The following is a 57,671-nucleotide window of genomic DNA, read 5'->3' as shown; positions in this document are numbered from 1 at the left end:
CTCACCAAAGGATTTGATCAGAATAATTAGTGCCAAAAGCAGATTGACCAAGCTGTTCTTTTCAATGTAGATCGAAATAATGAGAATGACAAAGATGACACTGGCTAATTGAATATTTAATAGTTGAGTGGGCTTTAGTTCTAATTTTTTAAGAATGAACAAAACCAGGTCTATGTAGATATTTAATGCTAGAATCCCCATGCCGACAATGCCAAGGTCTACCCAGCTCAGGAAATGTAGGTCAACAAGTTTGGTGAAGTCAAAATAGATATTATTTGAATGGGTAATTAATGTCCCGGCGATATCATATAAAAATGCAAAGGATAAATAAATACTCAATACAAACGCAATCGCGATAGGCAGTTTGAAGAACCGAATGCTTTTTATTTTATCGAAATTGAGTTCTTTTCGGATAGAATAGATAAATAGTATGAGCCAGAGAATCAATATTGTGGTTGATAAAACGGACCAGATATTGGGGAAGAAGCTGTTGTAGGCATAGTTGCGTGAATCAAATATGGCGAATGTAGCATTTTCGGAGAGTAGATTCCATTTTAGATCCGCAAATTTAACAAGGATAAATACACCCGCGAGTAGCGCTATTGCCCACCAGGCTCTTTTGGTCTTGGCCATGTGTAGACAGAGACTATTGAAGAATATCAACAGTGCAATCCAAGCTAGCAACCAGCAAAAGAACTGCAGGATGGTATAGATATTTTCATGGTCACCATCTTTGAGCTTAACCGAAAAGAGGTAGGATCCCTCGTTGCTATAGATGTTTTTGATTGCTACCGTATCTGTATAGGACGCGATGTCAATGTTTCGCGTATCGAAGAAATTTCGTCGTAAAGAGGAGTTTAAATATGGATTGTTGTTATTGGTATAAGGCTTAACAAGGATATACGCAAGTATGCTTATATTTCCGATTGTTTTTTTGCGAACGACATAGGAACGATTATCGTCCTGTACAAAATTTGACTTTTCCAAAAAGCCCTGATCAGTGATGGGAACAAATAAATGTGTACTCCACATTTTTGGTTCATGATCCTTAAATAAGAATAAATAGACCTTTTCATCATTTTTATACCTTTCAAAAGCTTGATAGACAGCAATAGGATATTGATCATAATTCTTAAATGTTTTGAGAAGCAAGGAATCCTTAAAAAGACGATCTACTTTTTTCTCCTGTTTGGCAACATAATCATTGAGGGATTTGGTATCAATGTCGAGTATTTCCTTATTTGTAACAGATTCTTTGATGGTGATAGCTGTTCCTATAAAGCATAGTGTTAAGATCAGTAGAAGTAAACGAATTTTTATACCAGAATTCACGTGCGTCAATTTACATTATTGTAAATATAAAAAAAAGTCCTTGCTTTCTCAGGACAAGGACTTTTATATTATTTTATTCTAAAATGCTTAAGCGTGCGGTTCTTCTTGTTTGAAAATTTTCGCAGTCAAGTACTCGCGGTTTAAACGCGCGATATTAGTTAATTTAATACCTACTGGACATTCAGCTTCACAAGCACCAGTATTGGTACAGTTACCGAATCCTTCAGCATCCATTTGATCTACCATTGCTTGTGCACGTTCGTAACGCTCAGTTTGACCTTGCGGTAATAATGCAAATTGAGATACTTTAGCGGATACGAATAACATTGCAGAAGCATTTTTACAAGCTGCAACACAAGCACCACAACCGATACAAGTAGCAGATTCGAAAGCTTCGTCAGCGATACGTTTTGGAATAGGAATGACATTGGCATCAGGGACACCACCTGTATTGATATTCACATATCCACCAGCTTGTTGAATACGGTCAAAAGCAGTACGATCAACAGCAAGGTCTTTCAATACTGGAAATGCAGCAGCTCTCCAAGGTTCGATTACGATCGTTTGTCCATCGTGGAAGCTACGCATGTGCAATTGACATGTTGTTGTACCTTCTTTAGGACCATGAGGGCGACCGTTGATTACTAATGAACACATCCCGCAGATACCTTCACGACAGTCGTGATCGAAATATACAGGGTCTTCACCTTTACGTGTCAATTCCTCATTCACAATATCAAGCATCTCTAGGAAAGACATATCATCAGCGATGTCGTTTGCCTGATAAGTTACAAATTGACCTTTATCTTTATCATTTTTTTGACGCCAAACTTTCAGCGTTAAATTCATATGTTGTGCCATGATAATTTTCCTTCTTATTTATAACTTCTTTGTGTTAACTGAACGTTTTCGAATACCAAGTCTTCCTTGTGTAATTCCTCAGGTACATTGTCTCCTTTGTATTCCCAAGCAGATACATACGCGAATTCCTCGTCATTACGTTTTGCTTCACCTTCTTCAGTTTGGCTTTCCAGACGGAAGTGACCACCACAAGACTCAGCGCGTTGCAATGCGTCAACAACCATTAATTCACCCAATTCCAAGAAGTCAGCTACACGGCCAGCTTTCTCTAAAGAAAGATTTAATTCTTCATTATCTCCAAGAACTCTAACGTTAGTCCAGAATTCTTTTTTCAACTCTTGGATCAAACCTTGTGCTTTTTGTAATCCTTCAGCAGTACGTGCCATTCCACAGTATTCCCACATGATGAGACCTAATTTTTTGTGGATATCATCGACGGTTTGCGTACCGTTTAGGGATAACAATTTGTTGATTTTCTCTTCAACCTCTTTACGTGTAGATTCGAAAGCAGGATGACTATGATCTACTGGTGCGAAAGAACCTAGTTTAGCTAAGTAATCACCTACAGTGTAAGGGATCACGAAATAACCATCAGCAAGACCTTGCATCAATGCCGAAGCACCTAAGCGGTTTGCACCGTGGTCAGAGAAGTTACACTCACCTAAAGCATACAAACCTGGGATTGTAGTCATCAAGTTGTAGTCAACCCATACACCACCCATTGTATAGTGAACAGCAGGGTAGATACGCATTGGTTGTTTGTAAGGGTTTTCGTCAGTGATTTGGTAGTACATGTCAAATAAGTTACCATATTTAGCACGTACAGCATCTTCGCCTAGACGACCGATAGCTTCTTTGAAATCCAAGAATACGGCGAAACCAGTTTTACCAACACCGCGACCATCATCAACAGCTTCTTTTGCATTACGTGATGCTACGTCACGAGGCACTAAGTTACCGAATGAAGGGTATTTACGTTCCAAGAAATAATCTCTGTCATCTTCTTTGATGTCGTTGGCTTTGATTTCACCTTTACGTAATCTTTCAGCCATTTCTTGAGTCTTAGGAACCCATACACGACCATCGTTACGTAATGACTCTGACATCAACGTCAATTTAGACTGGTGATCTCCAGTTACAGGAATACAAGTTGGGTGGATTTGCGTGTAACAAGGATTAGCGAAGTAAGCACCACGTTTGTGCGCTCTCCAAGCTGCTGTAACGTTACATCCCATTGCATTTGTAGACAAGAAGAATACGTTACCATAACCACCAGTACACATCAATACAGCATGTGCTGCATGTGTTTCAACTTTACCTGATACGAGGTCACGAGTTACGATACCTTTGGCATGACCATCGATCATGACCAAATCCAACATCTCATGACGAGTATATGATTTTACTTTTCCTTTTTTGATTTGACGGTTCAATGCTGAATACGCACCTAACAACAATTGTTGTCCAGTTTGACCACGCGCATAGAACGTACGGCTTACCTGAGCACCACCGAAAGAACGGTTGTCCAATAAACCACCATATTCACGTGCAAAAGGAACACCTTGCGCAACACATTGGTCGATGATGTTTACAGATACTTCAGCTAAACGGTAAACGTTTGCTTCACGTGAACGGTAGTCACCACCTTTGATTGTATCGTAGAATAAACGGAACACAGAGTCACCATCATTTTGGTAGCTCTTTGCCGCATTAATACCACCTTGCGCCGCAATTGAGTGCGCACGACGAGGTGAATCTTGGTAACAGAAGGTAATTACATTATATCCTAACTCAGCTAAAGATGCTGCTGCAGATGCACCAGCAAGTCCTGTACCAACAACGATAACGGTAAATTTACGTTTGTTAGCAGGGTTAACCAACTTAAGATTAAATTTATGATTTGACCACTTTTGGGCTAATGGGCCCGCTGGTACTTTTGAATCTAACATATCTCTTAATTTTATATTGATCGATAAGGCCTAAGCCCCATCTTAAAAGATTCTGAATTATTTAAAGAAGAAAAACAATGGCATCATTGCAAAGCCAATTGGAATTAATACCCCAAATACCCAAACTCCGATTGCTCTGATAATTCCAATATATCTTCTGTGGTTGAAACCTAAAGTTTGGAATGCAGATTGGAAACCATGAATTAAGTGGAATGCCAAAGCTGCCATCGCAACAAGATATAAAGCGACTAAAGCTACATTTTTGAAGGCAAAGTCAACTTGCTTGTACAAATCTCTTGCTTTTAAGATTTGAACGTTGTTTTCTACCGTTTCTTGGTAGTCGTGGAATTCAGAAGCTTGAAGTTCTCTAGCTGTTGTTTGTCCAGTTGCCAAATCAGTACGGTATTCGATGTACGGTACTTCATCATTGTGAAACTTCCACCAAAAATTAGACATGTGCGTAGCTAGGAATACTAAAATGACAGTACCTAAGATACCCATGTTACGTGAATTCCATTTACTGTTTGCTTGACCATCATATTTGGCATAACCAATAGGACGGGCGGCTTTGTTTTTCATCGACAATGTAATGGCGTAGATGACGTGAACGATTACCGAAGCGTACAATAAGTAAGAAACAACTTTGATTGGTGTAAAGTGAGTCATGAAATAAGCGTATTTGTTGAACGCTAGACCCGCATCATCTTTAAATAATTGCAAGTTACCAACCAAGTGAACAACTAGGAATAAACATAGGAAGATTCCTGTTAAGCTCATGATTAGCTTCTTCCCAATCGAAGAACTGAAAACTGGCTTTGATTTACTCATTATCCTTGTAATTTAATTTTAATTAGGCAAATCTACTATTTGCTATTAAATATGATACCATTTTGACAAGAAAAAGGAATAATTTAGAACGGTTCTAAAGTTTCTTAAAATAAAAAGTCCGTTTTGGATAAAAACGGACTTTTTAATAGTATATATACTCGAGTTAACTACTATAGAATACTGAATAATCTATAGCCTAAACCAATACTCCACATGTTGATTTTTGGATTTGCCTGACTTTCGTTGTTAACCTTGTTCAAGCCCATTTCGTAACGTAGATCTACACGTAAGCTTGAAATATCAGCACCGACACCAAAAGCCCAAGAGGTACCACTTTTTTTGTAGCTGTTTGGATTCAGCTGCTCAATGATTTTGTCCTGGTTATCATCCACTTTAAACGAAAAAATTGGACCAGTCTGGATTCTCGCTCCAATTGGGCCTAAGCCAAAACGCTTGCCTAATAATACAGGAATATCAACTGTTGTAAACTTAACATCAGTAGTTTCTCCATTTTCTGCTTTTACAGTCGTGTTTTTGCCTGTTAAATAGACCTCAGGTTGAACATGGAATCCCAATACACCAACACGTCCATAAAGACCTGCTTGGTAACCTGCTTTATTGTCTGAACTGAAATACTTGCCATCGCTTTTAAATTTAGAAAAATTCAAGGCGCCTTTTAAACCGACCTCAAATCCAGGCAATAGCTGCGCTTGTGCTGTTGCTACGCTACCACAAATCAAGAGTAATGCTGGTAAAATCTTTTTCATAATTTTTTATTTATGTATATATTGTATCTTTAAACAAACTTTCACAAGTTTGGTAAAGATATACAAATTTTATACCTAAATCATAGTTATGCTGAAAATTAACGAAGAACAATGGCAGGTTGCGAAAGAAAAACTCCGTCGCAAGTATAACCATCTAAGCGATGAGGATCTTGCTTTTCAAGCAGGCGAGGAAGACAAATTGATCCATAAACTTTCTTCGCGTTTAAAACGCAAACCCTCTTATATTATATTTACAATTGGTAAAGAAATTCAGGACATCGATAGCAATAGATTATGAGTGACACCATTAGTTGGGCGGATTTCGAAAAATTAGATTTACGTGTGGGAACTATTTTGGACGCACAGGATTTTCCGAAAGCTAAAAAGCCAGCTTACCAATTGAAACTTGATTTTGGAAGTGAAATTGGAATATTGCAAAGTAGTGCCCAGATTACAGTACATTATAGTAAGGAAGAACTGATCGGGAAACAGGTTGTTGCAGTCGTGAATTTTCCAAAGAAGCAGATCGCTAATTTTTTTTCTGAGTGTCTGGTGACTGGATTCGCTGATGCGAATGGTGATATTATTTTGACTTCTGTTGACAGAAAATTACCAAATGGATCGAAACTTAGTTAAGTTTGTGGTATGACATTTATAGATTTTGAAGGAACACAATTAATCGATAGTGATGAATCATTTATGCGCATGGCATTAAATGAAGCAAAGAAAGCTTTCGAAGAAGGAGAGGTTCCAATTGGTGCTGTTATCGTGCATAAAGGACGTATTATCGGTAAAGGGCATAATCTCACACAACGCTTGAATGATGTAACAGCCCATGCAGAAATGCAGGCCTTTACAGCAGCAGCAAATTATCTTGGCGGGAAATATCTGGACGATTGCACATTATATGTGACTATTGAACCTTGCATCATGTGTGCTGGGGCAGCATATTGGACACATATCAGTAAAATTGTCTACGGTGCGAAGGATGAAAAGCGCGGTTATTCCCATTTTCATGATAAGATTTTACATCCGAAGACCGTCGTTACGCAAGGTGTTTTGGAGGAAGAATGTGCCGATTTGGTAAAATCATTTTTTCGTCAAAAACGCTAACGAAATATTGAATTTATTGTAACACATAAAAACATAACAGGCTATATTGTGTTATATTTGTATATAAAAACGAAGTAATAAACATTTAAATTAAAATAGATATGGCATTTGAATTAGAAGCGTTACCATACGCAGCCGACGCATTAGAACCACATATTGACAAGACTACAATGGAAATCCACCATGACAGACACCATCAGGCATACGTGGACAACTTAAATAAAGCAATCGCAGGAACAGATGCAGAGAACTTATCTTTATTAGATATCATCAAGAATGTGAGCAAATATTCAGCAGCTGTTCGCAACAATGGTGGTGGTCATTTCAACCACTCTTTGTTTTGGAAAGTTTTAGGTCCAAATGCTGGTGGAGCTCCAACAGGTGAATTGGCAGAAGCAATCAATGCAACTTTCGGTTCTTTTGATGAGTTAAAAAAACAACTTCAAGCTGCTGGTGCTACGCGTTTTGGATCTGGCTGGGCATGGTTGATCGTAGGAGCTGATGGTAAATTAGCGGTAACTTCTACGCCTAATCAAGACAATCCATTGATGGATGTTGCGGAAGTAAAAGGAACACCAGTTTTGGGTATTGACGTTTGGGAACATGCGTACTACTTGAAATTCCAAAATAAACGTCCAGCTTATTTGGAGGAAATCTTTAATGTTATCAATTGGGATGCAGTAGCACAAAATTACGCTGCCGCAAAATAATTGACCATTTTGATAGGTACAAAAGGAAGCGACAATATGAGTTTATTGTCGCTTCTTTGTTTTATGGGATACAGGGTCAAAACAGTAGGTGTTTTTGCAATTTGTTGCCGAATATATTAATCCGGATATATGAAGTATAGACTCTTAGACGAATCACTGACGATCAGGATCCCCTATCAATCCACAAAGTAATGATATGCCCATGAAAGATATTATTATAATTTTTGCAGTTATTTTTTTGTTGAGTTCTTGTCGAGCTCAAGAGCCGAAGGCCGCGAAATCGGACTTTTCTAAACTACCAGCAAAAAGTGTAGGGAGCTTGGATACTGCAACATTTGCTGCAGGTTGTTTTTGGTGTACTGAAGCACAGTTTAAGGAGTTGAAAGGGGTACAGAAAGTTGTTTCTGGCTATACAGGCGGATGGGTAGCCAATCCCAGCTATGCTCAGGTCTGTACAGGTAATACGGGGCATGCTGAGGCAACCAATATTATTTATGATCCGAAAGTGATCAGTTACGATAAATTATTGGAAGCCTTTTTTGTCGCGCACGACCCTACACAACTCAACCGTCAGGGGGATGATGTAGGAACACAATACCGCTCAGCCATATTTGTCCATAGTAAGGAGCAGTTGGATAAAGTGCAGTTTTATATCGAGGCTCTAAATAAGGAGAAAGTATACAACGAACCAATCGTAACGGAGATCGTACCAGCAGCTGTCTTTTATCCCGCAGAGGACTATCATCAAGACTATTATAGGTTAAATGGGAAGGAACCATATTGTCAATTGGTTATTAAACCGAAATTGGAAAAATTTAAACGTATCTTTTCCAAGGTGCTCAAAGAGGGAGAGTAACTTTGGGTATTCATAAAATTTAAGGTAATTTTACTCATGTTGGCACCATTTAGTGTGGTGCTAATAAGTTGAAAAATAAATAATTGTAATATGTCTAAAGGATTTTTTACAGTTCCTGTTCCTGCAAATGAACCGGTGTATACTTACGCTGTCGGAACGAAAGAACGTAAGTTGTTGAAAGCAGCAATTGATGAAGCACGTTCGAAACAAATCGATATCCCAATGTATATTGGTGGTAAAGAAATAACTACTTCTAAAAAAGTAAACCTAGCTCCTCCACATGACCACCAACATATTTTAGGTCAATACAATCAAGGCGAGAAATCTCATGTAACAGATGCAATCAATGCTGCTTTGGCAGCTAAAAAGGATTGGGAAAATCTAGCATGGGAAGATCGTGCGGCGATATTCTTGAAAGCAGCTGAATTGATTTCAGGGAAATACCGTTATGAGTTAAATGCTGCGACAATGTTGGGTCAATCGAAGAACCCATATCAAGCGGAAATTGACTCAGCTTGTGAGATTATAGATTTCTTGCGTTTCAACGTGCAATACATGAGCGAAATCTATAAGCAACAACCTCCTGTATCTGGAAAAGGTGTATGGAACCGTGTAGAACAACGTCCTCTAGAAGGCTTTGTGTTTGCATTGACGCCATTCAATTTTACAGCTATTGCAGGTAACTTACCTTCATGTGTTGCTATGATGGGAAATGTCGTTGTATGGAAACCATCTAATACGCAGATCTACTCAGCAAACGTACTGATGAAAATCTTCCGTGAAGCTGGACTTCCTGATGGTGTTATCAATTTAGTGTATGTTTCGGGACCAGATGCTGGTGATGTGATTTTCCAACACCCTGATTTTGCTGGTATTCACTTTACTGGTTCAACAGGTGTATTCCAAGATATCTGGAAAACTATCGGTGATAATATCCACCGTTATAAAACTTATCCACGTATCGTCGGTGAGACAGGTGGTAAAGATTTTATTGTTGTACACCCTTCAGCTGATCTAAAAGCGGCAAATACAGCTTTGGTTCGTGGAGCATTTGAATATCAAGGTCAAAAATGTTCAGCAGCCTCACGTGCATATATTCCTAAATCATTGTGGCCAGCATTGAAGGAGTCTATGACAACAGATGTGAAGTCATTTACAATTGGTGGAACTGAAGATTTTACAAATTTTTTCAATGCAGTTATCGACGAGAAATCATTTGATAAATTAGCGAAATACATCGACCGTGCGAAAGAATCCAACGAGGCTGACATCGTAGTTGGTGGTACTTATGATAAGTCTAAAGGCTATTTCATTCACCCAACGATCATTGAAGCTTCAAAACCGGATTACGAAACAATGGTTGAAGAATTGTTTGGTCCAGTATTGACCGTATACGTTTATGAAGACGCTAAGTTCGAAGAAACATTAGATATCGTTGATACAACTTCGATCTATGCATTGACTGGTTCAATTATCGCACAAGATCGCTATGCCATTAATTTAGCTACAGATAAATTAAGACATGCTGCGGGTAACTTCTATGTGAATGATAAATGTACTGGTGCAGTAGTGGGTCAACAACCATTTGGTGGTGCGAGAGGTTCAGGTACAAACGACAAAGCTGGATCTATGATCAACTTGTTGCGTTGGGTATCTCCACGTACAATCAAAGAAACGTTCAATCCAGATACGGATTACAGATACCCTTTCTTAGAAAAAGGCGAATAAAATAAATCGAATTATCTCCTGCACGAACGGTAGCCATCGCTTGGTTGCAAGCTCTATCGACGATAACGGATACATTCAACAGAATAAAGGCACTCCGCTATGTGGAGTGCCTTTGTTATTTTTTAAACTGTCCGAGTTCGGTTCCATCGTCTCGGGTCATTCGAATAGCCAGTGATTTGGCAGATCCCGAAATATCGATAATGGTCCTTTTTCCAGCTTTTGGACCACCGCCTATAAATACAGGATAATTGTGGTCTTTATCTGCTGGATAATATCCATATTGATGCGTATGGCCCGAGACCATTGCATCTATTTTATATTTCTGAAACAAAGGGTGGAAGCATTCGCGGTTATGCAATGTGCCATGCCATTCATCTGAATGGAATATTGGGATATGGCTGATAACCACCGTATGTTGGGCCGACTTTCTTTCTTTAGATTGTAATACAGTTTCCAACCACTTCGCCTGTTCTTTTCTGTAATTGTCGTAATCTACGGTACCAGCATACACTTCATGGCTGTCTGGTTTATCCTCACCACTGTCCAGCATAATCCAAAAAATAGGTCCCCTTTTGAAAGCTTGATAGTATTTATTGTTGGGATAACCGAAATACCGTTTGAAATTGCGTGCAAAGGAACCTCTCGTTTCATGGTTCCCACGGTTCATAATGAATGGTTTGCTTGTCGCAATGAATTCGATAGGCTTCAGTAGTTTTTCTGTAATGTCCTCCTGATTGCTCACATAATGAAAAGAGTCTCCATTTAAGACAAAGAAATCATAGATTGAGGTGTCTTGATTGGGTACAAGATCACGATAACTACTTTTTTCTTCATGGACATCATTATAGACCAGGCAACGGATTTGTTCTTGATTATTTTTTGCCAGTTTTGCCTCAAAGATTGGCGTTTCGATTTCTTGCGCATAGACAATCTTATAGGGATCGAATTTTTGAATTTCTTTTGCTTTGATGCGATAGCGGAATGATCGAGGAGCCTCTTCGACAGTAAAATGAAAGAAATCTGTATTTGCATTAATCATACCATCTTCGGATTGATGGATGGTTTGCTGTACATTACCTGCATTGTCAAGGATTTCCAACCAAGCTAGAGCAGGTTTGCTCAAGATCGTAAAGATGCTGATGCCTTTCTCTGTCTGATTCTGTAAATATGCAGGTACTATAAAACTAAAATCTCCTTCTAGATTTTCTGTTTCTTTTTCTTTAGCGACGCTGATATTGGGCAATGTAATTCCGGCCAGTGCTAGCGCTTCTAAAAATCTTCTTCTATTAAAATTCATAATGGGTTATTTAATTTCGATTTCAACATATAGTGGTCGATGGTCGCTCGCATATTTCTCTTCAAGAACACGATGGTTGAAGAATTTTGGATGTGATGACGTATTGACCATAATATAGTCTATTTCGGTATTAGGCTTATCTTGGGGAAAGGTTAAGCCATTTTGGCTAGTCGTCTTTGTGAATAACATGTCAAGCTCTTTAATCGCAGGGTCAGTGGGTTCGGAGTTTAAATCGCCGACCAGAATCGTTGGTAGCTTTTCATTTTTGAAACGGGATGTAATGAACTTTGCCTGTGCGATTTTGTTTTTGTCTTTTAGGTCCAGGTGGGTGTTCGCAAATAAGATCTTCTTATTGTTGATACGCACTTCAATAATGGATAAGCTTCGACGTTCACTTTCGACGGGAGAAGGTAGGAAATGTTTTTCTACACGTTCTATCGGATGTTTCGATAATATTGCTGTGCCATATTCACCTTTTTCAAGGTCTATTCCTTTTGAAAAAATGTAGTGCATTCCTGTTAGCTCAGCTAATCTTTTGGCTTGATCCTCGTTGTAGGAGCGCCCTAGGTTGACATCAATTTCTTGCAATCCGACTAGGTCTGCATTACTGTTTTTAATAATTTGGGCGATGGTATCGAGATTGACAACAGATTCCTTTTCTGAGGGTGGATTCCCATGATGAATATTGAAGGAAAGTACGCGGATTTTTTGTGCACTGAGATGGAATACTGATCCAAAAAGGATCAAAAGAAATGCAATTAGCTTACGGTTCATTTTTCAAAGTTAAGTTTAGAATGAAGTCAGCGATTTATGTTCGCTCCGCTAAAAATACTAAAATCTTAGGGTACAAACTCAAAACTTTGGACATGTAACAAAATAATCATTTAAACAAAACAAAAATAGCCATCCCAAAAAGGATGGCTACCTGCATTATACTAATTTTTACAGCAACTAGTCTTCATTTTCCTCTACATGAAGCATCGGATCTTCTCCTGTTACTTCAGTACGGATTTTTGCCTCAAGTTCGTCCATTAGATCTGGATTGTCAAACAATAGGGCTTTTACAGCATCTCTACCTTGTCCTAATTTGGTTTCACCATAGCTAAACCAAGAACCCGCTTTTTTGATGATGCCATATTCAACACCTAAGTCAATGATTTCACCGACTTTTGAGATACCTTCACCAAAGATGATATCAAACTCCGCGATACGGAATGGAGGTGCTACTTTATTTTTTACAATTTTAACTTTTACACGGTTACCAGATACCTCGTCAGAATCTTTAATCTGTGATGTACGACGGATATCCAAACGTACAGAAGCATAGAACTTCAATGCGTTACCACCAGTTGTTGTTTCTGGGTTACCGAACATCACACCAATTTTTTCACGTAATTGGTTGATGAAAATACAACAACAGTTTGTTTTGGAAATTGTTCCGGTCAATTTACGTAATGCTTGAGACATTAAACGGGCTTGAAGACCCATTTTTGAATCACCCATTTCACCTTCAATCTCACCTTTAGGTACTAATGCAGCTACAGAGTCAATTACAATAACATCAATGGCACCTGAGCGAATTAAATTGTCTGCAATTTCTAAACCTTGTTCACCATTATCTGGCTGAGAAATTAACAAGTTCTCAACATCAACACCAAGCTTTTGTGCGTAATATTTGTCAAAAGCGTGTTCCGCATCAATAATTGCTGCAATACCACCTTTTTTCTGTGCTTCAGCGACAATGTGTGTTGCTAATGTCGTTTTACCCGAAGATTCAGGTCCATATATTTCAATGATACGTCCTTTTGGAACACCGCCAATTCCCAAAGCAATATCCAATCCTAAGGATCCTGTAGAAATCGCCTCGATAGGCTCAACAGCTGTATCTCCTAATTTCATAATCGAACCTTTTCCAAAGCTCTTTTCCAATTTATCTAACGTCAGCTGTAACGCTTTTAATTTATCTGGGTTGCTCATATTTTTAGTATATATTTATCAAAATTAAAAATAAAAAATAATAAACCAAATATTTTCACTAAAAAAATTAGTTTTTTATTTCTATCGCGCTTGGAGCACTCTTTATGTGATGGGTTTTCTCAAAGTATTTACACATGTAGGTAATCGGACATTTTTCGCAGAGTGGTTTTCGGGCTAGACAAATATATCGTCCATGTAAGATCAACCAATGGTGCGCAACAGCAATAGTTTCTTTCGGGAGATTTTTGACTAATTGTTTCTCTACAGCCAATGGCGTTGTTGCACGGTAGGTTAAGCCAAGTCGGTTAGCCACACGGAATACATGGGTATCGACGGCCATCGCAGGGTTATGATATACCACAGACGAAATGACATTGGCCGTTTTTCTCCCTACGCCAGGGAGCTTGACCAAATCTTCAATCTGCTCAGGTACGATATTGTTAAATTTTTCAATAAGCATTTGTGCCATTCCTACCAGATGCTTGGCTTTGTTATTTGGATAGCTTACCGAGCGGATATAACTAAATACTTCATCAACGCTAGAAGCTGCTAAAGTATGTGCATCTGGGTAACGTTCAAATAGTTTTGGCGTAACCTGATTAATTCTCTTGTCTGTGCATTGGGCAGACAGGATAACAGCCACGAGTAATTCATAAGGATTACTATAGTCGAGCTCTGTCTGCGCATCGGGATTATTTTTGGAGAAATATTCCACAAAAGCCTTGTATCGTTCTTGTTTTAACATCATTCCAAAACTAGCCAAAATTTCCATTAAAAAAGAAAACTTGCAGCTTACTCAGTACTTTTCAAATTGATTTTTTTACAGTATAAATAGATCGTGATAGTCGTTTGCATAACAAGAGATCCATAGCTTATTTTAGGAGTGCTAAGATGCTATTTGTCGACTTAGCGCTAGGGCGTTTGTATTCCAATAAATAAGGCCTAATCTCAAGATTAGGCCTTTCTTTTTTCCATTTGTTTGGAATATGCCATGATATTCGCAATACATTTCTTGCTTGGATTAAGCAACATTTTGGGTAATTGAAGCTTCAATTCATTTTCTATATCCTCATCAGTCATTACCTTCTCGTTTTGGGTTAGTAAATTTTGAACTTCGTTTTCTGATTGGGTAAAGTTTTCTACCATAAGCATCTTAAGTTTTGTCCCTGTAAGTTAATTAATTAAACGGACAAAAGATGATTTTGGTATACAAAAAATGAGAATATTATTTATTTTTTCTTTTTACTACTAAATTCTTCGGCCTTTATGATGGCGTTATATGCATTGACAATCCCTCCAGTTACAGAAATATCCGCAAATCTGACCGTTTTTGTAGCCTCTTCACTAATTTTTACCTGGACCGTTTGTTCCGGTTTTACAACAGATTCTAGAATGATCTGCTTGGTTTCTGCTGCAGAGAGGTTGGGGTAATAAGAACGTATCATAGCTGCTAGTCCCGCAACGACAGGGGCAGCCATACTTGTACCTTGTTCTTCTTTATATTTTGAATCTGGAATAGTGGAATTAATTCGAACCCCGGGAGCAAAAACATCAACTGTTTTTTTGCCATAATTGGAAAAATCTGCCAGAAGTTCATTATCCGGATGTAAACCACTTGCGCCAACAGTGATCCAGTTATTTGCTATTCCTGTGGTGTCCCCCTTCGCATTCGTATAGTATTTCATTGGAAAATTGGGTTCCACATCATTATCCTCACTATCATTTCCGGCAGCATGTACCAGTAGAACATCTTTGGACTCAGCGTACTTAACAGCATCATCCACAGTTTGCTTGTTGTGTGAATAGCTTTTTCCGAAGCTCATGTTGAGCACTTTCGCTCCATTATCTACTGCATAACGGATCGCATTTGCGACATCTTTGTCCCGTTCATCGCCATCCGGAACTAAACGTACTGTTAATATCCTGACATTGTCTGCGACACCGTTTATACCAATATTATTGTTGCGTTTAGCGCCGATGATACCCGCAACATGACTTCCATGGAGCGCGTCAGGTCCCTTTACATCCGCATTTCCGTAATGACGTTCGGAGGCATCCTCGTAATTGTCGCCAATAATGGGACGGGAGTCATACTCTTTATTTAAATGGTAGTCAACTTGATTGTTGAAATACTTCGCCCCCTCGGTGATATCATCAAAAAATTTGACAAAGCCATTCGTTTGAATTTCGTCTTTTGCATAACCCAGAGCGATACGTTGATTGTTCGATTTTGGGTTGAAGTTCTCTAGATCGGCCAATGTGATTTCCTCTGGTTTTTTACCAATTTCACGAACCACAGCGTCCAAGTTGCGTTTAAGAGCGTCATAGGAAAATTGGCCCATTTTGGCTTCTTCGAGCTTATTCTTGTATTTTGCCACCATTTTTTGATACGCCAAAAAAGCCTTTCTGTCCGCTTCATTCAGCTCAGTGGTTGGGGTGACATGGGCGAATTTTTTGTCTAAAATCCGCAATTGTCGTGTTAATTCCAGATTGTCAAATTGAACATCTTTCCCATCGGCGTTACCAATAAAGTTCCAGCCATATTTGTCATTGATATAGCCATTACCATCAGCATCTTTCCCATTGGAAACACTGTCTTTTGTATTGATCCAAACGACATCCTTCAGATCTTCGTGGGAAACATCCACACCACCGTCTAATACACCGACAATAACAGGTGTTGATTTTTTCCCCTTTAATAAAGTTTTATACGCTTTCTCCGTACTGATACCCATTACACCATCCGTGTTGTAATCTAAGTTATACCAATTCAGAGGAACAGCCTCAGCCTGAGCAAACGAGGTCATCGGCAAAGCACCCAAGGCAATCAGATATAGTGATTTCTTTAAATTCATAAAATTTTCTCCTAGCACAGTAGCAAATATAGTATTATTGGCCCTGTTGAATTGTTAATTTTTATTAAAAGTGACTTTTTATATAGATAATGAAGGATACAGAATAGGTCAGCTTATACTATATATCAAAATGAAGGGGATATTTACAGTCGATCTATTCCTGTTTATATATAGTTTTGCTATTTCTCTAGAAATGCATTAAATTCAATGTTCTGGGGAGTGATGACGAATAGCAAAGTACAAGTCGTATTTGTTTTTATTAAAAAAGAGATTTAGCGCATTCATATTAATATATGCAAGATAACAAAAATATACAGTGGCCCGAAGTTTTGGCCCCGATAGCAGCAGCACATCCACGCAAAAGACAAATTCATGGAGATACTGTCATTGATGATTATTACTGGATGATTGACTATTTCAAAAAAGGACAACGATCAGCAGAAGTTATCGACTATCTGACTGCGGAGAATACCTATACTGCCGCGATGTTAAAGGAGACGGAATCTTTTCAGGGAGACTTATTCCGGGAAATGAAATCCCGTATCAAGGAAAAAGATGAGTCGGTACCCTATTTTAAAAATGGTTACTATTATTACAGTAGAACAGAGGAAGGGAATCAATATTTCAAGTTTTGCCGTAAGAAAGGGACCTTGGATGCTGACGAAGAGCTATTATTGGATATAGATCATCTCGCAGAGGGTTATGCCTATTACGCAGCAAAAGGCTTTTCGATCAGTCCTGACAATCGCTTGCTGGCTTTTAGTGTGGATACGGTTTCCCGAAGGGAATACGCGGTATATATCAAGAATCTGGAGACAGGTGAGATCTATCCCGATCGGATCGCTAATACAGAAGGTGCTGCAATTTGGGCTAATGATAACCAGACCCTGTTTTATACAGCCAAGAACCCGGTCACATTACTGAGTGAAAAAATTATGCGGCATACACTGGGAACCGATGTTTCCACAGATGTGTCTGTGTATGAGGAAAAAGATAACACAAATTATATCGCAGTTGGTAAATCAAAAAATGGGAAATACATTATTATCAGTTCGGAAGGTACCCTGTCCTCCGAAATATGGTTGTTGGATGCCGATCTTCCCAATAATGATTTTAAGGTGTTTCAACCACGCCGAAATGATGTGCTTTATACCATAGTTCCTTTGCAAGATCGTTTTTTAATATTGACGAATGATGATGCGATTAATTTCCGAATTATGCAATGTCCATTGGACAAAACAGATCGGGAACATTGGACCATATTTATAGCGCATCGGCCAGATGTCCTCGTAAGCGATATTGAGGAATTCAGTTCATTTTTGGCAATAGCTGAACGAAAAGATGGATTGACACAGTTGGCAATTTATGACCTGAACAGCCAAGAGCAGCATTATCTGGATTTTGGAGAGGTGGCCTATACAGTATATCCAGGGATAAATGTTGAATATAATTCCGAAAAACTGCGTTATGGATATACTTCATTGGTAACACCTAGTTCCGTATATGAGTATAATATGGGGGATCGCAGCAAAACATTGTTGAAACAACAGGAAGTTTTGGGCGGCTATGATCAGAGTGCCTATAAGACTGAACGTATCTATGCCGTGGCGAGGGATGGAGCAAGGGTACCTATTTCTCTTGTTTATAAGGAGGGAACTCAATTAGATGGCACGGCTCCCTTATTGCAATATGCCTATGGTTCTTATGGAGCCTCTATGGATCCTAGTTTTTCCAGCAATCGCTTGAGTTTATTGGATCGTGGTTTTATATATGCATTGGCACATATTCGTGGGGGCGAAGAAATGGGGCGTCTGTGGTATGAGGATGGGAAGATGATGCGTAAAATGAATACTTTTTATGATTTTGTGGATTGTGGTAAGTGTCTTATTGAACAGCGTTATACATCGCCAGACCACCTTTATGCGCAAGGAGGCAGTGCCGGAGGACTTCTGATGGGTGTAGTTGCGAATATTGCAGCAGCGCAGTATCAGGGTATTATAGCACAGGTGCCATTTGTGGATGTTGTGAATACCATGTTGGATGAGACAATACCATTAACGACGAATGAGTATGATGAATGGGGCAATCCCAATGAATCTGATGCTTATTTTTATATGAAAAGTTATTCACCTTATGAGAATATCGAACCACAAGAATATCCAAATCTACTGGTTACAACGGGATTGCACGATAGCCAGGTTCAATATTTTGAGCCCGCCAAATGGGTAGCAAAATTACGGACGGTCAAAACCGGGAATTCCATTTTACTCTTGAAGACGGATATGGATTATGGACATGGAGGTGCCTCGGGCAGATTTGACTATCTGAAAGAAATTGCGATGGAATATGCCTTTCTGTTTAAACTGGAAGGGATCAACCGCTAAAATAGAATATGATGACAACAATAAAAAAGCGGCAAAAGCCGCTTTTTTATTGTTGAGCATGATTAATGCTGTCCTGTTGTTTTTGTAAACGTTCTTCACGTTCGATTTCTCGAGAATCGATTTGATGTTGTTGATAGTTGTCCATCGCAACTTTGCTTGCTTTCTGCGATACGTAGATCGCCAATATGGCAACTATGGTAATGATTGCAAGCCCCCAAGCATATTTACGTTTGTCCTGTTTGACAAGCCAATACATAAAGATGATATAGGGTACAGCAAAAATAATATAGAAAATTAAACTCGGTGACATGCTATTTTCCTCTAAATGATGTATACAAAAGTATCGTTTTTGTCTAAAAATAACGAACCCATAGAAAAAACACAGCTTTTCAATTGACAAAGCCTTAAACCTTTATCAGTTTTATTGTCAAATTAATATCGGTTGTAGTGTGTGGGCATGCCCCAGTTATAGTTGATTAATTGCTTGAAAATGAAGGTTACAGGGCGGTTTTGATGCTTGATTGTAATTTTTTAATTTTTGCAAAAAATCCATGATAATATTGTGGAAAAGAAAAAAATATTTTTATACATTTGCATCGTCAGAAACAATTGACAGAGAAATAAAAATGAAACAGAGCAAAAAGAACGACTATTCTTATACTCAAACTTTTGAGAAGTTTATGAGAAAGGTCTTCTGTGCTTTCATTTTCGTAGAAATGCCTGTTTTACGCTTCCGACGACCCATACTACCTCGGGCTTGATTTGAGGTAGTGAATCTTTCCAAGCAAAACCATGATTGTCCGATGGTTTTTTGAATCCATTATTTTATTTATTCAGTAACAAAACGCAGCAATAGTTGTTGTTTTATTATTAGGGTCGTAAGTCAATGACTATATCAGATTTTTTAATTATTCCAGCTAAGCCTGAGCATGCGCACTATGCGGAGGTTATTTGCAACGAAATGTTCGAGTCTGCAAAGGCTCGTGGTACTGGTATTGCACGTCGTAAACCAGAGTATGTTGCCAAGAAAATGAATGAAGGTAAAGCAGTGATTGCTTTGCATAAAGACGGTCGATGGGCAGGGTTTTGCTATATTGAAACTTGGGGCCACGGCGATTACGTCGCAAATTCAGGACTTATTGTCAATCCCGAATTTCGAAAAGTTGGTTTGGCAAAGGCCATTAAGAAAAGGGTGTTTGATTTGTCTCGTGAGCAATATCCCAAAGCGAAGATATTTGGTCTGACCACGGGTTTTGCAGTCATGAAAATTAATTCAGAGCTGGGATACGAGCCAGTACCTTATTCAGAATTGACGACCGATGACGAATTTTGGAAAGGATGCCAGAGCTGTGTTAATTACGAGATTTTAATGAGCAAAGATCGTAAGAATTGCATGTGTACCGCTATGCTTTGGGATCCAGAAGAAAAAGAACGTGAACTGAGAGAAAAGATTCAGCGCAAGCATGAGGCAAAGGAGCGTTTGGAAAGAATCACACAAAAACAATCGTTATTAAAACGTATACAGGCAAAGTTTTGGAAGTCGGCAAATAAATTTATTGCGGTCAATTTTCCAAAGCATAATAAAGTTGCCAAAGGATTTTAATAAGAATCATACATAGCATGTCAACTGGCGTAGCAGCCATTGAAAATAAATAATGAACAGGGGATGAAACGGTCAATTTAAGGTTTGAATAGAACCGGATTGGTTCATAATCGTTTCACCACATTAAAAACAATTTATCTCAATGAAAAAAGTAGTTTTAGCATTCAGCGGAGGATTAGATACTTCGTTTTGTTGTATTTATCTGACGCAAGATTTAGGTTTAGAGGTTCATTCCGTCGTCGTAAATACAGGTGGTTTTTCGGATGAAGAATTGAAGAATATTGAAGCACGTGCTTATGCATTAGGCGTGAAATCACATACAGCGATTGACGAAACAGCAGACTATTACCGCGAAACTATTAAATACTTGATCTTTGGTAACGTGTTGAAAAATGCAACATACCCATTGTCAGTATCCGCTGAACGTGTATGTCAGGCTACTGCCATTGCAAACTATGCGAAGAAAATCGGAGCTGAATGTGTGGCACATGGTTCTACTGGTGCTGGAAATGACCAGGTACGTTTTGACATGATTTTCCAAACCTTGATTCCAGGCGTTGAAATTATTACACCTATTCGTGATTTACAGTTATCCCGTGAAGCGGAAATAGAATACTTGAATAAACATGGTGTTGAATATTCAGCAGAAAAAGCCAAGTATTCGATCAATAAAGGTCTTTGGGGTACTTCCGTCGGTGGAGCAGAAACATTGACATCCAATCAATATTTACCGGAATCGGCATGGCCAACGCCAGTGACTTCTTCAGAGCCCCAACAGATCACGATAGATTTTGAAAAAGGTGAGCCAGTTGCTTTAAACGGAGAGAAAATGGCATCTGTGAAAGTCATTCAGGAATTGCAGGCTATTGCGCAACCTTATGGCATCGGTCGTGATATTCACGTAGGTGATACAATTATTGGTATCAAAGGTCGTGTAGGTTTTGAAGCCGCAGCTTCAGTGATTTTAATTAAGGCACACCACACCTTGGAAAAACATACGCTGACTAAATGGCAATTATCTTGGAAAGATCAAATCGCTGCTTTCTATGGAAATTATATGCACGAAGGACAGATGCACGATCCTGTGATGCGCGATATTGAAGCATTCTTACAGTCTTCACAAGACACTGTAACGGGCCGTGTGATTGTTGAATTACATCCTTATCGTTTTGTTGTGATTGGTATTGAGTCAGAGCACGATTTAATGTCCAATAAATTCGGTAGCTACGGTGAGATGAATAAAGGCTATACGGGTGATGATGTGAAAGGTTTCTCTAAAATTTTCGGAAACCAGACTATTATCTGGCATAAAGTAAATCAAAAATAAAGGAATAAGGATACTTCTGTAAGCCAGAGGCTTGCAGAAGTAACTTCTTAATACTAGCTACTCAATACGAAATAAAAATATGATAAAAGTAGGAATCGTTGGTTCAGCAGGATATACTGGTGGAGAATTATTGCGGGTATTGATTTATCATCCTGAAGTAGAGATTGTGTTTGCTAATAGTGCATCTAACGCAGGAAACAAATTATATGAAGTTCACAATGATCTGTTTGGTGATACAGAACTGACCTTCTCTTCTGACTTTCATAGCGATATTGACGTCTTGTTTCTATGTGTAGGACATGGTGATGCACGTAAGTTTTTAGACGCAAATCCGGTAGCATCAGCTGTAAAGATTATTGACCTTTCGCAGGATTATCGTCTTCGGGCAAATACAATGTATCAAGGACAGCAGTTTGTATATGGACTTCCAGAACTAAACAAGGAAGCGATCAGATCTGCACAGTATATCGCCAATCCGGGTTGTTTTGCCACCAATATTCAATTGGCATTATTGCCATTGGCGAGCAAGCGCTTATTACCTGATCAGATTCATGTCAATGCAACGACGGGATCTACTGGTGCCGGACAGAAGCCTGGGGCGACCACGCACTTCTCTTGGCGTAACAACAATCTTTCTGCATACAAGTCTTTTGAACACCAACACCTACAGGAAATTTCGGAGTCCTTGGATCAATTGCAAAATGGATTTTTACCAGCATCTGGTGATTCGTTGTTAGCGCGGGCTGCTGAAAAGATAAATTTCGTTCCACAGCGTGGTGATTTTGCAAGGGGAATTTTCTCAGCGATTTATGTAGACTCCGATTTGACGGAGGAACAAGCTTACGAGTTGTACGAAGCGTATTATGCAACACATCCATTTACGCACGTTAGCCGCAGCAATATCGACCTCAAACAAGTTGTAAATACCAATAAAAGTATTATCCATTTGGAGAAACATGGAAATAAGTTGCTGATCTTAAATGCTACAGATAATTTGTTGAAAGGAGCATCTGGACAAGCCGTGCAAAATATGAACTTAATGTTCGGATTGAATGAGCGTACAGGATTAAATTTAAAGAGCGTTGGCTTTTAGTTATTTATGAGTTATTCAACAGCTGTATTAACAGAATGTGAATAATCGAAATAGGTGAGAACTCTATAAAATACAGTTATCAACATAGTTATTAACACTGTGTGGAAAAGTGAAGAGGATAACCGCTTCACTTTTTTTATGCCCGCTGCGGTTTGTATAAAGAATAACGTGAATACGCTCAATGACAGCTTAGGTATTAGGCCGATTTTAATGCAAATATTGGAGCAGTTCGCATTCGGTTTATGCATTGTATTGTTACCGTATGTTTCTTAACTTAGTGAGTATAAAATCGAGTTTAATTCGATCTTGTTTAGCCAAATCAATGTAGCGATAACCAATTTCAAAATGGAAAAAAGACCACGCATAAAACTCATAACGACGCTCGGCGATATCATATTGGAATTAATTGGTTACCTGTCCTTATTCACGTTATGGTATCTGGTTGCTATAAATTATTATAAACTACCTGAAACTATTCCAGTGCATTATAATGCTGCAGGAAATGCGGATAATTTTGGTGGGAAAGAGACTATTTTGGCTTTGCCAATTATTGCCACAATATTATTTATAGGGATGACCATCTTAAATCGATTTCCACATATTTTTAACTATCCCGTTCGGATAACTGAAGAAAATGCCTTCCGGCAATATGCGAACGCAAGTTGTATGATACGGTACTTGAAATTTATTGTTGTAGTTATTTTTGGTGTAATCACTTTCAAGGCTATTCCAAATTCGGCAGGAACTTCAGATGGGCTGGGCGAATGGTTTTTTCCGTTGACACTGGGATTTATTTTTATTCCTGTGATCTATTACGTTGCACAGGCATTTCGGAAAGCTTAGTACTTCATTACGATCACATTCTATGCATTATATTCATTCCATAAGAAATACAAAACCAATCGAGGATCGAATAGCTTATCCATTTAATATTGCTTCAATATTGAATTTGAAAGAATTGCGTTTTAGATCCCCCGTAACCTTTATCATTGGCGAGAATGGTTCGGGCAAGTCCACGTTGGTGGAAGCTATTGCTATTAATGCTGGTTTCAATCCCGAAGGAGGGACTAAAAACTTTAATTTCCATACGAAAGACTCCCATTCCGAACTTTTTAATGACCTGCAGGTCATAAGAACAGCCTTTCGTGAAAATGACGGATTTTTCTTGCGTGCTGAGAGCTTTTATAATGTAGCGACAGAGGTTGATGATATATTTGAAGATGATTTGGGAGCTCTTGAGACAAATTATGGCGGTTCATTGCATGAATGCTCTCATGGCGAGAGTTTTCTTAATTTAATGCACAAACGCTTTTCAGGACGTGGACTGTATCTACTTGACGAGCCTGAATCAGCACTTTCCATCAATAGCCAATTTCGGCTACTAACGAGAATGAATCAATTGGTCAATAATAAGTCTCAATTTATTATTGCTACCCATTCGCCAATTTTGCTGGCTTATCCAGATGCAGAGATTTATACCGTGTCTGAATTCGGCTTGCAACAGGTGGAATATGAAGAAACAGAACAGTTTAAACTCTATAAGTATTTTCTGAATAATTATCAGAAGATGGTTGCCGAACTCGGCTTACATGAATAGGCATTGATTTATTACTGTTTTTTTTTACACAATCGATTGATGTACATTTGGTTTCTTTTCATCACAATCTAAGTTTTATCTTCATAAAATAATCCAGTCTCCCTGAACGATTATAAATCTACATTACGATCTAGAGGCAGGGGTAGGAACGGTGATTATAAAAAAAGAAACGGGCAATAGCCCATTAGATTATACCCAAATGGAAAGAAAACATTTTATTAAGTATTTTTTTTTAGGTGCCTTATCTTGCCTTTCATTAGGTGTTAATGCGCAGACCTCTACGAAAGTTTATTCCGTTCCGCTCGCGGGCAATGCTTTTATTACTACCGGACAAGATGGTGGTGCGGAAATTTCAGGGCGTAATGGATTGGTGAAGTGGTCGAGTGATCAAAGCATTGCATCGGTATATTTCAGAACAGAGAAAACCGGAAACCTTGAATTGAAGCTCAAAGCGAAAGCCGATGCTGGAAATTCCTCCAAAATAGAGATTTCTGCTTTGGGAAAAAAGAGCTCCTTAGATATCAAAGGGGCTGAGTTATCCGAAACAGCGGCCTTGTCTATTGATGTCAAAACACCGGGCTACGTACAGGTGAATTTAAAAGGATTAAGTAAATCGGGTGATAACTTTGCCGATGTAACGGAATTAATCGTTAGTGGAGAAGCTGCATCTGAAGGTCTTACCTACTCAAATGATCCTGATTATTACTATTGGTCACGTCGTGGTCCTTCCTGTCACTTAAATTATACGATACCGAGTGAAGGGAATGTCAGCTATTATTACAATGAGGTAACTGTACCAAAAGGAGAAGATAAAATCGGTTCATATTTTATGGCCAATGGTTTTGGAGAGGGCTACTTCGGGATACAGGTGAACTCGGAGACCGAACGACGTATTCTTTTTTCGGTTTGGAGCCCCTTCCATACGGATGATCCGAAAAGTATCCCAGAAGATCAAAAAATCCATTTATTGAAGAAAGGAAAAGACGTGCATACAGGAGAATTTGGCAACGAGGGATCCGGTGGGCAGAGTTACCGTAAATATTTCTGGAAAGCGGGTGAAACCTATAAATTCTTGTTGAAGGGTGTCCCAGATGGAAAAGGAAATACAGACTATACTGCTTGGTTTTTTGTACCCGAGGAAAATGCATGGAATGTAATCGCCAGTTTCAAACGTCCGCAAACAAATACATATTTAAAAAGGTTTCATAGTTTCTTAGAGAATTTTAGTCCGAATCAGGGATATCTAGGAAGACAGGTGGAATTTAAAAATCAATGGGTTTATGACGGTCAATGGCGCCCTGTTCAATCCGTTTCATTTAGTGTTGATAATACCTACCGTGCCCATCAACGTATTGATGCTATGGGTGGAACGACAAAAAATGGCTACTTTTTAAGAAACGGAGGCTTCTTTAATGAGATTGTTAAACCGGGCAGCAAGTTTGACCTTGTCAATAAAAATACTGCACCGAAAATTGATTTTGAGAAATTACCATAACACATCGATATAATTCTGTTTTTCTTTTAAATATTTAGTAATTTGGTAACGATTAATAAATATTATAAATGAAGAAACTTGTTTTTGCACTGTTTATGCTTTGTGGTTCGCATACTTTTGGTCAATCCATGAAGATTACGTCTAATGGTTTTGTTGATATGACTGATCTGACCAAGAAATATGTCATTATTGACTTTCCAGGTATTTCGAGAGAGCAACTTTTTAAAGAAATGATCAAGTTTATAAATGCAAACTATGAAAGGCCTGAGGAAATTACCAATGTTATAGCGAATGAACAAATCGTTATCAACGGACATGATTGGCTTAAAGTTGAGCATGGATATCTTGTTGGGGGACTAAATGCCCAATATATTTATAAATATGATCTGCAATTCAGAGATGGAAAGATTCGATTTGAACCGATTTTTGATCACATAAAATATAGGTCAAATGAAACTTTAAGCTTAATTGGTAAAAAGTCTTGGACAGCAGGTACAAGTGGTCTTTTTACTGAAAAGGGGAAAGTAATCAGTAAGCGGGAAGTGCTCTTAATTGACAAAAAAATAAATGAATTTATTCAATCGATAAAGGATAAACTTACATCAGTTAACGGCAAAGATTGGTAGTAAACAAGAGAGTCGCATTAGAATGCGACTCTCTTGTTTTTAAATGACTATTTTTCGGAGAGTTTAATATCTCGTTCTACTGATACATTATCGCCGGTAACGGCATTTCCCTCTTTATCTACCAGGGTTAATTTTACTTTGTTATTCCCCATAGGTAAGCCCTTAATCTCATAGGGACCCCATTTGTCCAAAGTAAAAGTTTGACCGTTAATATCCGCACTAATTTTGTTGCCGTCCGGAGCAATACTTGTGTTGACCAGATAGAAATCTAAAAGGACATTTTTGGTTTCATCACCTTTGTATTCTCCTTTTGGACGAGAATAGAATAAGGATGCTTCTTTAGGTGTCGGCTCCTGTGTCAATTTACCCGTTGCATCTATCTTGAATTTAATCAATTTTGAGGCTTCAGCTGTTTTAATGGATTCGTGATAAGACCGCGACAAAAACGATAGGAGATAATGCTCTGAATTTAAAGCTAAAGTGACACTGTGTTCCGGTTTATATAATGCAGTATATGGTTTATTGTCCAAAATAAAATGGATGTGCTGTCCATCATGTGAGTTTGCCATGTGAGCTGCATGCTCGTCCGTTGTCATTTCAGTAAGCTTAAAGTTGCTAACATTATATTTCACGGTAACTTTTGCGGAGTCTGTACCTACTTTTTCAGCGCTTATGGAAGAGATTCCTAGACTCGCTCCTGGAAATTGTTTTGAATCTGCAATTGGACTAACGGAAATAGAATCCATTTTCTGTGCAATACTTGTATCGGGACCACCCATTGAATCTGTATGGTCGGAGCCCTTTTTGGTTGAATTATTACATCCAATAGCTCCGATTAATAAAGTTAATGCGGCGGTAATGTCGGTAATTCTGTAGTATTTCATGATCTTTTGTTTAAATTTTTAACACTCAGCATCTTAAATAACAATAGTACGGGATCTTTTGTTTGTAGTAATGGTAAAACAAGGTTTTGATTGTAGGCATATGTTATATTCAGTTGCAATAAAACTTGTTTAATAGTTCTTGAAAGCACCTAACAGTCCAGAACAATTAGAACCTATTATTTGAACAAATAAATATTTTAAAAAAATTATTCATATTAGATGTAATAAATAGAAAGCTTGAGATGTCTTGCTTATATAGAATGCAAAAATGGTAAAGGAAATGAGATAACTTGTATTTAAAACGAATAAAGAAAAATTAGGTAAGCTGAAGGTTTGTACGATCAAAATCTCAAATCTAACATCTCAATACTAAATACTAAAATGAACCAAGAGCAATTTAAGAATACCGTTTTCGTCCATAAGGATAAGCTATTTCGCTTTGCGAAACGGATCTTGGTTGATGAGGATGAGGCGTTTGATGCGGTTCAAAATGTGATGATGCGTCTATGGCAGGGGAAAGATAAATTGTATCAATATAAGAATTTGGAGGCATTTTGCATGCAGAGTGTTAAAAATGAAGCACTAAATCGGATAAAAAGAGATAAAGTCCGTACAGATTTTGCCGAACACCATCAGATTATTTCAACAACAGAAAATGCTGTTGGAAATACGAAAGAAATAATTTTAGAGATGATCAACTCGCTGCCTGAGAAGCAGCGTCTTGTAATGCACCTACGCGATGTGGAGGATTATGATATAGAGGAGATCGGTGAAGTGCTGGAAATGGGGGAGTCTGCTGTTAGAGTTAATCTAATGCGGGCCAGACAGAAAGTAAAGGAACAGTTGACAAAATTATTTGATTATGAAAGCTCCCGGATTTATTCAAATAAAAAATAGATCCAATAGCTATCATTAATAGTGATACTCAAATTTGTAATGATGAAAAACAGAAGATTAGAGGAATTGAAAGATAAATACTTTGATGGCAAGTCGTCATCGGAGGAAGAAAGGGAACTGAAAAAATCGGATGAACTGTTCTTTCAGCTATTGGATCAGGAAAAGGATGTGAAAATGGATTGGTCGTTTGAGGATTTTGAAAATCAAGTCAAAGCAGATCAGAAAATCATCCGATGGCGAGACAATATCTGGATAAAATATGCAGCTGCGGCAATTCTCCTGGCGGTTATGGGATTAACCTTTTATCTGAATCAAGAGCCAGCAACACAGCCGTCGGTACTTGCTAATAAAGAGCTGAAAGAGCCTCAAAGACCGTCGACGAAGGTGGTGACGGAGAACAGTGAAGCAACAGTTCATTCGGATGTGGAGACGGTGGCAAGCAGAGACAGGAAACGAAGTGCAATGCTCACGGCAAATACTTCGACGCGTTCCAATCAGCGTGTACGATCAAATAGAATAATGGCGAAAAAGAAGAAGGTTATTCAATCTTTACAACAAATGGAGGAAGGCTATCAAGCGGATTATGTTGTATTGAACGGTAAACCTGTTGCCAACGAAGAGGAGGCTGTAGAACTGACGCTCCGTTCATTGGGATTATTGGCAAATAATCTGGAAAATGGAGTAGATAAAGCAATGAATATAAAACAAATGTCAATATCGATTAACTAAAATAGTATGAAAGGATTATTAATAGCTTGCCTATTACTTGTAGCAAGTATGGCAAACGCACAGATTTCCAAGTTAGATAAACTTTTCGAGCAATATCAAGGGAAAAAAGGAGTAACGACGCTTAAAATTGGAGCCCCTATGTTCAAATTGTTAGGGAACTTAAAAATTGATGATGAGGATATGGAAACGATTACGCCACTACTCAAGAATGTTAAATCTTTACGTATGTTGATTGTAGAAGATGGTGAAGATAAGGACTTGACAGGTATCATTCGTGGTGCGGTTTCAAATTTAAAATATGAGGAACTTATGTCGCTCAACAGTGAAGGTCAAGATATTCGATTCATGGTGGAGAATATGTCTGCGAATGCAGATATCCTAAACAATTTGTTGCTTACAATAAATGGAGATGGACAAAATTTATTTATGATTCTTGATGGGGCAATACCTTTGAAAGACGTGACTAACTTGGTCAATGAGGGAAACAACAAAGTGAGTAAGGATAAACAGAATAACAATAAAAAGTAGATATTATGAAAAGATTACTAACATTGTTATGCCTAATTGGAGTGCTATTTTCATTGCAATCCTGCATCATCAAAAAAGGCTCCAACATGGATTTCGTCAGGGGATCCAATGTTTCGAATAATGCAGAGATCGTTGCCATTAATTTGCCGATGTGGTTGACAAAACCATTTATCAAAAAGGCATTGCAGGATGAGAACGACGAGGATGCACAGGTCATGGCGGGCATCGTCAAAAAGTTGAAAAAATTCAGGATGATGACATTATCAAACAATGATCGTGAAAAGAATATGTTGATATTGGAAGATTACCATAAGTTTTTAAAGAAGAACAAATTTGAGGAGCTACTGGTGATCAACAGTGAAGGGGAGGAGATCTCGATTAATGCGCGCATTGATAAAGATAATGTGATCAGCCGGGTTTCGCTATTGGTCCATGATGAAGGAGATGAAAGTGTATTTATGGATATAAAAGGTAAGTTTTCACTGGATGAGCTTGTTCAGGGATTGAATAAGATAAAATCGAAGGATAAAAAGCTCGCCACTAAATTGGCTGATACCCATACTGTAGTTCAACAGGAACTTTAGCTCAGACAGCGGTTCTTGATTAAACAGTATATAAATGCCCCAAAAACTCAGATAGTTTTTGGGGCATTGTAGTATTATACTTTCCTTTTATGAATGAAAGACGATGTCCAAGGCATCGAAAATATGCTTCTTGGCGGTATTTAAATCCGCGTCGGTATGTGCAGCAGAAACAAAACCAACTTCATAGCCCGAAGGACCGAAATAAACCCCTCTATTCAGGAGTTCACGGTGCATGATTTTGTATGATTCCATGGAAGCGGGATCAATTTCACTTGCTTTCTTGATATCTTCTTGCTCTGTAAATGCAAACCAGAAAATAGAGGCAACATGGAATAACTGTACTTGATAGCCTTTTTCAGCGATATAATCACGAAGATCCTGAACGAATGCCGCGGTTTTCGCATTTAAGTTTGTGTAGAAATCATCTTGCGCCAAAATAGTCAAGGCTGCAATACCTGCTGCCATGGCCACAGGATTCCCAGATAAGGTACCAGCTTGATAAACGGCACCGTCAGGTGATATACAGGCCATAAGCTCTTTGGATGCACCATAAGCTCCCACTGGCATACCACCGCCTATGATCTTGCCATAGGTGATAATATCTGGCTGGATTTCGTAGTATGCAGAAGCTCCTTCAAAACCGATACGGAATCCGGTGATGACCTCATCCATGATTAGCATACTCCCATTTTCTTTTGTGATATCACGTAGGAAATGCATGTATTCTTTGGATTGCATTAATAGACCATTGTTGGCTGGAATACCTTCAATGATCACTGCAGCAATCTGATCTTTAAATTCTGTAAAAGCAGCTCTCAGCGCGTCTTTGTCATTTAACTCGATGACGATTGTTTCATCTGCAAAAGCTTTGGGAACGCCTGCCGAAGAAGTTTCTCCGAAAGTAACCAATCCAGAACCAGCCTTCACTAAAAGCGAATCCGAATGACCATGGTAACATCCGTCAAATTTGATAATCTTATCGCGTTTGGTATATCCTCTTGCCAAGCGGATTGCAGACATCACAGCCTCGGTTCCTGAACTGACGAAGCGGATTTTCTCGATATACTTATTTTTTTCAATAATCAATTCGGCGAGTTGGTTTTCTAGAGCAGTAGGTGCGCCAAAACTCAATCCTTTACCTAATTGTGCGGCAACGGCCTCGCGAACTTGATCGTTATTGTGTCCCAAAATCAAAGGACCCCACGAACAGCAGAAATCGATGAACTCATTGCCATCGGCATCCCAAAGACGTGCTTTGTCACCTCGTTCTATAAATAATGGGGTACCAAATACAGATTTAAAAGCCCGAACCGGAGAATTCACACCGCCGGGGAAATATTGTTTTGCTTTTTCAAATAATTCAGCAGATTTTGCTCTTGAAATATCAGGTGCTTGCATAGTCATTATATTTGAATGCGAAGTTATCTTTTTTTGCCAAGATAAGTCTCATGGAAACGTAAGGAATCAAGAATTCAGTGATATTCCTTATTTAAAGGTTGGGGTATCCTCTTTTTTTCGCAATAGTATTTCTTGTTTGTTGAGTTTATTTGACCAAAAAAGGTTCGAAAACTTAATTTCGAGCCTTTTTAATATTTACTTTTGTCTTTGAGCAATTCGCTGTTTTTAGCGCGAAAACCTGATCTTATTTGCCTAAATAAAACCTTTTTCCAGAACTTCTTTGGCGTGGTAGGATAAAATTGCTGTTGCGCCCGCACGTCTGAAACTTAATAACGTTTCCAAGATCACGCGTTCATCCAGCCAACCATTTTGAATGGCGGCTTTTAACATAGCATATTCACCACTGACATTATACACCGCGATTGGGAGATCAAAATTATCAGCGAGAAGCTTCACAATATCTAAATATGGAAGCCCTGGTTTAACCATTAGAAAATCAGCACCTTCTTGCGCGTCTAACTGGGCCTCGATAAGTGCTTCCTTCGCATTTGCAGGGTTCATCTGATACGTTTTCTTATCCCCGTGTTTAGGAGCAGAACCCAAAGCATCTCTGAAAGGACCATAATATGCTGATGCATACTTCGCTGTATACGACATTAGAGACACGTTTGTGAAACCATTATGGTCCAATAGCTCACGAATATACCCGATACGTCCGTCCATCATATCTGATGGTGCGATAATATCTGCACCGGACTGCGCATGTGCGAGTGCCATCTTGCCCAATACTTCCAATGTTTCGTCGTTTAGGATCTCGCCATTTTCGACAATTCCATCATGACCATCGCTGCTGTAAGGATCCATCGCTACATCGGTAACAATACAGGCTTCAGGGAAATTTTTCTTTACCGCTGCAATGGCGCGTAAATACAAACTTCCATCGCGGTAACTCTCCGTCGCATATTTGTCCTTCAATGATTCTTCGATATTGGGAAATAGGTCAAATGAACGTAAGCCTAATTTGAGGCAGCTTTCCACTTCTTTCAATAAATTATCTATTGAATAGCGGTAGATACCCGGCATAGATTTAACCTCGGTTTTTTGATTTTGGCCATCTACAATAAAAAGTGGAAAAATCAAATTCGACGCGTCTAAACGTGTCTCTTGAATCATGTCGCGAATCACGGCAGATTTACGATTTCTTCTCGGACGTTGTAACATTATATTTAATTTATTTATTATCTAGTGATCCAGTGTTGTTCAATTGCAAAGGCAGTAAATGCGTTTGCCAACTACTCAATACTAATTGCGCAATACTATTTAATATTCTAAGCCAAAAACAGCCTCTGAGAGACCGATCTCGTCTGGTGAATAGGGAAGTGTATAAGGAACATTCATCTCATCAAACTTGGCTCCGGTCGAACGACCGATGCAGATGACTTTTTGTCCCGGTTCTAAAAGATTGTCCGCAAAATAAGCTTCTACATTACTAGGGCTTGTAAATACCAGTACTTCTGCATTGGATGGATCGACGTCCTCTTCCAATACAGTCTCATAGACTGGGATATTAATGATTTTAGTTTCTGGACTTAATGCTTTCTGAATAGTCTCAAGCGATTCCTTTGCACGCGGGATAAGTACCGTTCCTCCATTTGCCAATTCGGCAAATTTCTTGGCGATTTCATCCATATTAATACCCTCGCTGTCACCGGAAAAATCCGCTACGCGATCGTACTTACGTAATATTTCTTCCGAACCACGGCCGATAACGCCAATTTTGGTCTTTTTACTTAACCGCGGCTCCAGATTGAAGAAATGCTCAATCCCGTTCTTACTTGAAAATATGATCCAATCGACATGTTTTAAGATAAAAGGATCCAACTTATTGATGATCGGAAATATTTTGATCAATGAACGGCCTTCGATCGTGATATTATGTTTGGCCATTGCACGAGCGAAGTAGGAATTTTCGTCTACCTCCCTGGAAATAAAGACAGATTGCGGCAACTTACGATCTTTTGCATACTTGCTGAAAATACGTTCAGCCAATCGGGTTGGATCAGTATCTCTCAAGTATACACGGTCAGGAAAGTCTTCACTTGTATCGGCAATGGAAGCCCAAGCTTCATATTCATCACCACTTTTGCGGCAATAACATCCGAGTGGTGCATGACATCCAGCGTCAAATTTGTTCAATACCAATCGTTCTACTGCAATGGTTTTAGCGACCTCATTGTTATTTAATGGTTGCAATGCAGCAAAGAGTTCTTTATCGACTTCACGGATCTGAATAGCTAAGACACCTTGTGCTGGAGCAGGGATAATTTCTACCGGTGGAATTTCTTCGACATGAAAGTCTGTGATATCCATTTCGATACGGCTGATACCGGCTTTTGCCAGTACAATCGCATCGTATTGCTCGTCCCGCAGCTTCTGCATTCTCGTTTGGAGGTTACCTCTCAGATCGTCGAATTCCAAGTCTGGACGTAAAGCCGATATTTGTGCTTTTCTACGGTTGGAAGATGTCCCGACAGTTGCGTTATGTTTTAGAGATAGACGCTTCTTGATATCTACACAATCCTTGTGGATAATCAATAATTCGGAAGGGTCCTCCCGTTCAGAAACAGCCGCAATAATCAATCCCGGCGGATTGATTGTAGGTAAATCTTTGTGTGAGTGTACAGCTAAATCAATGGTCCCATTCAAAAGTTCCTCCTCAAGTTCTTTGGTGAAAAATCCTTTACCTTCCAATTTATCCAGACGGAGGTGCTGAATAATATCACCTTGAGTTTTGATGACTTTTAACTCTGCTTCGATACCGATTTCCTGTAGTCGGTCTTTCACAAAATTTGCCTGCCACATTGCAAGAACACTTCCCCGGGTGCCAATAATTAGTTTTCTATTCACGTTATTTTACTTTACCTATTAAAATGTGTTTAATACCATTTATCGAAGCAAAAATAAATAAATAGGTGGAATATGTTGACACGTTACTGTCATTATCTAAAAGGAAATGATTGATAAACCGAAAATTAGAATAACGGTAGGGTTATGACAAAAAGGAAACGGCATACGAACAGCAGTGTTGGTCGCATGTAAGAAAGTAGCAAGTATATTTTGTCAGGAAATGATTGCAACGATATGATTGCAATTAGTTTTTCTCGGTCTCAGGTGTTTTAACCAAAATCTCTTTCGCCATTACCATTGGAACTTTGATGTATTTCTTTTCCATATAGTTGATGACTTTTTCCAATACTTCTCTTGCTTCAGGTGTCAATGCCTGTACTTCTTGTGCAAAGACCTCGTTTAAAGCAAATGATTTGATTTCTTTAATCTTTTCAGGAACTTCACGCATGGCGACCTCTACGCGACGCTGTTTGATCAGTGGTAAGAATTCCTGGATATTGTCTTGAATGATTTTTTCTGCACTGTCCAATTCGTTATAACGTTCTTGGATATTTTTCTCCGCAATAGCTTGCAGGCTGCTGACTTCGATGTAATGAATTGGGTTATTTTTGATTACTTCGGTATCAATATCATTTGGAACAGCTAAATCAATGATAATTTTCTTGTCGGTTTCACCATTTAATAGTGATTGGTACAACGTATTATCAATAATTGATGTTGGTGCACCGGTACATGTAATCAGAATATCAAAACCTTCTTTGTATTCGCCAATGCTAGCAAGCGGATAAGCCTCAGCGTTTAACTCCTCAGCTAATGCTTTTGCATTTTCAAGCGTGCGGTTAAAAACGACAAATTTGGCTTTTTGATTTTTTTGGAAATATTTCGCTAAGTTTTGGTTTGTTTCCCCTGATCCGATAATGACGATCCTCGGGTTTTCAACCAACTTTAATTCACGTAGTTTACGGTAGGCAAGGGAGACAACAGAAATTGGGTTTCTGGAAATTTTAGTATAGGTATAAACTTCTTTTGCTGTCTTTACCAATCTGTCCATCATTAGACGAAGGAAATCACCCGTAAAACCGGCTTCTCTACAACGGTCATAAGCTCTACGTACCTGCGCTAAGATTTCTTTTTCTCCAACAACCAAGCTTTCAAGCGAGCAGGACATACGAAGTAAATGATGTAAGGCATCCATTCCTTCATATTTGTTGACCTGACCCAAATAACATTGAAGTCGCTCTTGCGGAACACAGAAGTTCAATTTTCCCATAAACTCCGCAATAAATTCATTGGTCAATTCGTGAGCTCCATAAAATACAAACTCTACCCGGTTACAAGTACCAATGTAAAAGATCTCCGGAATATCTAGGCTGTGTTTTAAGCTAATGAGGCGACTTTCTAAATCCTCATTGCAGATCACTAGATTACCTAGATCTTTTAATTCGACATGTTTATGAGTAAACGCTAATACTTTAAGATTTTTCAAAGCTCTAATCCCTCGCTTATATTTAACGGTACAAATGTAGCTTAAATGCTTTGTGCTTGTGTCAAAAATCTGTCAAAGGGATTAATTTAGAAAGATTTTAAATAGATGTTTTTTATTGTTAATGTATTGTATTTCAGTTTGTTATATTTTATTTTTCGATTAGATGATTTTCATCACGTTGATGCGTGATAAAAATTTCGGTCTATCGAAGGTATTAAACTATTCACTATTACCTGTATTTGTTTGTGCTGAGTCTATCGTTATGTCTTCCAATTCCTCCATATAAGGGGCCTCTTCAGCAGTGGTTGCTTCTTTAATTTCACTGTCACTATACTGATAATAGGTATCGAAAGTTTTTGTTCCTTTATTGTAAATTAAGGCATATTTAGAACTTTTGTTTTTAACAATAATTCCATCGGCTGGAGCGGGCACTAATTTCATCTCATCCATAAAAATCTTCTGCCCTTTTTTAAAACTATTGATCAAGGGAAGTTCACTGGAATATTCTTTCCAGAATAAGATATCTCCTTTTGCTGATATAATCCAGATCGCACTGCTTTGATAGTCATTTTTTTCCACAAGAAATGCCATTTCTTTGTTCCAATTATCTGCGTCATGACGATCAGTAAAATTACCGTAACAGAATACCGACTTTGCACGATCCTTTATACGCGTAAATTTATAGATAGGTTTATCTCCGGAAGGTTCCAGGTAGCTATTCCCCATAAAGATCTTTGTAATACCTCTGCGGTAACGTAATGGAATATTGTCATACTCAGGGATTGTAAAGATGGCATTGTTCCAATGGGCGTAGTCATCAATGGAGCTCCAGCCATCAGCTTCTTCGAGATCTTTTGGATCTGCATTCTCAAATCCGTCCACGGCTGTTGCTGCAGTATCTACAGCTATGGCATCAAGGTCTTGCCGCAGGACAAAATTATAATATCCTCCGCCGGCAAGTATGGCCAATAGCAAGACAATTCCGATAATGATATATCTATTTTTCTTTGATTTTGGCTGCGGTGCCTGCTCCGTTGCAGTTTCTTCAAACGCTCTTTTCATCTTCGATATCTGGCTTAAATTTAAAATAAACTTTTAGGTACGAATTCCTTTCAATTGTTCGCTTTACTGTTATCTTTTGAAGTATTGCTCCTTGTTCGGAATTCTGTACGAGAATTTCGTTTTAAAAATAGATTAATTTTTCAGAAAATTGAAGACAAGTTATATAAGTGGCAATATTCAACTTATATTCGTATCAATTTTAAAGTAATTTGAACCATGGTCATCATTAGGAAGTATTTTGCCATTGTTGGACTTATCATTTGTTTTTTGTCCAGTATGACTCCATTTTTAAAAGTTCCTATAAAAGGTAACTGGAACCTTTATCAGGTGGACGCCTATTTATTTTTTATCACTATGCTGATTTTGGGAATAACAGCATTGTTATTTTTTGTCCGTGCAGTACGCGCCTATCAATGGATGACCAGGTTGGCAGCATGTTGGTATCTATTAAGTGTTTCTGCAGTATGGTTTAAAATCAACAACTATTTTGATTGGGGTTTTGCGGACAAACTGCTTTCCAAATCACTCCATATGCGTTGGGGCTGGATAGTCTATTTAATTGGGATCCTGCTGCTGTTGTTGAGTACAAAGAAGATCGGGGCAACAAATGAGTAAGGTATTAAAAAAATAAGCTAGATAATTTATCTAGCTTATTTTTTGTTTGGACGATGCGGTATAAAATGCGTCTTTAGTTTATCTAGTCCTAAATCCTCTTCGATTTTGTCCAATTCATAAGACCAGATTTTTGCATCCAGAATTTCATGAAGCACCTTTGGATTGGTCAGGTCCACTGGACGGACACGCTGTTCCTTATTGATCGGATTAGTCAGTTCCTGCAAACTGCTGCTATGTCTAATGATTTGAAAACGGAATGTCGGCCATTTTCCCACATTGGCAAAGTTTCCTGTATAGAACTGAATGGAATCATGTGGTGGTATTTTATTGCTAAAAAGTCCTTTCACTTTATTTGCTGTAGCTTCGGAAACCGATACAAGGAGTTCATAACTTGTCTCATTGATGATATGTAACTTGGCTAATCCATCTTTGTGATCGCCGGAAATGGCCAGTAAAATCCCTTTTTCTATAAACCGGTTTGGGGTCAATGGCGTGGCATGCTGATCAAGCTCGTCATCCGCTCGCCGCATATTTCCAAAAACGAGGGTTATCTTGTCCATAGGAACAGGAATTTCGAACCCAGTTTCATCTGTTACTCCTACAATATTGTTGGCTTGCATGGAGGTGATGTGGCCTTCAATGGGTTCATCCACAAACCTGACTAAATCGCCTATTCTAAATTTCATGTTTAATTTGTTTTTGTATCTATAATATGTAATAGTTTTTCAAGATCTGCATGGTCATTGTAGAGGTGGAATCCAACACGGATACCAGTGCCGCGAGGAAAACATTTTATACCCTCATCCATCAGGAGTTGAAAATTGTTTGGGTTAATCTGTATATTGAAGATATTGCTTTGTGGACGTCTATTGATAATGCTATCCAGGAGTAGCCCTCTATTGGCCAGTTCAACTCGCGCTTGCGCCACTAGATCTTGTGTGTATGAAACTGTTTCAGCATAACCCCATTGTTGAAACTGCATCAGAGACCGTTGTAGGGTTCCATGAGCTAAAGTGTCCAAATGCCCCGGTTCAAAACAAAGTTGAACGACAGATTTATTCATCCATTGATTGTTGAGATAACTGTAGTTTTTCTGTACGTCAGCATAGAGGATTTCTTTAAGCCGATCGTTTAACAGAATAAAACCATTTCCGAATCCAGCCATAAGCCATTTATATCCGCTACTTAACACGGCGTCGAAGCCTGACGTATTAAAATCAAATAAATCGGTTCCTAAAAATTGTGTGCCATCGCCAATAATTAGCAATTCAGGATGCTGATGTTTTAATTCCTGTATAAAAGAGAGGTCTATTTTTAAGCCAGAGATATACTGAACAATGGATAGAATAAGCACATCTGGTTTAAAAGTAGCTATGGCATCCAATATATTAGCCTCAAGCTGCTCGTCCATAGTGACGAAGCTATGCTCAAACCCCGTGATTATTGTCGGGAAATTTACCGACGGATAATCATTGTTTAAAAGTAGGACCTTATAATGTTTAGGTAGACCCGCTAATAATGCGTTGAATGCAAAAGAAAAGCAGCTTGACAGAAACACGTTGTTTCCCGGACAATTGAAGAATTGTCCGAGTGTATTTCGGCAGGAATCCAATGCAGCTCCCTGTTGTTCACGAAGTGTTGTGTTTGAATCATGGAATTCTTGATCCCGTTGCGCACGCCATTGCTTTGTTTCACGTGAAAGTAGACCTGAGCCAGGTGTAGTCAAGTAAGTTATCGCTGTGTCGATATCGAAATGTTTGCTATAGGGACTGTTCATATCTTAGGTCTTTTGTTAGTATTGCTAAATAATCTGATAAGGGAAGGTATTCACCACCCATGCTCTCCAAATGGGCTGTATGGAATTGGCAGTCAATCAATTGTAGGTCTATTTCCTGTGCGAGATAGATCAATGCCACTTTGGATGCATTTGGTACTTTGGAAAACATGCTTTCACCACAAAATACACCATTGATCAGAACGCCATAAAGCCCGCCTACAAGTACGCCTTCTTGCGACACTTCAACAGAATGGGCGTAGCCCATGGTATATAGGGCTGTATAGGCCCTGATCATGTCTTCTGTGATCCATGTTCCATCTTGATCCTTTCTATTGATCGAAGAACAGGACTTGATGACTTCATCGAAGTTTTGGTCTATGGAGATCGAAAATGTATTCTTCCGTATACAGGAAGCCATACTTTTACTGATCTTTATCTTGGATGGATAAATGACGAAGCGTGGATCAGGTGCATACCATAATATTGGGCTATCATCACTAAACCAAGGAAAAATACCATTGCTATAAGCTAATAATAGCCGTTCAGCCGAAAGGTCACCTCCGATGGCCAATAGACCATCTTTTTCGGCGTAGCTCGGATGTGGAAAATCCAGCTTTTTGCTATCCAGTTCAAATATCATTGATTCTTAGATCAGCCAGTTTAAGGTACATTATTCTTCTGGTTGGCGTGGCTCTTTACTTATTTCTTCAAATAATTTGTCCATATGCTCCACATACTCATTGGTGTCATCAAGGAAAAAGTCCAATTGAGGGACAATTTTTACCTGGTTTTTAATTTTTGATCCCAACTTATAGCGTATCTCAGATGTTTTGGTACGGATAGCTTTAATATCTTCCTGTGCAGTCTTTGTGTTTAGAAAGCTTAAATAAACACGTGCGATAGCTAGATCAGGAGTAACTCGAACACGTGTAACCGTAATGAATGCCCCTGGAGCCCATGCCTTGCCATCGCGTTGAAATAATGCTGCTAAATCCTGTTGAATGACCCCAGCAAAACGTTGCTGTCTCTTGCTTTCTGTTCCCATCGTATACGTTTTATGTTGAATATTCTCAATATGATACACAAAGATAAGTATTTTAGGCAAGAATATATGCTACATGTTGACTAACTCCAGTGGTATGAATAAGAAAAAAGGCACATCTTGGTTTGACGTGCCTTTAAATTTCGATTCACAATTGGTTAGGTAATTTCTTACAAGTTTTAAGACGTTGGGGTCTATCATATTTGGTTCTAAAATTCGGTGTATTTAAAGTGGTAAGTATTTACTAACCTTACCGGCTTTTATTTTTTCATCTCCCTTACACTACAAACATAGGAATACTTAAAAAACTGACAAAATAAGTTTTAAAAATAAAGTGAGTGGTTACTTATAAAATGTGTTTATCGCCATTTAACAAACTTTTAACATTTGTTTTTTTTTGTAACAGGGTTTTTCCTACGTCAAAAATTCTACTTTTTACCCTTTCCATGAATAATGTTGAACCTAAAACAGCTTGGCATTGATATAACCATTTGCAATTGGTATTTTTGTCAAGTTAATAATATATATACATATCCGTAATCAAATCGATCGTTTAGAACAGCAGATAGTATCATGATCCTTATGATTGTTTCATACGCAAAAAACAAATCGGATATAGCATATGATCGGGTGATGGATAAAAGAAAATATCGCTGTAAGGCATATAAATGTCTTTAACGCGGGGATGTAATGACATACAAATAAATATTCTGAGGAAATTATTATGGGCTATGATCAGCAGCTAAACCGAAATGAATAATTGGCTCATCATAATTTCGTTATCATAAAACAAAATATATTAATGAAAATCTGGCAAAAAAATATAGATGTTGATTCATTTGTGGAATCATTTACTGTAGGTAATGACCGTGTAATGGACCTACAACTTGCAGCAGCGGACGTATTGGGCTCTTTGGCGCATACACGTATGTTGAATAGTATCAACCTCATGACTGATGAAGATCTTGTTGTGGTACAGCAGGAATTGAAAAATATCTATAAAGAAATTTTAGCTGGAGATTTTCAGATTGAAGATTCTGTAGAAGATGTACATTCACAGGTGGAGATGTTGCTTACACAGCGTATCGGTGAAGCAGGAAAGAAAATTCATTCGGGTCGATCCCGCAATGATCAGGTACTCGTAGATCTGAAATTATACTTCCGTTCCGAAATCCAAAATATTATTCAGAATACGGAGTCTTTTTTCAATGAATTGATTCAGCTTAGTGAGCGTTATAAGCATATTTTGATTCCGGGGTATACACATCTTCAAATTGCGATGCCTTCATCCTTTGGTTTGTGGTTTGGCGCCTATGCAGAAAGTTTAGTGGATGACCTCGAAATGATGAAAGCGGCCTGGAAGGTCTGTAATAAGAACCCACTGGGATCTGCCGCTGGCTATGGTTCATCTTTTCCACTAAATAGAACGATGACAACTCAGTTATTGGGCTTTGAAGATTTGAATTATAATGTGGTTTATGCACAGATGGGGAGAGGAAAGACCGAGCGTATTCTGGCACAGGGGATGAGTTCTATTGCAGCAACCCTAGCTAAATTTGCGATGGATGTCTGCTTATATATCAATCAAAATTTTGGTTTTATATCCTTTCCGGCACATTTGACAACGGGGTCCAGTATAATGCCACATAAAAAGAACCCTGATGTATTTGAGCTGATTAGGTCCCGTTGTAATAAAATTCAGGCCTTACCGAATGAAATCGCTTTGATGACAACGAACCTTCCTTCAGGTTATCACAGGGATCTCCAGCTGTTGAAAGAAAATCTATTCCCAGCATTTAAGTCACTTAATGAATGTCTTGAAATAGCTACGTTTATGTTGGCAAATATTTCTGTAAAAGACAATATTCTTGATGATCCCAAATACGATTATCTATTCTCGGTAGAGGTTGTAAACAATGAGGTGCTCAAAGGTGTGCCTTTCCGCGAAGCGTATCGGACTATTGGTATTGATATTGATGAGGGACGTTTCAAACCATCGAAAGAAGTAAATCATACACATGAAGGTAGTATCGGGAATCTATGTAATGATCAGATTCAGCGCATGTTTCAGCAGGTGAAAGCGACTTTCGAATTCGAAAAAGTAGAAAAGGCCCTAGAAGAATTGGTGAAATAGGGGCGTTGTGTCCTTGAGTCTACGAATGAAATTGATGCATGTTTGCTGAGTGGACTATGCTCTTAAATACAATGAGAAAGGGCCAAATTCTTTAAGAATTTGGCCCTTTCCTGTTATTTCTTTATTGAAAACTTGAAGTGCGTTTCTGAATCAAATTGCGCTCCGGCTTTTAACAAGGTTGAAGGAAATTCCCCTTGATTGGGGCTGTCGGGGAAATGTTGCGTTTCCAGACAAAATCCCGCATAGGGTAAATATTTATTTCCTCTTTTACCGATGTCGTTTCCTGTCATCCAATTCCCTGTATAAAGTTGCACGCCTGGCTCGGTAGTGAATACATCTAGCTGTATTCCTGTGTTTTTTGAATAGACCGTTGCACAGGGCTGCGAGATTGGTTTATTATTGACATAACAATGATCGTAGCCTTTGGCCGAGATGAGCTGCTCATCATTTTCTGTGATATCCTGCGCAATCTTTTTTGGGGTTCTAAAGTCAAAAGGAGTGCCTTCAACGGGTACGATCGCGTTGGGTATTTGATTTTCATCAACAAATAGCACCTCATCTGAATTTATTTGAAGCACCTGTTGCAATACATCTCCACTTCCTTCCCCATCAAGATTGAAATAAGTGTGATTTGTTAAATTAACATGTGTGTCAGCATCTGATTGCGCGTGGTATTTGATGACGATTTCGTTGTTTCTGGTTAGTGTATAAGAAACCATTACTTTTATATTCCCAGGGAAGCCTTCTTCACCATCTTTGGAAACATAGTAAAATTCTACATGGGATTGGTAGGTCACTCTGCGATCCCAAACTTTATCGTGGAAGCCTGAGATACCGCCATGCAAACAATTGATCCCATTATTTTGAGGAAGTGTATACTGATTCCCATTAATTTCAAATTTGCCATTTGCAATACGGTTTGCAAAACGGCCAGCAGTACAGCCATGGTATTTTTCGTCTGATTCCAGGTAACCCTGTATTGAATCAAAGCCTAGGGCTACATCAACCAGATTACCTTTGTTGTCGGGGACTAAGATACTGACAATGCGCGCGCCATAATCCGTTAAGAGCACCTGCATACCACCCTCATTTTTTAATAAAAGTAAATGGGTGTTTTTTCCCTCTATAATGCCTTCAAAATATTTTGGAATAAGTGATTGATATTTAGTCATGATTGTTCCTATTGGTATTGAAAGTTAAAGATACAGAATATAACCTGTATAAAAATGACCTCGGTAACAGCTGCCTGTAAAATTTGTCATTTTGAGATTTGGTTCAAACCAATTATTGGAGAAATGGTATATTTGCGCTATGTCTGAAAAAATGAACTGGAAAGATTTGCTTTCTGCAAAACGCTGGGGGTATGAAGATAGAACAGCTGATAGCTACCTTGTGGCTCGATCGGAATTTCAACGGGATTATGATCGGTTGATTTTTTCTTCCCCATTTCGAAGATTACAGAATAAAACTCAGGTTTTTCCGCTTCCAGGGGCTGTGTTTGTACACAATAGGCTGACACATAGCTTGGAAGTAGCGAGTGTAGGTCGTTCACTCGGCCGTATGTTCTATGCACAGGTAAAGGAAGAAAACCCAAATATAGATACCGAATATCCGTTCCTACAAGAGGTTGGAAATATTATCTCAGCGGCTTGTCTCTCTCATGATTTGGGGAACCCTGCATTTGGACACTCAGGGGAGTCTGCGATATCTACGTACTTCACCGATGGTGATGGACGGAAATATCAGGAACAGGTAACAGCAGAAGAATGGGCAGATCTGACCCATTTTGAAGGTAATGCCAATGCCCTGCGGATTTTGACTCACGCTTTTCAGGGAAAAGATCCAAAAGGATTTGCCTTGACCTATACCTCATTGGCATCTATTGTGAAATATCCGTGTTTAGCTATTGATGGGCATGTCAAAAAAAGCCATCATCGCAAAAAGTATGGTTTTTTTACAGAGGAGCAAAAAGCTTTTGAGAAAATTGCGGGCGAGTTAGGGTTACTAAGAGATCCTTCCAATCCCAAGGGTTATTTGAGACATCCCTTGGTGTATCTTGTCGAAGCGGCCGACGATATCTGTTATAATATCATTGATCTGGAGGATGCGCATCATTTAAAAATATTATCCTACCAAGAAGTAGAAGAACTTTTGTTGCCATTATGTGGTTCCGAAAATCTTCGTGACCGATTGGACGGTTTGCTTGATACACCGAGTCGTGTGGCGCTTTTACGGGCTAAGGCAATTAACACCCTGATCAAAGGTTGTGTCGATGTATTTGTTCGTGAGCAAGAACAGTTTTTATCTGGAACTTTTTCATCCGCATTGATGGATGCACTGGATGACAGTATTGTAAAGCAAATGAATAAGATCTCGAAAATTTCTATAGCGAAGATCTATAATGCGCCAACGGTAGTCCAGATTGAGATTGCAGGCTATCGTGTTATGGATGCCCTGTTGAAAGAGTTTGTACCGGCATACCTCAAAAAGAACAAAAATAATTACGACAAGAAATTAGTTGCTTTGATTCCGGAGCAGTTTTATACAGACAAACAGGACTCCTATTCCAAAATCCGTTGTGTGCTGGATTTTGTTTCTGGAATGACCGATGTATATGCCATCGAACTCTATCGTAAGATTAAAGGAATAACAATTCCGAGTATCGAATAGGTTTGCGAACAATATAGTTTGTTAACTAGTGTTCCTGGTTGTCGATTTGTTAAGATCATGCTTACTTTTGTAAGTTGTCTTGTCAAAAGTAAAAATGAAAATGCTTGATAAGCCATAGGCTTGTATAGGTAGCGTCTCAAATCTCAATATTCAAATTTCAATACGCTAAAATGAAGGTTGTAATAGCTGAAAAGCCCTCCGTGGCTCGTGATCTGGCCCGTGTGATGGGAGCGAAGGAAGTCAAAGATGGCTATATCGCCGGAAATGGCTATGCTTTTACCTATGCTTTTGGTCATTTGGTTCAATTGTGTACGCCTCAGGCTTACGGTTATAATAGCTGGACGATTTCCAATCTTCCAATAATCCCTGCAAATTTTAAACTGGAATCGAAGAAAGTCAAACGGGATGGAAAGCAAATGGATGATACCGGTGCGGTCAAACAGCTCAATACGATAAAGTCACTATTAGAACAGGCCGAAGAAATTATTGTAGCGACGGATGCCGGACGGGAAGGTGAGCTTATCTTTCGTAATATCTATTACTTCTTGGGTTCAAAGGTGCCATTTAAACGGCTCTGGATTTCAAGTCAGACGGATAAGGCCATCAAAGAAGGTTTCGCAAATTTAAAAGAGGGTACTGAATACGATAGTTTATATATGTCTGCCCGATCGAGATCAGAATCGGATTGGTTGATCGGGATCAATGCCACACAGGCAATCACTTTGGCTGCAGGCAACAAAGGACTTCTTTCTTTGGGAAGAGTACAGACGCCTACTTTGGCGATGATCTGCTCGCGATACCTCGAAAATAAAGATTTTAAGCCGCAGGCATTTTATAAAATCCAGGCAGGCTTTGAGAAAGATAATATCAGCTTTAAAGCCACTTCAAATAAAATAGATAAAAAAGATGTTGCCGAACAGACAATCGCTCGATTGACTGTTGGAACAAATGCGCGTGTTGCAAAAGTAGAGGCCAAAGAGACAAAGGAACAACCCCCTTTATTGTTTGACTTAACCTCCCTGCAACAGGATGCGAACAAAAAATATGGTTACTCAGCTGACCAAACCCTGAGTATTGCGCAGACGCTTTACGAGAAAAAGGTTATTACCTATCCCCGTACAGGATCCCGTTACATCGGTGAGGATGTTTTCGAACAGATCGAAGCGCTTTTTCAGCATCTCTCGGATCATGCAGAGGAATCTATTGCATCCATTGCCAAGAATTTAATCGGGGCAAAGTTAAATAAGCGTTCTGTTGATGACAAAAAGGTAACCGATCACCATGCGCTGTTGGTTACTGATGAAAAGCCCGGCCACATGTTGAAAGAACAGCAAAATATTTACAACATGATTGCTAAGCGTATGGTCGAGAGTTTCTCGGAAGTCTGTATCAAGGATATCACCACAGTTACGATAGATGCGCAAGGTGTCGAGCTGATCGCAAAAGGGACGGTCATCAAACAATACGGCTGGCGTCTTTCTGCCGAACAGATAGAGGCTCCAGATGAAGATAAGAACAACGATGACCAAGACAATGAGAATGCGCAGTTACCTAAATTACTGGCTGAGGAATTACTGCAAATATTGACCTTGGAACTTGCTGAGCGTTTTACCAAGGCACGTCCGATTCATACCGAAGCTTCCCTCTTAAAAGCGATGGAAACATCCGGTAAAGAAATTGAAGACGATGAAATGCGTCAGGCGATGAAAGACTGCGGTTTGGGAACACCAGCTACCCGTGCGGCCACGATAGAGACACTTTTTCAGCGCGACTATATCAAACGGGATAAGAAAAAACTGATTCCGACTGAAAAAGGACTGGCTGTGTATAACCTAGTTAAAGATCGTTCGATTGCGAAGGTAACATTGACTGGAAAATGGGAGCAAAAGCTGGAGGAAATGCGGGCCAATAAGGTTTCTTATGATGTTTTTATGAAACATATAAAGGACTACACGGCGAAAATTACCAAAGAATTATTGACACTGCGAATTTCATTGGCGCAAGAGGAAGTCAAACCACAACAAAAGGGGAAAATCAAATGCCCTAAATGTGAGAAAGGCTTAATCCTTCTCTATGATCGGGTGGCACAATGTGATCACTATGCCCGCGGTTGTGATTTTAAGATCTGGCGAACATTGAACGGTATTTTTCTGGAAGAAAAAGAGATGAAGAATCTTTTGGAAAAAGGGAAGACCTCGGAGTTTAAAGGAGTTAAAAACAGTGAGGGCGCTATTGTAAATGCTCCGCTGGTATTCGAAAACTTTAAAGTTAACGTGGGATAGGTCGGCCTATCCCACGTTGTTGCTAATATCGTAGCTGTTTATTTCAGGATTAGAATATCGTCTAAAGCCTTTCCAATCGTTGGAAATTGAAATGTAAAACTAAGTTCCGTTAATCTTTCTGGTATTACCCAACGACTTTTCAATAAAAGTTCAGTTTCCGTCCCGATCAACAAAGCACCTATTTCCAACAACCATTTCGGTGAGGGGAGACCAATTTTTCGATGCATGACGCTTCGAAAAGTCCCCATAAAGGTTTTATTCGTAATCGGATTGGGGGCAGCACAATTTATGATGCCATCTATTTCATGATGTTTTTGTATAAATAAGATAATCTGGAATAGATCTTCAATATGTATCCAGCTAAAATATTGATCACCGTTACCTTGTATTCCACCTAAACCGAAGCGAACAAGATTTTTAAAAGGTTGTATAACACCACCATCAGCGCCTAGGACAATAGCCATCCGAAGAGCCACCTGTCTGGTATGGGGTAAGTGGAAATCGAAAAATGTCTTCTCCCATTTCTTTGCGACCTCGACAGAAAATCCCGTTCCGATCTCACCGCTACTTTCAGTCATTGGTCGATCGACTGCATGACGGTAGATTGTTGCGGTGCTTGCATTTAACCAAAGAATAGGAGGATGGCTGCAATTTTCAATGGCCTTACCTAAAATACTTGTCGTCTCTGTTCTTGAAGAAAATATTTGTGCTTTGTTGCTGGCATTGTATCGACAATTGACGGACTTGCCCGCGAGGTTGATCAACATTTCAGCATGTTCAAGTGCGGCTGAAATACCATCCGTATCGGTCCAGGGTATATTTCCTTTCTGTCTGCCAACGAGGATCACCTGATATCCCATTTTTTGGAATCTTTTGGAAAGATATTGTCCGACAAAACCTGTTCCACCTGCAATAACTATTTTAGGCATGATAATACCATTTTTAGAGATCTGTTTTACTCGTTAATTGTTGCTGGCATATTTCTTCTTTGTTTTGCGATTCTTTTGCCCCGGAAGAATAGGAACATATTCAGAAAAAGCATGACACCTAAATAAATGCTGAATCCACCGATTTTATAACTGAGCCGCTCAATGAGTTCCTGTACACTCGGTTCATATAAGCTGATCTCAAGGATATACAAAGCAAATCCCAGGTTCATGAGGTAGAAACCAATCCGGAAAAGATTGTTTGTCGCGTTGGCGACTTCCGGTCGCCCCGCAAAAATATCATTCATGTACACGATACTATTTTTGAAAAGCACATACGCAACATAATAGGTCAGTGCAATTGCAATGGGTAGATAAATAAAATACCCGATAACTGTTAAATTTCCCATGATATTATGATTTAATAGTGAATGAATTTGTCTTTTTAGCGAAGAAATAGATGCCAAGCATATTAGAGTAATGCATGCAGACAAGTACAAATAATAATGTTCCTGTTTTTAATGCAATACTGCTGATCAGATCCTCAAATGTTTGGATTTGTTTCCAGTAACTGAATTGAATGACGGCATAACCAATATTGAGCAAATAATATCCCATAAGCAATAGATTGTTTGTCGTGTCAGTTAGAGCAATGTTGTTCTTAAACAACGAAAGAATAAAAATCCGACCATTTTTGTGAAACAAGCGACCTACCCAAAGGATAATGTAGCAGGTTAGCAAGCCATATATCGCGTAAGAAAGGATATTAAAGTTCATAAGATTACATCATTAGTTTGATCAATTTTAGTAACAGATCCCCGCCGCTGGTATTGAATAGTTTGTTTGCGATGGTTTCGAGTTGATCTGTTAATACCTGGATATCTTTTACCGTCTTATGAAACTCCTTGCCTTCTGGCGTTTTATCTTTCTCGGTATTTTTGCTGATTTCTCTGAGAATATCCATGACAGGATCAAGTTCTTTTTGCTTGCGCATAACAGCAATTTTCATCGCCCATTTTAATACGTCTTTCTCCGCAACGAAATATTCCTTTCGGTCTCCTGCAATATGTTTTTTGTAAACAATACCATAATCGACCAATTGACGGATACTCATGTTGGCATTACCTCTGGAGATAACCAGCTTCTCCATGATTTCGTCTGTAGACATGGGGTTGCTCGCAGAAAGGAGTAATGCATGTACCTGAGCAACGGATTTGTTGATCCCCCATTCGGAACCCAACGCTCCCCAAGTATCTATAAATTGCTGTTTTGCTTCTTGTAATTCCATCTTCATTTTTATTTCTTACTCAAATTTATATATAGTTTTTGAATTTTCAAAAATTTCTGAAAATAAAATAAATTCAATAAACAAGTCACCATATCGTAATAAGGTTTTCCTTTTCTTGTGTCCTTTTTGATTTGTATTAACTTTGCTGGCATTATGGCAACAACTTTGTATAATCCATTCAAACAATTTCAGTTTGATCCAGCTATTTGTTTTTTAACAGGCAATAAACTTCAGTCTGAGGAGGAGAGCATCCAGGTCTTTCCTGTTTGGATGATGAAATCTTTTCAATTGGAAGATAAGCCTTTCAAAATGTTGGATGAGAATCTAGTGACTTATAAGTCACTCAAGCTTCCATGTTCGATTGATACAGCTGAAGCAATAGAACAAATGGAACGTGCCGTTGAGCAATCATTTGAGCAGGGCTACGAAGCGGTCAGCCAATTAGATCCTTTGCTACTTTTTCAATGGATGACAAAAATCATCTATGGCGTTGTCTATAACGAAATTCTTGCTGGAATCCGCCAGCAGAAAGCCTCAGGTGAGGATATGAACTTTTCGCAGGCGCTGGCACAGCGTTTTACCAACTTGCACGCCATGTTGCAGTCGTTGGTCGTTCCGATGGAATTTGAAAATACTTTCCCATTTTCCCTTGTTGTAGTGCCAGTAGAAAATGCGCCTGATACTTTTATGTATCGTGATGAAATAAATACCTTGATTTTTTCTATTCGAATGAAAGATTTTGCGGTTATTGCCTGCCTTCAGGATAATGCAACAAACAATATCTATCATGAAGACATATTGAAGACGATTGCAGGCAAAAAGCTTCACCCCATACAGTTTGAAGAGTTGTGTGCGCGCTATTTCTACTCTGCTTACCTTTTTAACCGCCTGCCGGATTACACCTATTTAAATACACCTCAGAAAGTATATGTTGAACCTATGCCGTTAGCGGATATGTCTATGAAGCCTATATTCGATCATTGGCAGAATAAGACCTACGGTCAGGTACTGGAAAATTTCTGGAAACCTTGGGGTTTGACCTTGTTCGAAATTATTAAAAATCCAGAACAACCAATTAGCTTTTTACTGGATGATCAAGGAGCTTTTATCACGGATGTTGATATGCCTATAAATTGAATCTGAAGAAAATAAAGTAATAAGTTGCTCCAAATACGCGTTAAAATGGTATGATTATGGATAGGATCAGGTATGTATTCACCAAAATTTAAAATTACTGTTTCGACAGTCCTGCTTTTTATCGTTTGTTTGACTTCACGGGCGCAGACTGCTGCTGTTCGTAACATACCTGCAGATAGTATAGCCCAAAAGGTAGATGATTTTCCTTATTTTAAGGGCGGGGTGGTGGCCTGGTCCAGATTTTTACAGAATAATCTCGATTTGACACGAACTGTCGGAGCTATGGATAGTGTTGCTTATGCAAAATATGGCTCCAAACAGACTGCGATTCTTAATTTTATCGTTTGTGAAGATGGGGCTATTTGTAATATTGAAATTGAGAATCGGGAGAAGGTGAGCCCTGAATTTGCGAAAGCCGTATTGGCGGCAATGCGGAAATCCCCGCAGTGGATGCCAGCTTTAGTCAAGGGAAAGCCAGTCAAAACAAAATTTCGGCAGCCAGTAGTCGCTGTTATTGAATAATTGAAATACAAATGTAATTTAGGAAATTAACCATTTATTCACTTCATATGTCATTTTGGGATAAAGTCAAAAAAATCATGAGCGGGGGAGAGGACGAATCTTCCACTGAAAAGAAAGATGTCGAAATTACTGCTGGAGGTTCGACCATATATCGTTATGAAAGTCAGCCTGAGGAAAAAGATCCGAAAGATCTATTCCCTGAGGTACAATGTGTGTATCTTGAAGAGATAGAAGAGCATTTGACAAAATATATCGCTGAACCAGATCTGGTATTTCACGAAATTATATCCGAATTGGTACATATTGATGTACACTGGATCAAGCCTAGTGCGAATTATCCATACAATATCCTGGTAACTTCTGGTATGAGCGACCTTCCCATGAACGTTCCAGAGGAAATAGACGATAAGGAAGCCTACGAGCGTGCCGAGTTGATGGTGGTACTTCCTGCTGATTGGAAAATAGGGGATGAAGAGTTTAAGGATGATAACAACTATTGGCCAGTCTACTTTTTGAAAAGGTTAGCGCGTTTTCCACATGAGTATAAAACATGGTTAGGTTATGGCCATACTATTCCCAATGGGATGGAGGCCGACGAAATAGCAAATACCGGTTTTGGCTGTATGCTCTTATTGCCTCCGATGTTGAGCTTTGATGAAGAATTTTTAGAACTTCAAACAAAAGATGGTAATATCATTAATTTCTATGCAATGATTCCAGTTTATAAAGAAGAGATGGATTTCAAACTGGAAGAAGGAACAGATGCCTTATTGGATCTTTTTGATGAATATGGAATATCAGAGCTTGTGGACATTGATCGTCCAAATGTTTGTAGAAAATAATGACCTTGGTCAATAAGTGCAGTACTATTTGTGGATTAGTCACCAATAGTACTGCATTTTTTTTATAGACTGTTTTCGATGATCATGATCGTTTTGTCAATATCTTCCTTGCTGATATTAAGATGCGGTCTGAATCGTATACTTTTTTCACCACAGCCCAGCATGATCAATTTATTGGCATAAGCCCTTTTGATAAATTCGTTACGGGAATCTGCAGAATCAAAATCCAGCGCAACAAATAATCCTTCACCTCTTAAGTTACTGAGTTGCGGTCTATCTTTCATAACTTCCCGTAGTTTACTCTTAAGATAAGTTCCTTTTTCAGCAGCATTCGCCAAGAGATTTTCCTGTTCGATCACTTCAAGAATTAGTTTAAAGCGGAGCATGTCTATAAAATCTCCCCCAAAGGTGGAGTTGATCCGACTGGATTCTTTGAACACATGATGTTCCACTTGATCAAATTTTTCCCTGCTCGCTAATATGCCACAAACCTGGGCTTTCTTACCAAAAGCAAGTACATCTGGTATAATATCATAATGTTGATAAGCCCACATTTTTCCGGTAATACCCAGCCCCGTTTGTACTTCATCGAAAATCAGGAGAATTTCATTCTTGTCGCAGATCTGGCGCAGTTGCTGGAAAAATTCTTTCCGAAAATGATTGTCTCCACCCTCGCCCTGTATTGGTTCAATGATAATGCAGGCAATATCGTTGGGGTTGTCGTGGATGGCCTGATTGATCTCTGCGATTGCTTTCTCCTCTACGTTTATTGTTTGGCTGATATTTTCTGTCGTTAATGGATACGTTAATTTGGGGTTTACAATACGTGGCCAATTGAACTTTGGAAAATACATATACTTTCGGGGATCCTGCGTATTTGTTAGGGAGAGCGTATAGCCCGATCTACCGTGAAAAGCCTGTTTAAAATGGATGACCTGACTCGCTTCTTTTTGTATGCCCTGAGCGAAATTAAGTCTAGTTTTCCAGTCAAAGGCTGCTTTCAATGCATTTTCCACGGCCAATGCTCCACCAGAAATAAAAAATGCATAGGGGAGTTCTTTTGGTATTGCCACACGGTCGAAGGTATCCACAAAATCTGCGAATTCTTTGGGGTAGATATCCGATATAGCAGGCTTGTTGACTGCCATTTTGCCTAGAAACTCACGATGCTTAACCAGATGGGGATGGTTATAGCCAACAGCCATAGAGGCAAACATGCTAAACATATCCAGGTATTCGTCCCCATTTTCATCGACAACATAAGAGCCGTGTGATTTTTCCATATCCATGACCAGTGGAAACCCGTCTGCCAATATATGTTTACTTAGTCTTTCATGTACGTTGCTCATAATTTCGAATCTGAATGGTTTATAAATCAAATTTTATACCTTGTGCCAATGGTAAGTCTGTTGTGTAATTAATGGTATTTGTCTGACGACGCATATATGCTTTCCATGCATCCGAACCAGATTCTCTACCACCTCCGGTATCTTTTTCTCCGCCAAATGCCCCACCGATTTCTGCACCTGAGGTACCGATATTGACGTTTGCTATGCCACAATCCGATCCGGCGGCGCTGAGAAATAGTTCGGCTTCTCTCAGATTGTTTGTCATCACAGCTGAGGACAGGCCTTGGCTGACACCATTTTGCAAGGCGATAGCATTGCCTATGTCGCCTTGATACTTTATTAAATATAGAATGGGAGCGAAAGTTTCGTGTTGCACGATCTCATAATGATTTTCGACTTCCGCAATAACAGGCTGTACATAGCAACCACTTTCGTAACCTTTGCCTTCTAGTACTTTTCCTTTAATAAGAAGTTTCCCCCCTTGTGTTTTAATTTTGTCTAGTGCGTTTAGGTATGATTTTACGGCGGCTTTATCAATCAATGGTCCTACATGATTTTTTGTATCCAAAGGGTCGCCAATTTTTAATTGACCATAGGCTTTTGTCAGTTGTTTCTTGACTTTGTCGTAGATACTCTCATGGATAATCAGTCGTCGTGTGCTAGTGCAGCGTTGTGCTGCTGTCCCTACGGCTCCAAATACGGCACCGATGATTGTCATATTGAGGTCTGCATCTGGGGTAACAATAATCGCATTGTTGCCACCAAGTTCCAGTAGCGTTTTACCCAGCCGTTGTGCGACGGTAACAGCAACTTCTTTTCCCATTCGTGTTGATCCTGTTGCCGACACCAAGGAGATGCGGTTGTCAGCAGCAAGCCATTCACCGACTTCTTTGTCGCCCATGACCAAGTTGGAGATACCTTCAGGTAATCCATTTTTATGGAGGATTTCTGCTAATAGTTTTTGGCAGGCAATGGCACATAGTGGCGTTTTCTCACTGGGTTTCCATACGACTGTGTTTCCGCAAACCAAAGCGATGGCTGTATTCCATGCCCACACGGCTACAGGGAAATTGAAGGCGGTAATAATACCAACCACACCCAAAGGATGATATTGGTCATACATGCGATGGCCGGGACGTTCAGAATGAATGGTATTGCCATAGAGTTGTCGGGATAGCCCCAGCGCGAAGTCACAGATGTCAATCATTTCTTGTACTTCCCCCATACCTTCTTGATAGGATTTCCCCATCTCATAGGATACTAATTTTCCGAGTGTCGGTTTCAATTCTCGTAATTTATCGCCTAGTTGACGGATAATGTCTCCCCTCTTGGGAGCGGGGATAAGTCGCCATGCTTTGAACGCGTTTTGGGCATCACCGATGACTGTCTCATAATCCTTCTGGCTGCTACCGGACACTTTTGCAATGAGTTTTCCATCTACAGGAGATAGGGATTCGAATACCTCACCACCAGAAAACCACTTTTGGCCTGTTGACGAGCCTAAATTCTGGGATGTTATGCCGAGTATTTTAAGTTCTTTTTTTATCATAATGGTTTATTTTATTCGTGGAATATGTTAAATATAGGGAATAAAATTCTGTTAAACAAGTTGTGTGTGAATATTGTTCAGTTTGAAAATATTTTATTATCTTAGAGAAGCTAATGTAGACTATACGATTATGAAACAAATAAATGTTGATTATTTTCAAATGGATGACCTTTTATCGGAGGAGCACAAGCTTGTCCGTCGTGCTGTTCGGGATTTTGTTCGGTCAGAGATAAAACCAGTCATAGAAGATGCAGCACAGGCACATCAGGCCATAGAAGGGTTGATGCCCAAACTTGGTGCAATAGGTGCTTTAGGTCCTTATATTCCAGTCGAATATGGTGGCGCGGGATTAGATCAGATTTCTTATGGTTTGATTATGCAGGAACTGGAGGCCGGTGATTCTGCTGTTCGTTCTGCGGCTTCGGTGCAATCTTCTTTGGTGATGTATCCGATATATACCTATGGTAGCGAGGAGCAACGCCGTAAATATTTGCCGGGACTTGCTTCCGGGGAGCTTGTGGGCTCTTTTGGTTTAACCGAACCGAACCACGGTTCTGATCCCGGAGGGATGGAAACACGATTGACAGCGAGTAATGGTGGTTTTTTATTGAACGGTGCTAAGATGTGGATTACAAATTCACCAGTATGTGATCTTGCTGTAGTTTGGGCACGCGATGAGGCGGGAAAAGTGCGAGGGGTAATTGTTGAACGAGGAATGGATGGTTTTGAAACACCGGAAACATTACATAAGTGGTCTTTACGAGCTTCTAAAACTGGCGAGCTGGTTTTTCATGATGTCTTTATTCCTGCTGAAAATGTATTGCCTGAGGTAAACTCGATGCGTGGGCCGCTGTCTTGTTTGAATTCTGCACGATATGGAATATCTTGGGGTGTGATAGGAGCGGCGATCGATTGTTATGAAACGGCTGTTCAATATGCTCTGGAGCGTCAACAATTTGACCGACCAATTGGCGGGTTTCAGTTGCAACAGAAAAAATTGGCTGAATTCCTGACAGAAATTACGAAGGCACAGTTATTGTCTTGGCGTTTGGGGCTTTTAAAGAATGAAGGGAAAGCAACTCCACAGCAAATTTCGATGGCCAAACGGAATAATGTGCATATGGCTTTGCAGATTGCGCGTGAATCCCGGCAGATTTTGGGAGGAATGGGCATTGTCGGGGATTTTCCAATTATGCGACATATGATGAATCTTGAGTCTGTTATTACATATGAAGGAACTCACGATATCCATTTATTGATTACTGGTCAGGATATCACAGGGCTCAATGCATTTTCTTCTTAATTCTGTTTATATCTTAAATTCTATTTGAGATACTATTTAAAGCTATTAGTGGAGATCGCATACTTTTGGCGGAGCTCGCATTTTGCTTTTTATGGGAAGTAATCTGCTGAATTCATATTTTTTGATCCGTGGTTTTTTGAATCCTTTTGTTTCAAAAAAACTGCGTTTCCGGCGAGTTAGTCCACGTGTTTAGTGTTTTTTGGCGCTGCGTTTCGGCTTTTGGTTACTCCTGAATCGGGATTTAAAGGTGTCTGAGTGCAGATTTTAGCGCTGTAAGTCCAGACTGCAAACATACTGTTTCCATGCTAAGACGTGGACTTAAGGCGGACTCATCATGGACACAGCACGGACAGATGCTAAAGCTGTCTCGACGGAGGTCCACAGGAATTCCGGGGTCAGTCATTAGGCCCTCTTTTCCGATCCCGCTCCAGCCCATCTCTGGGATTACTCCCTACCTGGTTCACAGCTAAAAAAGTTATACTTAAGTCTTAACACCAATATTACACCGGTATAACAGGGATTTACCCCTGTTATACCGGTGTTAACCCCCTGTTAATACTAAGTAATATCCCTTTTATTATGGAGACAGTTAGGAAGCAATCTGCCGGTTGTCCTACCGTTGTATAGGAGGCTTTTTCTGTACTGTTCGGATTTTTCTGAAATCCCCGGATCACTTCTACTCCCGCTCCATTACAAAATACGGGACCTTATGATCAATATAAGAACAGTTATCCCCATCGGGGAGCAGCTGTTTGGTAACTCTATTCGGCCTTGTCGCGACCTTACTGCGGCCGATCCGCGCGTACTTGGCCTTTTTCGGCCGCGCTTCGGGTCTCGTTCGGCCGCGCTTCGCCCTTTGTTCGGAAATTCTCTATATATTCTCTATCCGTTCCCTATCGTCCACCTATCCAAACGATAGGGAATGGATAGAGAAACGATAGGTAAACGATAGGTGGAGGCCGAAGGAAGGGCGAAGAAGGTATGGGCAACCCCCGGAGAACGGGCGAACCAGTCGTCCTTTGGGCCGCCATTGCGTATAGCTGACCCTGCTGCAACCTTTCCACTGCATTTCCCGACCTTTCCACTGTGTATCCGCTGCGGTTCCACCATCCCCTTGCGCCGCCTTTCCACAGCGTTTCCACAGTCTCGGCGCTGTTTCCCTGCGTCCGATCTGGCCATAACCGTCCTTTTTTGTCCTCCGGAGCCCCCTGGGGATCCTGTTTTACAAAAAGAATCGACCAAGTTCACAGCGAGTTAGCGGCAAAATGAAATAAATAAGAACAAAAGGCTTGGAAGTTTGTTAGTAAACTCCCTATCTTTGCACCACTCCGCAAGGGAGGGACGGTTACTTCGAAAGAAGAG

At 39.3% G+C, this 57,671-nt stretch carries 56 protein-coding genes (1 of these 56 running past the window's edge); 26 read left to right on the top strand and 30 right to left on the bottom strand.

Going from position 1 to position 57,671, the window contains the following annotated elements; genetic code table 11:
* From DFQ12_RS24670 to DFQ12_RS24650, 5 genes are all read right to left on the bottom strand, one after another.
* Positions 1–1,332: the start of an ATP-binding protein gene (locus DFQ12_RS24670; RefSeq protein ID WP_120261709.1), read on the bottom strand. Its footprint begins 2,415 nt before the window's first position; the window shows 1,332 of its 3,747 coding nt (coding positions 1–1,332); its start codon is at positions 1,330–1,332; its stop codon lies off the left edge, out of view.
* Between the two features lie 87 nt (positions 1,333–1,419).
* Positions 1,420–2,193: a succinate dehydrogenase/fumarate reductase iron-sulfur subunit gene (locus DFQ12_RS24665; RefSeq protein WP_199768744.1), complete on the bottom strand. Its 774-nt coding sequence runs from the start codon at positions 2,191–2,193 to the stop codon at positions 1,420–1,422.
* A 14-nt stretch (positions 2,194–2,207) separates the two neighbouring features.
* Complete coding sequence (locus tag DFQ12_RS24660) at positions 2,208–4,142, bottom strand: fumarate reductase/succinate dehydrogenase flavoprotein subunit (protein ID WP_120261708.1); 1,935 nt, start codon at positions 4,140–4,142, stop codon at positions 2,208–2,210.
* Between the two features lie 57 nt (positions 4,143–4,199).
* Positions 4,200–4,970, bottom strand: coding sequence for a succinate dehydrogenase cytochrome b subunit (locus tag DFQ12_RS24655; protein ID WP_120261707.1), 771 nt, complete (start codon positions 4,968–4,970; stop codon positions 4,200–4,202).
* Between the two features lie 170 nt (positions 4,971–5,140).
* Complete coding sequence (locus DFQ12_RS24650) at positions 5,141–5,737, bottom strand: porin family protein (RefSeq protein ID WP_120261706.1); 597 nt, start codon at positions 5,735–5,737, stop codon at positions 5,141–5,143.
* A gap of 88 nt (positions 5,738–5,825) precedes the next feature.
* On the opposite strand from DFQ12_RS24650, the gene DFQ12_RS24645 reads away from it, so the two are divergent.
* The 6 genes from DFQ12_RS24645 to pruA all read left to right on the top strand — a co-directional run bounded on the left by DFQ12_RS24645 (position 5,826) and on the right by pruA (position 10,144).
* Positions 5,826–6,035 carry a hypothetical protein gene (locus DFQ12_RS24645; RefSeq protein WP_120261705.1) on the top strand — a complete coding sequence of 70 codons (210 nt, stop codon included), beginning with the start codon at positions 5,826–5,828 and terminating at the stop codon, positions 6,033–6,035.
* Positions 6,032–6,373, top strand: a complete 342-nt coding sequence (locus DFQ12_RS24640) for a tRNA-binding protein (protein WP_120261704.1) — start codon at positions 6,032–6,034, stop codon at positions 6,371–6,373. The genes DFQ12_RS24645 and DFQ12_RS24640 overlap by 4 nt, the downstream gene beginning before the upstream one ends.
* A 9-nt stretch (positions 6,374–6,382) precedes the next feature.
* Positions 6,383–6,850 (top strand): nucleoside deaminase, encoded by a 468-nt coding sequence (locus tag DFQ12_RS24635; protein ID WP_120261703.1) that lies wholly within the window; start codon positions 6,383–6,385, stop codon positions 6,848–6,850.
* Positions 6,851–6,951: 101 nt separating this feature from the next.
* Complete coding sequence (locus DFQ12_RS24630) at positions 6,952–7,560, top strand: superoxide dismutase (RefSeq protein ID WP_120261702.1); 609 nt, start codon at positions 6,952–6,954, stop codon at positions 7,558–7,560.
* Positions 7,561–7,762: 202 nt separating this feature from the next.
* Positions 7,763–8,416, top strand: a complete 654-nt coding sequence (gene msrA / locus DFQ12_RS24625) for a peptide-methionine (S)-S-oxide reductase MsrA (protein WP_120261701.1) — start codon at positions 7,763–7,765, stop codon at positions 8,414–8,416.
* A 90-nt stretch (positions 8,417–8,506) separates the two neighbouring features.
* The gene (gene pruA / locus DFQ12_RS24620; RefSeq protein WP_120261700.1) at positions 8,507–10,144 is read left to right on the top strand and encodes an L-glutamate gamma-semialdehyde dehydrogenase; all 1,638 of its coding nucleotides are present in this window, start codon (positions 8,507–8,509) and stop codon (positions 10,142–10,144) included.
* A gap of 115 nt (positions 10,145–10,259) precedes the next feature.
* On the opposite strand, the gene DFQ12_RS24615 is transcribed toward pruA, so the two are convergent.
* From DFQ12_RS24615 to DFQ12_RS24590, 6 genes are all read right to left on the bottom strand, one after another.
* The gene (locus DFQ12_RS24615) at positions 10,260–11,441 is read right to left on the bottom strand and encodes a metallophosphoesterase family protein (protein ID WP_120261699.1); all 1,182 of its coding nucleotides are present in this window, start codon (positions 11,439–11,441) and stop codon (positions 10,260–10,262) included.
* Between the two features lie 6 nt (positions 11,442–11,447).
* On the bottom strand, positions 11,448–12,215 hold the full coding sequence (locus DFQ12_RS24610) for an endonuclease/exonuclease/phosphatase family protein (RefSeq protein ID WP_120261698.1): 768 nt from the start codon (positions 12,213–12,215) through the stop codon (positions 11,448–11,450).
* A gap of 177 nt (positions 12,216–12,392) precedes the next feature.
* On the bottom strand, positions 12,393–13,418 hold the full coding sequence (gene recA / locus DFQ12_RS24605) for a recombinase RecA (protein WP_120261697.1): 1,026 nt from the start codon (positions 13,416–13,418) through the stop codon (positions 12,393–12,395).
* A gap of 67 nt (positions 13,419–13,485) precedes the next feature.
* Positions 13,486–14,163 (bottom strand): endonuclease III, encoded by a 678-nt coding sequence (gene nth / locus DFQ12_RS24600; protein WP_120261914.1) that lies wholly within the window; start codon positions 14,161–14,163, stop codon positions 13,486–13,488.
* A 209-nt stretch (positions 14,164–14,372) separates the two neighbouring features.
* Positions 14,373–14,564: a hypothetical protein gene (locus DFQ12_RS24595; RefSeq protein WP_147420472.1), complete on the bottom strand. Its 192-nt coding sequence runs from the start codon at positions 14,562–14,564 to the stop codon at positions 14,373–14,375.
* 83 nt (positions 14,565–14,647) lie between these two features.
* Positions 14,648–16,273, bottom strand: a complete 1,626-nt coding sequence (locus tag DFQ12_RS24590) for a S8 family peptidase (protein WP_120261695.1) — start codon at positions 16,271–16,273, stop codon at positions 14,648–14,650.
* A gap of 293 nt (positions 16,274–16,566) precedes the next feature.
* On the opposite strand from DFQ12_RS24590, the gene DFQ12_RS24585 reads away from it, so the two are divergent.
* Complete coding sequence (locus DFQ12_RS24585; RefSeq protein WP_120261694.1) at positions 16,567–18,657, top strand: S9 family peptidase; 2,091 nt, start codon at positions 16,567–16,569, stop codon at positions 18,655–18,657.
* 46 nt (positions 18,658–18,703) lie between these two features.
* Here the strand turns inward: DFQ12_RS24585 and DFQ12_RS24580 are convergent, their stop codons facing one another.
* Positions 18,704–18,967, bottom strand: a complete 264-nt coding sequence (locus DFQ12_RS24580; protein ID WP_120261693.1) for a hypothetical protein — start codon at positions 18,965–18,967, stop codon at positions 18,704–18,706.
* A gap of 576 nt (positions 18,968–19,543) precedes the next feature.
* On the opposite strand from DFQ12_RS24580, the gene DFQ12_RS24570 reads away from it, so the two are divergent.
* The 7 genes from DFQ12_RS24570 to DFQ12_RS24540 all read left to right on the top strand — a co-directional run bounded on the left by DFQ12_RS24570 (position 19,544) and on the right by DFQ12_RS24540 (position 26,398).
* Entirely contained in the window at positions 19,544–20,260 is a 717-nt protein-coding gene (locus DFQ12_RS24570; protein ID WP_120261691.1) for a GNAT family N-acetyltransferase, read from the top strand.
* A 142-nt stretch (positions 20,261–20,402) separates the two neighbouring features.
* Positions 20,403–21,587, top strand: a complete 1,185-nt coding sequence (gene argG, locus DFQ12_RS24565; RefSeq protein WP_120261690.1) for an argininosuccinate synthase — start codon at positions 20,403–20,405, stop codon at positions 21,585–21,587.
* Positions 21,588–21,666: 79 nt separating this feature from the next.
* Complete coding sequence (gene argC / locus DFQ12_RS24560; protein ID WP_120261689.1) at positions 21,667–22,680, top strand: N-acetyl-gamma-glutamyl-phosphate reductase; 1,014 nt, start codon at positions 21,667–21,669, stop codon at positions 22,678–22,680.
* Positions 22,681–23,025: 345 nt separating this feature from the next.
* Positions 23,026–23,523: a DUF1648 domain-containing protein gene (locus tag DFQ12_RS24555; protein ID WP_120261688.1), complete on the top strand. Its 498-nt coding sequence runs from the start codon at positions 23,026–23,028 to the stop codon at positions 23,521–23,523.
* Positions 23,524–23,545: 22 nt separating this feature from the next.
* Positions 23,546–24,277 (top strand): AAA family ATPase, encoded by a 732-nt coding sequence (locus DFQ12_RS24550; RefSeq protein ID WP_120261687.1) that lies wholly within the window; start codon positions 23,546–23,548, stop codon positions 24,275–24,277.
* Between the two features lie 199 nt (positions 24,278–24,476).
* Positions 24,477–25,772 (top strand): DUF3472 domain-containing protein, encoded by a 1,296-nt coding sequence (locus tag DFQ12_RS24545; protein ID WP_120261686.1) that lies wholly within the window; start codon positions 24,477–24,479, stop codon positions 25,770–25,772.
* A gap of 68 nt (positions 25,773–25,840) precedes the next feature.
* Entirely contained in the window at positions 25,841–26,398 is a 558-nt protein-coding gene (locus tag DFQ12_RS24540; protein WP_120261685.1) for a DUF4468 domain-containing protein, read from the top strand.
* Positions 26,399–26,445: 47 nt separating this feature from the next.
* Here DFQ12_RS24540 and DFQ12_RS24535 read toward each other — a convergent pair whose 3' ends face one another.
* Entirely contained in the window at positions 26,446–27,282 is an 837-nt protein-coding gene (locus DFQ12_RS24535) for a hypothetical protein (protein WP_120261684.1), read from the bottom strand.
* A 381-nt stretch (positions 27,283–27,663) separates the two neighbouring features.
* Here DFQ12_RS24535 and DFQ12_RS24530 point away from each other — a divergent pair, with 381 nt between their 5' ends.
* Genes DFQ12_RS24530 through DFQ12_RS24515 form a run of 4 tightly spaced genes read left to right on the top strand, consistent with a single transcriptional unit; the run spans position 27,664 to position 30,020 of the window.
* Entirely contained in the window at positions 27,664–28,179 is a 516-nt protein-coding gene (locus DFQ12_RS24530) for an RNA polymerase sigma factor (RefSeq protein ID WP_120261683.1), read from the top strand.
* Between the two features lie 39 nt (positions 28,180–28,218).
* Positions 28,219–28,908 (top strand): hypothetical protein, encoded by a 690-nt coding sequence (locus tag DFQ12_RS24525; protein ID WP_147420471.1) that lies wholly within the window; start codon positions 28,219–28,221, stop codon positions 28,906–28,908.
* Between the two features lie 6 nt (positions 28,909–28,914).
* Positions 28,915–29,436, top strand: a complete 522-nt coding sequence (locus DFQ12_RS24520; RefSeq protein ID WP_120261681.1) for a DUF4252 domain-containing protein — start codon at positions 28,915–28,917, stop codon at positions 29,434–29,436.
* Positions 29,437–29,441: 5 nt separating this feature from the next.
* On the top strand, positions 29,442–30,020 hold the full coding sequence (locus DFQ12_RS24515) for a DUF4252 domain-containing protein (RefSeq protein WP_120261680.1): 579 nt from the start codon (positions 29,442–29,444) through the stop codon (positions 30,018–30,020).
* An 87-nt stretch (positions 30,021–30,107) separates the two neighbouring features.
* Here the strand turns inward: DFQ12_RS24515 and hemL are convergent, their stop codons facing one another.
* From hemL to DFQ12_RS24490, 5 genes are all read right to left on the bottom strand, one after another.
* Positions 30,108–31,418 (bottom strand): glutamate-1-semialdehyde 2,1-aminomutase, encoded by a 1,311-nt coding sequence (gene hemL / locus DFQ12_RS24510; RefSeq protein WP_244211843.1) that lies wholly within the window; start codon positions 31,416–31,418, stop codon positions 30,108–30,110.
* A gap of 252 nt (positions 31,419–31,670) precedes the next feature.
* Positions 31,671–32,639 carry a porphobilinogen synthase gene (gene hemB, locus DFQ12_RS24505; RefSeq protein ID WP_120261678.1) on the bottom strand — a complete coding sequence of 323 codons (969 nt, stop codon included), beginning with the start codon at positions 32,637–32,639 and terminating at the stop codon, positions 31,671–31,673.
* 99 nt (positions 32,640–32,738) lie between these two features.
* A complete protein-coding gene (gene hemC / locus DFQ12_RS24500; protein ID WP_120261677.1) occupies positions 32,739–34,325 on the bottom strand; it encodes a hydroxymethylbilane synthase in 1,587 nt (528 codons plus the stop codon).
* Between the two features lie 244 nt (positions 34,326–34,569).
* Positions 34,570–35,811: a glutamyl-tRNA reductase gene (hemA, locus tag DFQ12_RS24495; RefSeq protein WP_120261676.1), complete on the bottom strand. Its 1,242-nt coding sequence runs from the start codon at positions 35,809–35,811 to the stop codon at positions 34,570–34,572.
* 219 nt (positions 35,812–36,030) lie between these two features.
* Positions 36,031–36,873: a flagellar basal body-associated FliL family protein gene (locus tag DFQ12_RS24490; RefSeq protein ID WP_120261675.1), complete on the bottom strand. Its 843-nt coding sequence runs from the start codon at positions 36,871–36,873 to the stop codon at positions 36,031–36,033.
* Between the two features lie 276 nt (positions 36,874–37,149).
* On the opposite strand from DFQ12_RS24490, the gene DFQ12_RS24485 reads away from it, so the two are divergent.
* Entirely contained in the window at positions 37,150–37,488 is a 339-nt protein-coding gene (locus DFQ12_RS24485; RefSeq protein WP_244211842.1) for a hypothetical protein, read from the top strand.
* A 35-nt stretch (positions 37,489–37,523) separates the two neighbouring features.
* Here DFQ12_RS24485 and DFQ12_RS24480 read toward each other — a convergent pair whose 3' ends face one another.
* Genes DFQ12_RS24480 through rbfA form a run of 4 tightly spaced genes read right to left on the bottom strand, consistent with a single transcriptional unit; the run spans position 37,524 to position 40,310 of the window.
* Positions 37,524–38,174, bottom strand: a complete 651-nt coding sequence (locus tag DFQ12_RS24480) for a hypothetical protein (protein ID WP_120261673.1) — start codon at positions 38,172–38,174, stop codon at positions 37,524–37,526.
* 2 nt (positions 38,175–38,176) lie between these two features.
* Complete coding sequence (locus DFQ12_RS24475; RefSeq protein WP_120261672.1) at positions 38,177–39,265, bottom strand: aminotransferase class V-fold PLP-dependent enzyme; 1,089 nt, start codon at positions 39,263–39,265, stop codon at positions 38,177–38,179.
* A complete protein-coding gene (aat, locus tag DFQ12_RS24470) occupies positions 39,249–39,905 on the bottom strand; it encodes a leucyl/phenylalanyl-tRNA--protein transferase (RefSeq protein WP_120261671.1) in 657 nt (218 codons plus the stop codon). The genes DFQ12_RS24475 and aat overlap by 17 nt, the downstream gene beginning before the upstream one ends.
* A 30-nt stretch (positions 39,906–39,935) precedes the next feature.
* Positions 39,936–40,310: a 30S ribosome-binding factor RbfA gene (gene rbfA, locus DFQ12_RS24465; RefSeq protein ID WP_120261670.1), complete on the bottom strand. Its 375-nt coding sequence runs from the start codon at positions 40,308–40,310 to the stop codon at positions 39,936–39,938.
* Positions 40,311–41,109: 799 nt separating this feature from the next.
* On the opposite strand from rbfA, the gene argH reads away from it, so the two are divergent.
* The gene (gene argH, locus DFQ12_RS24460; protein ID WP_120261669.1) at positions 41,110–42,441 is read left to right on the top strand and encodes an argininosuccinate lyase; all 1,332 of its coding nucleotides are present in this window, start codon (positions 41,110–41,112) and stop codon (positions 42,439–42,441) included.
* Positions 42,442–42,554: 113 nt separating this feature from the next.
* On the opposite strand, the gene DFQ12_RS24455 is transcribed toward argH, so the two are convergent.
* Positions 42,555–43,613, bottom strand: a complete 1,059-nt coding sequence (locus DFQ12_RS24455; RefSeq protein ID WP_120261668.1) for an aldose epimerase family protein — start codon at positions 43,611–43,613, stop codon at positions 42,555–42,557.
* Positions 43,614–43,752: 139 nt separating this feature from the next.
* Here DFQ12_RS24455 and DFQ12_RS24450 point away from each other — a divergent pair, with 139 nt between their 5' ends.
* Both DFQ12_RS24450 and DFQ12_RS24445 read left to right on the top strand, forming a co-directional pair.
* Complete coding sequence (locus DFQ12_RS24450) at positions 43,753–45,111, top strand: deoxyguanosinetriphosphate triphosphohydrolase (protein WP_120261667.1); 1,359 nt, start codon at positions 43,753–43,755, stop codon at positions 45,109–45,111.
* 170 nt (positions 45,112–45,281) lie between these two features.
* A complete protein-coding gene (locus tag DFQ12_RS24445; RefSeq protein WP_120261666.1) occupies positions 45,282–47,393 on the top strand; it encodes a type IA DNA topoisomerase in 2,112 nt (703 codons plus the stop codon).
* A gap of 38 nt (positions 47,394–47,431) precedes the next feature.
* Here DFQ12_RS24445 and DFQ12_RS24440 read toward each other — a convergent pair whose 3' ends face one another.
* From DFQ12_RS24440 to DFQ12_RS24425, 4 genes are read right to left on the bottom strand one after another with little or no spacing between them, the layout of a single operon-like run.
* Positions 47,432–48,322 (bottom strand): TIGR01777 family oxidoreductase, encoded by an 891-nt coding sequence (locus tag DFQ12_RS24440; protein WP_244211841.1) that lies wholly within the window; start codon positions 48,320–48,322, stop codon positions 47,432–47,434.
* Between the two features lie 26 nt (positions 48,323–48,348).
* Complete coding sequence (locus DFQ12_RS24435) at positions 48,349–48,729, bottom strand: hypothetical protein (protein ID WP_120261664.1); 381 nt, start codon at positions 48,727–48,729, stop codon at positions 48,349–48,351.
* Positions 48,730–48,733: 4 nt separating this feature from the next.
* A complete protein-coding gene (locus DFQ12_RS24430) occupies positions 48,734–49,096 on the bottom strand; it encodes a hypothetical protein (protein ID WP_120261663.1) in 363 nt (120 codons plus the stop codon).
* A 4-nt stretch (positions 49,097–49,100) separates the two neighbouring features.
* Complete coding sequence (locus DFQ12_RS24425) at positions 49,101–49,607, bottom strand: GbsR/MarR family transcriptional regulator (protein ID WP_120261913.1); 507 nt, start codon at positions 49,605–49,607, stop codon at positions 49,101–49,103.
* A 153-nt stretch (positions 49,608–49,760) separates the two neighbouring features.
* On the opposite strand from DFQ12_RS24425, the gene DFQ12_RS24420 reads away from it, so the two are divergent.
* The 3 genes from DFQ12_RS24420 to DFQ12_RS24410 all read left to right on the top strand — a co-directional run bounded on the left by DFQ12_RS24420 (position 49,761) and on the right by DFQ12_RS24410 (position 52,108).
* Positions 49,761–50,744, top strand: a complete 984-nt coding sequence (locus tag DFQ12_RS24420; protein WP_120261662.1) for a hypothetical protein — start codon at positions 49,761–49,763, stop codon at positions 50,742–50,744.
* 72 nt (positions 50,745–50,816) lie between these two features.
* Positions 50,817–51,266 carry an energy transducer TonB gene (locus DFQ12_RS24415; RefSeq protein WP_120261661.1) on the top strand — a complete coding sequence of 150 codons (450 nt, stop codon included), beginning with the start codon at positions 50,817–50,819 and terminating at the stop codon, positions 51,264–51,266.
* 47 nt (positions 51,267–51,313) lie between these two features.
* Positions 51,314–52,108, top strand: coding sequence for a suppressor of fused domain protein (locus DFQ12_RS24410; protein ID WP_120261660.1), 795 nt, complete (start codon positions 51,314–51,316; stop codon positions 52,106–52,108).
* Between the two features lie 62 nt (positions 52,109–52,170).
* On the opposite strand, the gene lat is transcribed toward DFQ12_RS24410, so the two are convergent.
* Together lat and amaB are read right to left on the bottom strand one after the other, a co-directional pair.
* Positions 52,171–53,457, bottom strand: a complete 1,287-nt coding sequence (gene lat / locus DFQ12_RS24405) for an L-lysine 6-transaminase (protein ID WP_120261659.1) — start codon at positions 53,455–53,457, stop codon at positions 52,171–52,173.
* Between the two features lie 19 nt (positions 53,458–53,476).
* Positions 53,477–55,006, bottom strand: a complete 1,530-nt coding sequence (gene amaB / locus DFQ12_RS24400) for an L-piperidine-6-carboxylate dehydrogenase (RefSeq protein ID WP_120261658.1) — start codon at positions 55,004–55,006, stop codon at positions 53,477–53,479.
* Positions 55,007–55,136: 130 nt separating this feature from the next.
* Between amaB and DFQ12_RS24395 the strand changes: the two genes are divergently transcribed.
* Positions 55,137–56,309: an acyl-CoA dehydrogenase family protein gene (locus tag DFQ12_RS24395; protein ID WP_120261657.1), complete on the top strand. Its 1,173-nt coding sequence runs from the start codon at positions 55,137–55,139 to the stop codon at positions 56,307–56,309.
* 882 nt (positions 56,310–57,191) lie between these two features.
* Here DFQ12_RS24395 and DFQ12_RS24390 read toward each other — a convergent pair.
* The gene (locus DFQ12_RS24390; protein ID WP_147420470.1) at positions 57,192–57,488 is read right to left on the bottom strand and encodes a hypothetical protein; all 297 of its coding nucleotides are present in this window, start codon (positions 57,486–57,488) and stop codon (positions 57,192–57,194) included.
* Between the last annotated feature and the right edge of the window lie 183 nt (positions 57,489–57,671).

It is taken from the genome of Sphingobacterium detergens (genome assembly GCF_003610355.1).
Taxonomy (GTDB): domain Bacteria; phylum Bacteroidota; class Bacteroidia; order Sphingobacteriales; family Sphingobacteriaceae; genus Sphingobacterium; species Sphingobacterium detergens.
Note: the sequence above shows the minus strand (reverse complement) of the source record. Positions and strands in the feature narration are given on the sequence as shown.

Bases quoted from the DNA above. Each gene is read 5' to 3' on its own strand.
- DFQ12_RS24540 (WP_120261685.1), top strand. From the start codon at position 25,841: ATGAAGAAACTTGTTTTTGCACTGTTTATGCTTTGTGGTTCGCATACT.
- DFQ12_RS24490 (WP_120261675.1), bottom strand. From the start codon at position 36,873: ATGAAAAGAGCGTTTGAAGAAACTGCAACGGAGCAGGCACCGCAGCCA.
- argC (WP_120261689.1), top strand. From the start codon at position 21,667: ATGATAAAAGTAGGAATCGTTGGTTCAGCAGGATATACTGGTGGAGAA.
- DFQ12_RS24485 (WP_244211842.1), top strand. From the start codon at position 37,150: ATGACTCCATTTTTAAAAGTTCCTATAAAAGGTAACTGGAACCTTTAT.
- aat (WP_120261671.1), bottom strand. From the start codon at position 39,905: ATGATATTTGAACTGGATAGCAAAAAGCTGGATTTTCCACATCCGAGC.
- DFQ12_RS24660 (WP_120261708.1), bottom strand. From the start codon at position 4,142: ATGTTAGATTCAAAAGTACCAGCGGGCCCATTAGCCCAAAAGTGGTCA.
- DFQ12_RS24550 (WP_120261687.1), top strand. From the start codon at position 23,546: ATGCATTATATTCATTCCATAAGAAATACAAAACCAATCGAGGATCGA.
- DFQ12_RS24530 (WP_120261683.1), top strand. From the start codon at position 27,664: ATGAACCAAGAGCAATTTAAGAATACCGTTTTCGTCCATAAGGATAAG.
- DFQ12_RS24395 (WP_120261657.1), top strand. From the start codon at position 55,137: ATGAAACAAATAAATGTTGATTATTTTCAAATGGATGACCTTTTATCG.
- DFQ12_RS24645 (WP_120261705.1), top strand. From the start codon at position 5,826: ATGCTGAAAATTAACGAAGAACAATGGCAGGTTGCGAAAGAAAAACTC.
- DFQ12_RS24450 (WP_120261667.1), top strand. From the start codon at position 43,753: ATGTCTGAAAAAATGAACTGGAAAGATTTGCTTTCTGCAAAACGCTGG.
- DFQ12_RS24520 (WP_120261681.1), top strand. From the start codon at position 28,915: ATGAAAGGATTATTAATAGCTTGCCTATTACTTGTAGCAAGTATGGCA.
- DFQ12_RS24475 (WP_120261672.1), bottom strand. From the start codon at position 39,265: ATGAACAGTCCCTATAGCAAACATTTCGATATCGACACAGCGATAACT.
- hemB (WP_120261678.1), bottom strand. From the start codon at position 32,639: ATGTTACAACGTCCGAGAAGAAATCGTAAATCTGCCGTGATTCGCGAC.
- DFQ12_RS24515 (WP_120261680.1), top strand. From the start codon at position 29,442: ATGAAAAGATTACTAACATTGTTATGCCTAATTGGAGTGCTATTTTCA.
- DFQ12_RS24480 (WP_120261673.1), bottom strand. From the start codon at position 38,174: ATGAAATTTAGAATAGGCGATTTAGTCAGGTTTGTGGATGAACCCATT.
- DFQ12_RS24585 (WP_120261694.1), top strand. From the start codon at position 16,567: ATGCAAGATAACAAAAATATACAGTGGCCCGAAGTTTTGGCCCCGATA.
- rbfA (WP_120261670.1), bottom strand. From the start codon at position 40,310: ATGGGAACAGAAAGCAAGAGACAGCAACGTTTTGCTGGGGTCATTCAA.
- nth (WP_120261914.1), bottom strand. From the start codon at position 14,163: ATGTTAAAACAAGAACGATACAAGGCTTTTGTGGAATATTTCTCCAAA.
- DFQ12_RS24425 (WP_120261913.1), bottom strand. From the start codon at position 49,607: ATGGAATTACAAGAAGCAAAACAGCAATTTATAGATACTTGGGGAGCG.
- argG (WP_120261690.1), top strand. From the start codon at position 20,403: ATGAAAAAAGTAGTTTTAGCATTCAGCGGAGGATTAGATACTTCGTTT.
- DFQ12_RS24440 (WP_244211841.1), bottom strand. From the start codon at position 48,322: ATGCCTAAAATAGTTATTGCAGGTGGAACAGGTTTTGTCGGACAATAT.
- DFQ12_RS24430 (WP_120261663.1), bottom strand. From the start codon at position 49,096: ATGAACTTTAATATCCTTTCTTACGCGATATATGGCTTGCTAACCTGC.
- DFQ12_RS24655 (WP_120261707.1), bottom strand. From the start codon at position 4,970: ATGAGTAAATCAAAGCCAGTTTTCAGTTCTTCGATTGGGAAGAAGCTA.
- DFQ12_RS24525 (WP_147420471.1), top strand. From the start codon at position 28,219: ATGATGAAAAACAGAAGATTAGAGGAATTGAAAGATAAATACTTTGAT.
- pruA (WP_120261700.1), top strand. From the start codon at position 8,507: ATGTCTAAAGGATTTTTTACAGTTCCTGTTCCTGCAAATGAACCGGTG.
- DFQ12_RS24555 (WP_120261688.1), top strand. From the start codon at position 23,026: ATGGAAAAAAGACCACGCATAAAACTCATAACGACGCTCGGCGATATC.
- amaB (WP_120261658.1), bottom strand. From the start codon at position 55,006: ATGATAAAAAAAGAACTTAAAATACTCGGCATAACATCCCAGAATTTA.
- DFQ12_RS24415 (WP_120261661.1), top strand. From the start codon at position 50,817: ATGTATTCACCAAAATTTAAAATTACTGTTTCGACAGTCCTGCTTTTT.
- DFQ12_RS24610 (WP_120261698.1), bottom strand. From the start codon at position 12,215: ATGAACCGTAAGCTAATTGCATTTCTTTTGATCCTTTTTGGATCAGTA.
- recA (WP_120261697.1), bottom strand. From the start codon at position 13,418: ATGAGCAACCCAGATAAATTAAAAGCGTTACAGCTGACGTTAGATAAA.
- DFQ12_RS24390 (WP_147420470.1), bottom strand. From the start codon at position 57,488: ATGGCCAGATCGGACGCAGGGAAACAGCGCCGAGACTGTGGAAACGCT.
- DFQ12_RS24580 (WP_120261693.1), bottom strand. From the start codon at position 18,967: ATGTCACCGAGTTTAATTTTCTATATTATTTTTGCTGTACCCTATATC.
- DFQ12_RS24435 (WP_120261664.1), bottom strand. From the start codon at position 48,729: ATGGGAAATTTAACAGTTATCGGGTATTTTATTTATCTACCCATTGCA.
- DFQ12_RS24570 (WP_120261691.1), top strand. From the start codon at position 19,544: ATGACTATATCAGATTTTTTAATTATTCCAGCTAAGCCTGAGCATGCG.
- DFQ12_RS24535 (WP_120261684.1), bottom strand. From the start codon at position 27,282: ATGAAATACTACAGAATTACCGACATTACCGCCGCATTAACTTTATTA.
- DFQ12_RS24445 (WP_120261666.1), top strand. From the start codon at position 45,282: ATGAAGGTTGTAATAGCTGAAAAGCCCTCCGTGGCTCGTGATCTGGCC.
- DFQ12_RS24635 (WP_120261703.1), top strand. From the start codon at position 6,383: ATGACATTTATAGATTTTGAAGGAACACAATTAATCGATAGTGATGAA.
- DFQ12_RS24595 (WP_147420472.1), bottom strand. From the start codon at position 14,564: ATGGTAGAAAACTTTACCCAATCAGAAAACGAAGTTCAAAATTTACTA.
- msrA (WP_120261701.1), top strand. From the start codon at position 7,763: ATGAAAGATATTATTATAATTTTTGCAGTTATTTTTTTGTTGAGTTCT.
- DFQ12_RS24545 (WP_120261686.1), top strand. From the start codon at position 24,477: ATGGAAAGAAAACATTTTATTAAGTATTTTTTTTTAGGTGCCTTATCT.
- lat (WP_120261659.1), bottom strand. From the start codon at position 53,457: ATGAGCAACGTACATGAAAGACTAAGTAAACATATATTGGCAGACGGG.
- DFQ12_RS24640 (WP_120261704.1), top strand. From the start codon at position 6,032: ATGAGTGACACCATTAGTTGGGCGGATTTCGAAAAATTAGATTTACGT.
- DFQ12_RS24615 (WP_120261699.1), bottom strand. From the start codon at position 11,441: ATGAATTTTAATAGAAGAAGATTTTTAGAAGCGCTAGCACTGGCCGGA.
- DFQ12_RS24455 (WP_120261668.1), bottom strand. From the start codon at position 43,613: ATGACTAAATATCAATCACTTATTCCAAAATATTTTGAAGGCATTATA.
- DFQ12_RS24410 (WP_120261660.1), top strand. From the start codon at position 51,314: ATGTCATTTTGGGATAAAGTCAAAAAAATCATGAGCGGGGGAGAGGAC.
- DFQ12_RS24630 (WP_120261702.1), top strand. From the start codon at position 6,952: ATGGCATTTGAATTAGAAGCGTTACCATACGCAGCCGACGCATTAGAA.
- DFQ12_RS24650 (WP_120261706.1), bottom strand. From the start codon at position 5,737: ATGAAAAAGATTTTACCAGCATTACTCTTGATTTGTGGTAGCGTAGCA.
- DFQ12_RS24665 (WP_199768744.1), bottom strand. From the start codon at position 2,193: ATGGCACAACATATGAATTTAACGCTGAAAGTTTGGCGTCAAAAAAAT.
- hemL (WP_244211843.1), bottom strand. From the start codon at position 31,418: ATGCAAGCACCTGATATTTCAAGAGCAAAATCTGCTGAATTATTTGAA.
- DFQ12_RS24420 (WP_120261662.1), top strand. From the start codon at position 49,761: ATGGCAACAACTTTGTATAATCCATTCAAACAATTTCAGTTTGATCCA.
- argH (WP_120261669.1), top strand. From the start codon at position 41,110: ATGAAAATCTGGCAAAAAAATATAGATGTTGATTCATTTGTGGAATCA.
- DFQ12_RS24590 (WP_120261695.1), bottom strand. From the start codon at position 16,273: ATGAATTTAAAGAAATCACTATATCTGATTGCCTTGGGTGCTTTGCCG.